Consider the following 56,844-nt stretch of genomic DNA (forward strand, 5'->3'; position numbering starts at 1 on the left):
ATTCGAGGGCACGGCACGGGTTTTCGAGCGCGAGCGGGCGGCACTGGACGCCCTCGAAGACGGCACCATCACCCACGGCGACGTGGTCGTCATCCGCTACGAAGGCCCCAAGGGTGGGCCGGGTATGCGTGAGATGCTGGCCATCACCGGCGCGATCAAGGGTGCGGGCCTCGGCAAGGACGTCCTGTTGATGACCGACGGCCGGTTCTCCGGTGGCACCACCGGGCTGTGCGTCGGGCATATCGCACCCGAAGCCGTCGACGGCGGCCCGATCGCCTTCGTGCGCGACGGTGACCGGATCCGCCTCGATGTCGCCAACGGCACCCTCGACCTGCTGGTCGACGAGGCCGAATTGGATTCCCGCAAGGCAGGTTTCGAGCCGCTGCCGCCGCGGTACACCACCGGCGTGCTGGCCAAGTACACCAAGCTGGTGCAGTCAGCGGCCGTGGGCGCGGTCTGCAACTGACGGCTGGCCGGGATCACCCGGCCGCGGCGCCGCCGCGGCGTAGGTGGGCTTCCACGATGTCCGCGCCGAGTGGCACTCCCCCGGTATCGGCGAAACCGCGGGCGACGGCGGCCGCACCGCCGGTCATCGACATCGCGTCGAGGATGGCGGTGCGCAACCGGTCCGGGGTCAGCCGGCGGGCGGGCAACCGGGTTCCGCAGCCGGCGACCTCCACCCGGCGGGCCACCTCGAACTGATCTCGCCCGAACGGCACGACGCATACCGGTATGCCGCGGCTGAGCGCCTTCTGCGTGATGCCCATGCCGCCGTGGGTCACCACACAGACGGTGCGGGTGAGCAGCAGTGAATGCGGGACGAACCTGGCCAGCGTGACACCGGGCCGGTCCTGGGTGGTCACCGGACCGGCCGGCGACGTCGCCACCAGATGCAGGCTCAGTCCGTCGAGTGCCTCGATCGCCGCACCCACCAGCCGGGTGTCGGCCTGCGGGACCGAGGATGTGGTCACCAGGACGATGGGCCGGTCGATATCGGCGAGCCACGCGGGCTCCTGATCACCCACCGGATCGAACGCCGCGGGGCCGATCAGGTGGACTTTCGGCCCCCACTCGGTCTGCCGGTACTCGAAGGGCTTGCCGGTGGCCACCAGGACCGCCGGTGCACGACGCAGCAGCTCATCGGCGGTCTGCACGGCGGGCAGCCCGAGGTCGGCGCGGACCGGGGCGAGTCCGGTGGCGAAGGGCCGGTCGAAGACCCGGCGGGTGACCGTCGCGATGCCGTGGTCGCGGATGCGGCCCCACGGACCACGCCACGGCCGGGCGCCCGCACCGAACGGCGGCAGGCCGGGTGCCCGCAGGTAGGGAGTGAAGGGCGACAGGACGAGCCAGGGAACATCACCGGTCTCCAGATAGGAGATCGCGCCCCACGAGTTGGAATCCACGATGACCAGATCGGGGCGCACCGTCTCGACCGCGCGCCGGATATCGGCGACTTCCAGGGTGGCGCGCCGGGTGAGCACCCGCACGGTGTCGGTGGCGGCCCGCAGCACTGAGATACCGGCCTCGTCGTGGTCGTGTTCGACCGCCTCGATCACCAGATCCACGGGTTCGACGGCGAACCCGAGCCTGCGGCACAACCGGATGCCGTCGGCGAGAGTGCGCACGTGGATGCGGTGGCCCCGGCCGGCGAGTTCGGTGAGCAGCGCGCAGAACGGATACAGGTGCCCCAGCGCCGGCGCGGTGTACGCCAGGATCACCGCCATGCCAGGACTCCCTCCACTGTGTCGGCCACGTCAATTGTCATTCGCGGCACCACCCACGGCGGATCGGGTCAGGTCGTGAACGGCTTCCTGGCGGCCATGGTCTCGATGCGGCGTACCGCCACCTCCAGCACCGGCAGGTAGGCCGGTGCCCACCACGGCGCCGTCATCCACACCGTGCAGCCGCCGGGTCGCGGTTCCACACCGTGCTGGGTGGCCGGTACGCCGGCGACATCCCACCCCCAGCTGTGGCCGGGATCGAATTCGCTGATCACGAACGGCAGCGGAACCCCGACCGGTGTCCAGACCCGTCCCGTCGCGCCCAACAGGAAGGCAGTGCCGTCGAGTTCGGCGCGCACGACCGTGGGACCCCACTGCGGCCACGCGTCCAGATCGGTGAGCAGCTCCCACACCGCGTCGGCGGGGGCATCGACCGTTCGTTTCGCCGTCCACACGGCTCTGCTGGTACCCGCCGGCGCCGTGTCCGAATCGCGCACCCTTCGGCCGGGCGGGACTCAGGTGACCAGCGCGACGGCGAATCCGTCCCAGCCCTTGGCCCCGACGGTCTGGATGGCGGCGGCGTCCAAACGGGGATGGCTGCCCATCAGCGCGATGGTCTCGCGCACCGCGATCGCCTGCCGATCCTGCGGGGCGGGATCCAGTACCCGGCCGCCGCGGGCGATGTTGTCGCAGATGATCAGCGCACCAGGTTCGGATAGGGCGATCGCCGCCTCGAGATAGGCCGCATTGTTCTCCTTGTCGGCATCGATGAAGAACAGGTCGAACGGCCCCGTCAGCGTGGGCAGGGTGTCCAGCGCGGCGCCGACGATCACCTCGACGCGGTCGGCCACGCCGGCGCGCTCCAGGTTCTGCCTGGCGATCTCGGCGTGCCGGGGCTCGTATTCGAGGGTGACCACGCTGCCCTGCGGGCCGACCCCGCGCGCCAGCCAGATGGTGGAGTACCCGGCCAGGGTGCCGATCTCCAGGGCGCGGCGGGCTCCGGTGAGCCGGGCGTACAGCGACAGCAGCTTGCCGTGCTGCGCGGAGACCTCGATGGCGGGCATCCTGGCCGGGCCCGTCGAGAGCCGCGCGGCGCGCAACGCATCGTCCTCGGTGTTCAGCAACTCGTCGTACAGCGCGTCCACCGCGGCGTAATCGCTCATCCGGACACCCCTTCCTTTGCGTAGATCACCCGCAGCACGTGCTGGGCTTCCGGTCCCATCACGCACCCTGCCAATTCGGTCATCGTGCCGACGAACCCGGGACCGTGCGGCTCGCCGTCGTCGGTCAGATGGCCGGCCAGATGGTGTGCCAGCTCGTGCAGGACGACCAGCTCGCGCAGCGCCCATCGGCTCTGGCCGTCCGGCACGGCGATCACGCCGGGTTCGTAATGTGCCGCGGTGACCCCGCGCCGCGACCGCACCGCACACGTCCCCGCCGCGGGCCACCGCTGCCGCACCGCGGGCAGCGCCAGGACATCCTCGACATAGCGCCGCACCGCGTCCACCGAGCCGAACCGCGCCTCCGGCGGCAGGGTCAGCGCGGTGCCGAAGAAGTCCAGCGATCCGCGGCCGTCGGCACGGTCGAACAGTGTGCGCACGAATTCCTCTGCGGCGTAGACCTTTGCCCGTTGCGCATCGCGCATCAGCGCTCCAGACGGGCCCGCGCCCCGGACAACTCCTGCGGCGGACCGAGCCGCGCCCTTCGCCCGGCCCGGTCCCCGGCCCGGCGGGCCTCCGACGAGTACCCGGCCGTGGCACTGCTGGCCCGCCATGTCCCACGCGCCGCCGAGGCCTTCCGATAGAACGAGGTCAGCTCCAGGTCCTTGTTGCGCAACGCCACCGCGGTGCCCGGCGCATCATCGGCGCCCTCGGTCGCCGACCGCCGCGCGTCCTCGCGGGCCTCGGACAGCCGCTGGCCCACCCGCGCGCCGAAGGCCAACTGGAAGTTGATCCGGGCGGTGATCGTCGGCGTCGGCCGGTGCGCGCCGGTGGCCAGGTACTCCTTGGACGCCCGCACCATCTGCATGACCAGGCTCGAATACAGCGCATGGCTGGCATCGATGTCCTCGGCGAAACCGTATGCGTAGACGAACGTCGAGTTCGATGCCACATCGCATTTCACATCATTGGCCAGCGCGATCACGACGAACAGCTGGACGTAGGTGCGCAGTCCGCGGGTGCCCGGATCACCGATGGTGATGGTGCGTTGCACCGGGGCTTGCGCGGCGGTACGGGTCGCCGAGTGCGCGCGGGCCACCGCAAGGTCGATCGAGGTGGCGGTGGCCAGCCGCTGCGCGGCAGCCAGGAACGCGTCCGCCTCGTGCTGGTTGTCGGTGCCCTCGGCCTGCCGCAGCAGGGCCGCGATGCGGGCGAGCATCTTGTCGCTACTCATGTGGCCAGGCTAGGTAGTCGCGCCGACAACGCGGCCCCCTCGACCGTAGTTATCCACAGGCCGCCGGTCATGGCTCGACGAAGGTGTCCAATGCCGTGACCAGCTGCGGTGACAGCGGATCCGCCTTGGCGTAGTTGGCGACATTGTCGGTCGGGTCATCGCGCAGGACGTGGTTGACGCCCTTGAGCTCGATCACCGTCAGGACGGTCCGCCGGAGCGCGTCGACCAACGGACGAACTCCTGTGCACGGGGCCTGCCCGTCGGTGTCCGAACACGTCAGCAGGACCCGCGTCGCGGTCGGCACCTTTGCTGCCAGCGCAAGCGGGTCGATCGAGTCCGCCTCCACCACGGCCTTGACGTTGCCCGCGTTGAGGATCGCGCCGAGCCCGTCGGGCAGCTGCGCGGGTGCGGTACCGCGGGTGCGGGCCTGCTCGACGGCCGCGGCCCAGGCATCGAGCACCTGCTGCGCCTGTTCGGGTGTCTTGGCGCCCGAGCTGCGGGCGGCCTCGACATCGGCGCGCACCCGGTCGCTGACGATGTCGAGATAGCGTCCCGGCAGCGGCTGGAGCAGCCCGAGTGCATGGATCTTCGGGGAGTCCGGGTCGATATCGTCGGCCAGCGTCATGGCGTGGATGGTGCCCTCACCGAGGGCGTACACCGAGATCTGGTCGGCATCGGTACCGGGCCGGCCCGCCAGATAGCGCACCGCGGCCCGAGCTCCCGCCGTGTAGGCCGCACTGCCGACGTCCGCGGGATTGGTGGCGTACGGACCGAGCCCGGTCTTACCGGTGCCGACCTTGTCATAGCGCAGCGTGGCGATGCCCTTGCCGGAGAGGTATTCGGCCAGCTGGCGCATGTTGCCCACGGGACCGGCCACGGCATTGTCCCCGTTGCGGTCGGTGGCACCGCTCTCCGAGATCAGCAGTGCCGCAGGCCCGGTGTCGTCACCGTGGTGGCGGTAGGTTCCGTGGATGGTCAGACCGGCGGCATCGGTGAAGGACACCTCATCCTCCACCCAGCCCTGCTGGGTGTCGCCGTCCCCGGATTCTCCCGACGAGCAGCCGACCACCAAAAGCAGCGCGGCGAGCAGCGAGAAGATAAGGCGGACAGTGCTTTTCACAGTCTCGTCGCAATCCACGAAGTGACGTCGTCGAGGACCACGGCGCGTTCGGGTTCGTTGAACACCTCGTGGTAGAGCTCGGGGTAGACCTTGAGGTTCACATCCGCCGAACCCACCCGGTCGACCAAAAGCTCGGAGCCGGCGACCGGGATCAGCGAGTCCTGACCGCCGTGCACCACCAGCAGCGGCGCGGTCAGTACCGCGGCGCGGCGCGGCATCGTCTCGCCGACTCCGATGAGCGCCTTGGCGATACCGGCGGGCAGCTTGCCGTGGTGCACCATCGGATCGGCCTCGTAGGCCGCCACCACCTCGGGATCGCGCGACACCGCGTCGGCGGGCAGGTTCTCCACCGGCAGGCCGGGCAGCAGGCTGCCGAGCACCTTGGCCACACCGATCATCAGCGGGGACACGCCATCCTGGGCGTACACCGCCGGCCCGGACAGCACCATGGCGGCGTAATCGTCGGGATGCTCCACCCCGTAGGTGAAGACGACGCCGCCACCCATGCTGTGACCGAGCACCACCCTTTTCAATTCGGGGTGCGCGGCGGTCGCCAGCCCCACCAGATGGTGGAAATCATCGGTGTACTCGGAGATGTTCTTCAGGTAGACGCGCTTGCCGCCCGAGCGTCCGTGCCCGCGGAGGTCCAGGGCATAGGTGATCAGCCCGGCCTCGCCGAAGCGCTGGGCGACATGGTCATAGCGGCGGGCGTGTTCGGCGTATCCGTGACAGATCACGACCACGCCGGTCGGGTCGGTTCCCGGCGTCCACACGTCGTAGACGATGGGCACTCCGGAAACACCGTCGAAGGTGCGTTCACTGCGCGTGGTGGCCACGCGGTGAGCCTATCGGCACACCGCCGCAGGCCCCGCCTGTCGGTCCCGGTCGGTAAGCTCTCGTGGGTGACCGTCCTCACAGCGGTAGGCGACAGATTCGATTCCAAGGACGCGTTCCTCGCCGACGCGCAGCGGTATCGACGGGAACTGTTGGCGCATTGCTACCGGATGACGGGTTCGGTGCACGATGCCGAGGATCTGGTCCAGGAGACCTACTTGCGGGCCTGGAAGTCCTACGACCGGTTCGAGGGCAAGTCCTCGGTGCGCACCTGGCTGTACAAGATCGCCACCAACACCTGCCTGACGGCGCTGGAGGGCAAGCAGCGCCGGCCGTTGCCCTCGGGGCTGGGCACCCAGAGCGCCGATCCGCACGCCGATATCCACGAGCGGCACGAGGTGCCCTGGCTGGAGCCGCTGCCCGATGCCGAGGATCCGGCGGATCCGCAGACGGTGGTCGGCACCCGTGAATCGGTGCGGCTGGCCTTCGTGGCGGCGCTGCAGCACCTGTCGGCCAGGCAGCGGGCGGTCTTGGTGCTCCGCGATGTGCTGCAGTGGCGGGCCGCCGAGGTGGCCGACGCCGTGGGCGCGACGACCGCCGCCGTCAACAGCCTGCTGCAGCGCGCCCGCGCTCAGCTCGAGGCCGTCGGTCCGAGCGCAGACGAGGTGCTGCGGGCGCCGGAGTCCCCGGAAGCCCGGGAGCTGCTGGCCCGCTACATCGCCGCGTTCGAGGACTATGACATCGATTCGCTGGAGAAGCTGTTCACCGACGACGCGATCTGGGAGATGCCGCCGTTCGACAGTTGGTACGTCGGCCCGGCGGCCATCGGCGCGCTGTCCCGCGACAAGTGCCCGGCCGAGCGCGCCGGCGATATGCGCTTCGTGGCCACCACCGCCAACGGCCAGACCGCCGCGGGGATGTATCTGCGCAACCCGGAAACCGATGTCCACGAGCCGTTTCAGCTGCACGTCATCGATATGACCGCGGCCGGTATCACCCACGTGGTGGCCTTCCTGGACACCACGCTCTTCCCGACGTTCGGCCTACCCGCCCGTCTCTGATCGGTAGGCCCGGGTGAGGGTCGCGATATCGAACTTGCCGAAGGTCGCCAGCACCGCGGCATCGAGTCGCCGATTGGCCTCGACATCGCCGCGGCCGAGCATGTCGAAGTACTCGTTGGGGGTGACCTGCCAGGACAGTCCGTACTTGTCCTTGAGCCAGCCGCACGGCTGCTCCTGACCACCGGCGACCAGTGCGGCCCACACGCTGTCCAGCTCCTGCTGGCCGGTGACCCGCACCTCCAGCGACACCGCCTCGGTGAACGTGAAATGGGGTCCGCCGTTGATGCCGACGAAAAGCTGACCACCGAGTTCGAACTCGACGAGCACGGGCACGTCCTGCGGTGACGGCGCGTCGGGATGCGGCGCGTGGGTGGCGACGATCCGCCCGTTGCCGCCGAAGGCCGCGATGTAGTGCGCGGCCGCCTCTTCGGCTTCGCGGTCGAACCAGAGATTGGGGACGATGCGTGCGGTGATCTCAGTCATGCCGATATCGACTGGTATGCGCAGCCGAATTCATCGCAGCGCCCCCATGACGACATGTCAAAGCAATCGAATTAGCAGTTCAGAGCCATGCAAGACATCAATTTGGAACGTGTTCTACTATTGCTGACCATGAAGACCAAAGGTGCCCTGCTCTGGGAGCTCAATTCGCCGTTCACGGTCGACGAGATCGATCTCGGAGATCCGGTCGCCGACGAGGTTCAGATCCGTATGCACGCGGCGGGTATGTGCCACTCCGACTACCACATCACCACCGGGGCGACCCCGATCGGACTGCCGGCGCTCGGCGGGCACGAGGGCGCGGGCGTCGTCACCAAGGTCGGCAAGAATGTCACCGGTATCGCCGAGGGCGACCATGTCATCCTGGCGTTCATCCCGGCCTGCGGTCAGTGTCCGCCGTGCCTGAAGGGTTTCCGCTCACTGTGTGACCGCGGGGCAGTGCTGCTGGGCGGCAAGGCTATCGCCGACGGCACCAGCCGCATCCACGCCGGCGGCCGCGAGGTCTCGCCGATGAACCTGCTGGGCACCTTCGCTCCCTATATGACCGTGCACAAGGACTCGGTCGTCAAGATCGACGACGACATCCCGTTCGAGACGGCGGCCATCATGGGCTGCGCGGTGCCGACCGGCTTCGGATCGGCCACCAATGTCGCCGAGGTGAAGCCCGGCGAGACCGTCATCATCGTCGGCGTCGGCGGCATCGGCATGAGCGCGCTGCAGGGCGCGGTGATCTCCGGCGCCAAGCAGGTCATCGCGATCGATCCCAACGAGTGGAAACGCGACCAGGCGATCAAATTCGGTGCCACCCACGTCTATCCGTCGATGGCCGAGGCCATCGGACCGGTGATCGACGCGACCTACGGTCTGATGGCCGACAAGGTGATCATCGCCGTCGGCGAGATGAAGGGCGAGTACATCGAAGAGGCGATGATCCTCACCGCGAAGACCGGCACCTGTGTGGTGACCGGGATGGGTTCGATGATGGACGCCGACGTCAAGCTCAACCTGTTCCTGTTCACCATGTTGCAGAAGACGTTGAAGGGCAACATCTTCGGCGGCGGAAGCTCACATGTGGAGACCCCGCGCCTGGCCGCACTGTACAAGTCGGGCCTGCTCAACATCGACGATATGATCACCCGCACCTACAAGCTGGAAGATATCAACACCGGCTATCAGGACATGTTGGACGGCAACAACATTCGCGGCGTCATCCGCTTCGACGAGTCCGACTGGTAAACACAACACACACAAGCCGCCCACTCCCGGTTCGGGAGTGGGCGGTTCTCGTCGTGTCACTCAGGCCGCGTTCTGTCCGCCGCCACCGGAATCGTCGGCCGATCCGCCGGTTGCCGAATCGTCATCGCCCGTAGCGCCGTCATTGTCCTTCGGACGCACGCTCAGCTCGTCCCTGGCCTGCGCCGCGGACTCCGCTTCGGCCTCTGCCTTGGCCTCCTTGGCAGCCTCGCGCTCCGCGGCACGCCGCTGCGCCGTGGTCAACGGGATGATGACATCGTCATCGACGGTCTCCGCGATCTGCTCCGCGGGCTGCTCGGGCGCCGGCGCGGCCGGCTGCTCCTCGACAACCTGCGCTTCGGCGCCGCGACTGCGCTGGAGTGCGGCACCCTGCTGCTCGCCTTCCGCCCCGACGACGGTGTCATTGGCGGACTCATCGCCGGTGGACTCGTCACCGGCGAGGCTGCTGCCGGCGTCGGATCCCGGCATATCGAGCAGCCCGCCGAGCACCTTGTCGACGTTGCCGCTGAGCAGATCGCCGATGCCCGACAGCGCATTGGGCGCGGTGTTGTTATCGGTCGTCACCGCGGTCTGGAAGCCGCCGGCGAACTGGCGCAGCACATTGGGCAACACCTGGTTCCAGTCGACGTTGGGCATGGTGCCGAACCGCACCGGGGTGGCCGCGGCATCCAACGTGCGCTCGTAGGCACCGGTCTCCTCGTTGAAGAACGCATCGGAATAGCCGAGATTGACCAGACTCGTCAATGCCGGGGACAGTGCGTTCGCCAGCCCGTTGACGATGTTGGCCACCGGCGCCAGCCCGACCAGCCGCAGCACATCGCCGACCAGATACAGCGGCTCCAGCATCGGCAACGTGTTGGACCGCACCGTCAGATAGATATTGGTGTTCGGGGATTTCTGATCCGCCAGATCGCCGACCAGCGCCTCCAGCGCATCGGTCAACTGCCCGACGGCCGCACCCGCGTCGATCCCCCGCAGCATGTACGTCGGCAACGCACCCGCTGCCAGATTGTTCAGCAATGTCAGCGGATTCGCCCATGCCGCGAAGTCGGACATCAGCTGGTACTGCACGGTGGCATCGACCTTGACCGGCACCAGGTTCGCGCCGCCAAGGGACAGACCGGTGTCACCGATCGGCGTACCGCCACTGCTGCCGATCGCGACATCCGGGGTGATCCCGTCGATTCCGAGCAGCTGGAACAGGTCGGCGAATCGGGCCATGATGCCGCCGTTGGCGCGGCCGGCATTGTTGAGCAGGATCGCCGGCAGGATGGTGAGGCTACCGAGCAACGGATTGGTGCCGACGTAATCGATCCCACCGGGCTGGGCCGACAGCTGCGCCAGCACGTCTCGGTAGGCTGCGCCCGCGGAGAAGGCGCCCATGCCGGTGCCGATGATGATCGGGATGCGGACCGACGCGATGTCCTGATCCGGAATGGCGCCGATGGCACCGTCGACGGCCTGGTTGAGGGCGTCGCCGATGCTGCCCGTGCCGCTTTCGACCAGACCGCCCACCAGATCGGACACGTTGCCCTGCAATTGGCCGCTCAGGTTGTCGGCGAGATTGCCGATCAACGGCTGCAACGCGCCGAAGAGCAGATTGCCGACCGGGACATTGACCCCCGACACCCGGAAGTTCAGGCCGCTCAGCGCGCTCCGGATGCTGTCGGTCAGGTCGGCTTCCACCGTCTCGGTCGCATTGCTGACGATCTGCGCGACGATACCGTTGAGGGCCGGCGTCAGGACGGTCCCCAGGTCGGCGGCCAGCGACCCGTCGGCCAATGCATCGGCCAGCGCCGCAGCGAGATTGGTCTTCAGCGTCGAGGTGCCCAGATCGAGATAGCCCGTGCTGTTGACCGAATCGACGATCGCGGACTGGGTGCCGGGAACCCAGCCCAGGTCGACGCCGGCGAGCAGTCGCGCCATGGTGAACAGCGGACCGGCGGTGGTCATGGTCAACGCGCCGCTGTCGGCGAGGCTGCTCAGGTTCAGGCCCACCAGGTCCAGCAGATTGCCGAGCTGGAAGTTGCCCTGGGCATCGGCCAGGTCGGCGGCGTTGAACAACGTGGTCAAGAGGTCCGGCAGCAGCGGGGTCAGCTCGGCGGTCAGTTCGTCGGCCGTCGGCAGGATGGTGGTCAGGTTGTTCATGATGCTGCCGGCGACGGATCCCGCCACACCGTTGGCGATGTTGGTGACCCCGTCCGAGCCCACGACGTCGACCAGACGGATGGTGACGGCGGGCAACCAGCTCACCGGCCGCACCGACACACTGACCGCGCGCAGCTGGGCGTCGACCGCCGCGGCGATCGCAGTCCTCAGTTGGGCCTGCAAGGCCGCGGCATTCTCGCCGGTGGTCGCCGAGCTGAGGAAGTCGGTCAACGCCGAGCTGATGGCCGCGGTGACGGCGGCGTTCAGACCCGAACCGGGATCGTTGAGCCCGAGGGTTGTCAGCAGGGTGTTCACGTTGACGGTGCCACCGTTGGCGTTGATCAGATCGGTGAGCAGGCTGTCGGGCACCTGCGCCAGCAGCGTGTCGAGCGTGACGCGGGGTTGCGCGCCGAAGGTGTTCACCAGCGCCGGGAGCAGGGTGTTCACCACGTGCTGCAGTTGCTCGTACGGCGAGCTTGCCGCAGCGAGACCGACATTGCGCTGCTCGACCAGCTGTTGTTCCTGCGCCGGCAGCGCGGGCGGTGTCGGTACCACCGCCGCGGTCGCCGTCGCAGTCGCAACCGTCGCCGTCGTGACCAGCACGGTCGTCGCCGTGGCCATACCCAGCAACGATTTCCTCACTTTGTGGCTACCTTTTGACCGCCGTGACGTCTTCACTGACAGCACCCCCGATTGTTTGATGAATTGGTCGTTCCGGGGTGACTGTACACATGAGTGCCGGCGCCTTTCTGCCTATTGATCTGCCCTGTTAGGAATTTTTCGACGTTCACTTGTTCGCGTATCGCTAGGTCCGAAAGTTTGCTGATAGATCTCTCAAGTTACTGATTAAGCAAATTTAACTGTTACTGCCAATTAGGCCATCTATCGTCTGCGCCCTTCGCATCCGCAGAGAGGCCCGATGACAATGGCCGTCGGCGCGAAGGCGCGCGATGCCATCCGCCCCGGGGAAGCCGACTGGCGGTAAGCCGGGCGATCAAAGGTCGAGGCGGTCGATCGTCCAGTCGATATGGTCGAAATGCGGCATCTCGCGACCGTCGTCGACGCCGATCTCCTGTTTGATCAGCGCCTCGAGTTTGGCGCTCGACGCCATCACCACCTCGGCGTTCTCGCCCTTGGTGGCCGCCAGGTTCGTCATCTCACGAGGATCCTCCTGAAGATCGAACAGTTCGACGTCGTTGAACTTGTACAACTCGTCGAGGTTCTGCGGCCGGTTGCGCTGGGTGGGCGCGAAGTAGCGGGTGAACTTGTACCGCCCGTCGAACATTGTCCGTAGGCTGCCCCGCTTGCTCAGGTCCGGCCGGTAGCCCGCCGCGGCCATCGCCTGCTTGGGATTCTTTCCGACAGCCTTGGCGTCGGCGACGATCCGGATGGCCTCGCTGTCGTTGGTGGCCAGCCCGCTATAGGTGAACAGCACAGCCTCGCGCACCGTGTGTTCGTCGGCGGCCTGCGGATTGCCCAGTGCCGCACTGAAATCCCGGCCAGGCAGGTCCCGGCCCGCCACCTCACCGAGGTTACCCGCCGCAACCCCGGCGAAGGAAAGCAGACTCGGCGCCAGGTCGATATGACCGGTCAGCGATGAAACATCTTGCCCCCCAGCTACATCCGGGTGCACGATATGCAAAGGCAGGTGGATGGCCTCCTGGTAGGCGAACGGCCCTTTGCCGCGCAGGCCGTGGGCACCGCCCATCTCACCGTGGTCACTGGTGAACACGACGATGGTGTTGTCGGTCAGCTTCAGGTTGTCCAACTCACCGAGCAGCATCTGCAGCTGCTGATCCACACTCCGGATGCTGTTGAGGTAGAAGTCGGAGAACCGGCGCCAGCGCTCCTCCTCTGGCGGGATGGTGCCCAGTGCGTAGCCCCACGCCTTGAGATACTCACCATGTGCAGCGGGCCGCCCCGGCTCATTCATCGGTTGGGTCAGGCTGGTGGGCAGCGCGGTATACCAGCCCTTGGCATAGAGCTCGTTCTCCGGCGCCCGGGCGGCCTCCATCAACAACCGGCCGTTGTCCTGGACGTTCTGCCCAGGAGCATCGGTGTTGAAGTACATGATGTCGTGCGGGTTGACCAGGCTGACGAACAACGCCCACGGCGTGTTCTCGTCGGCAAGCGTGCGGCCCTGATCGCGCAGCCACGACACCGCGCTACCGCCGATCATGTTGTCGTAGTGGTACCCGCCCAGGGTGTGGGTCAGCACGTCGCCCGGCCAGACGTAGTCGGAGAACCCATAGGCCTCCATCTCCTCGGTGAACAGACGGTCGGGCTGCTCGGTCTCGAAGGCACTGTTGAGATGCCACTTGCCCTTGTAGGCGGTGTAGTAACCGGCCTTGCGCAGCATGTCGCCCATGGTCGGGATGTCGGTGCTCATCGAGTCGACGTAGGGCATGTCGACGTTTTCGAACATCCTGTTGTCCGGTGTCTGCAGCCCGGTCAGGATGACCGCACGGGAGCTCGTGCACATGACGGCCGGGCAATAGTGCTGCGTGAACGTGACACCGTCCGCGCGCAGGCGTTCCCGGCCCGGAAGTGACATCCCGGACGGCCACTCGTCGAAGTAGCGCTCCTGATCGGTGAACACGAAGACGATGTTGTGTCTGGCCGCGGACGGCAGACCGGTCTTCGGGGTCGCCGGCGTGACAGCCGGTTTCGCGGCACACCCGGCGGCGGCCGCGGCGACGGACACACCCGCCATGGCGAGAAATGTCCTGCGATTGGGCCCCTGATATGCAGTGGTCACGGCTGCCCGCCCTTCATTTAATGTAGTGATATATACATTAACGGCGGCAGGAGGATTTGCCTACGTGAGATCGTTGATCACGTGACCGACCACGAGGCGACCGACCGCGAGCAGGCACCGGCATCCCGGCAGCGGGCGCGTCGCACCCGCGCGAACGGCGACCGTTCCCGGGAGCGCATCCTGGGCGCCGCCACCGCGGTCGCCACCGAACGCGGTTATGACGGGACCACGATCTCGGCGGTCAGCAAGGCCAGCGGACTACCGCCGACATCGATCTATTGGCATTTCACCGACAAGGACGATCTGATCGCCGCGGTGATCGACCGCAGCTACCAGCGGTGGGCCGGTGCGCTGCGCCTGCCCACCGGTGGCGATGCCGACAGTTGGGCCGGCCACATCGGGCTCCAGGTCGCCAAGGCGCTCCAAGAGGAGCCGGACTTCCTGCGCCTCGGACTCAAGCTCGCTCTCGACCGCCGTCCGGCCGAGCGGCACGCCAAGACGAAGTTCCTGCAGAGTCGCGCCGACGCATTCGACCAGTTCGCCAACATCATCCGCGCGGTCGCACCGGGGCTCGCCGACGACAAGGTCGAGGCACTGACCACCTATCTGATCGCCGGCGCCGACGGCCTGTTCATCGCCAACGAGATCGACGGAAACGCTCAGCGCTTCGTCGAGTTGTTCGAACTGCATGCGCGGCTGGTGTTCCAGCACGCGATCGGCTTGCTCGACTGAGCGACGCCACACCGCCCCGTCTCGGAATACAAGAAGCCCCCGCACCGTATGGTGCGAGGGCTTCCGTTCGGTACCGGGACTACTACCGGGACTACTTCGGTGGCATCCGGATGCCGCCGTCGACGCGGACGACCTCGGCGTTCATGTAGGAGTTGGTGATCAACTCGATGACCATGGAGGCCAGTTCCTCGGGCTTGCCGAGACGATGCGGGAAGAGCACCGACTGCCCCAGCTTGGCCTTGAACGCCTCCGACGCCTCGCCCTCACCGTAGATCGGCGTGTCGATCAGGCCAGGTGCGACCGTGTTGACGCGGATGCCCGCGGCGGACAGATCCCGGGCGACCGGCAGGGTCAGGCCGACAACGCCGCCCTTGGACGACGAGTAGGCCGCCTGGCCGATCTGGCCGTCGAAGGCCGCCACGCTGGTCAGGTTCACGATGGCGCCGCGCTCACCGGTCTCGGTGAACTCGTTGCGGCTCATCGCGGTCGCGGCCAACCGGATGCAGTCGAAGGTGCCGACCAGGTTGATCTCCAGCACCTTCTTGTAGGCGTCCAGGTTGTGCGCCGAGTCGAACTCGCCGTCCTTGCCGATGGTCCGCTGCGCCCAGCCGATACCGGCCGAGTTGACCAGGGCACGCAGCGGGCCCAGGTCGATGGCGGTGTTGACCGCGTCCAGGATCTGGTCGGTCTTGGTCACGTCGACGGTGACGAACACACCGCCGATCTCCTTGGCGAGGGCCTCACCGCGTTCGGCGTTGAGATCCGCGACGACGACCCGGGCACCCCGGTCCGCCAGCTGACGTGCGGAGGCGGCGCCGATACCCGACGCGCCACCGGTGACGATTGCGCTAGCTCCATTGATATCCACGTCGACAGACTAAGGCCTCCCGACCGGTGGGTTGAGGCCGACCGAGAATCTCCAACCTCAGAAGGTCCGCACCACCCGGATCATGGCCCAGATGAACAACGCGACGAAGGCGAGCATCGCCACACAGGCCATCTCGTAGAACGGGCTGTGCAATTCGCCGAGGAGGTAGACGAAGAAGGGTAGGCACAGCCACCCGAGCAGGAAGATCGCCACCGGTCCGCGCTTGCTCGGGCGCGGCGGGATCTCCTCGACATCGTCGAAGATGTCGTCGAAGTCCGGCGCGCCGGGGTAGTCCTCGTCGGCCGGGCTCATGGACCGATGGTAGCCAGGACCACCGCCGGATCGCCCGCTGTCGTTCAGCGCAGCCGCCTCAGGACCGTGGACAGCCACTGTTGCACCGCGCGGGCCTGCGACTCGGTCATCCCGTCGAACACCACCGCACGCACCAGGGTGGCATGCGCCGGTGCGGCGGCCTGCAGCGCCGCCCTACCGTCGGCTGTCAGATCGACCACGGCGGCGCGTCGGTCATCGTCGGCGCCGCGCCGCTCGACCAGTCCGCGAGCCCGCATCCTGGCGAGTTGATGGGACACCCGACTCTGCTCCCAGCCCAGCCGGGCGCCCAGATCGGCGATCCGGCAGCCCGGCGCCTCGTCGAGGGCCACCAGCACGTCGTAGTCGGCCAACGACAGGCCGCAGTCCCGCTGCAGTTGCCGGTTCATCGCGGTCTGCAGCAGGCCGGTCATCTCCAGGTAGCTGCGCCACATCGTCTGCTCCCGCGCGTTCAACCACATGGAATACATGACACATCATCTAAGTTGTGCTGTCCATAGCCGCCACCTAGGCTGGCATGTGAAATCGAGGAGCATCGATGACCCGCACCGCATCCGTGGAGATCCGGCCCGCCGCCGACCGCGCCGCGACGAAGATCTCGTGGCTGGACTCCAAACACTCGTTCTCGTTCGGTGACCATTACGACCCGGCCAACACCCATTTCGGATTGCTGTTGGTGAACAACGACGACCGTGTCGCCCCCGCGCAGGGATTCGACACCCACCCGCACCGGGACATGGAGATCGTCACCTGGGTCATGCAGGGTTCGTTGGTCCACCAGGACTCGACCGGTAACTCCGGTGTCATCTATCCAGGCCTGGCACAACGCATGTCGGCCGGACGCGGCATCCTGCACTCGGAGAAGAACGACTCGTGGCGGCTGACCGGTAGCGAAACCCACAGCGAGCCGGTGCACTTCGTGCAGATGTGGGTGATTCCCGACGAGTCCGGCCGTGATCCGGGTTACCAACAGCTGGAGATCGACGACGAACTCCTGCGCGGTGGGCTGGTCACCATCGCCTCCGGGATGCCCGAGCACCGCGACCGGTCCGCCATCACGATCGGCAACAAGTACGCCGCACTACACGGCGCCCGACTGCAGGCCGGTGAAACGGTGCAGCTGCCGCAGGCGCCCTACCTGCATCTGTTCGTGCCGCGCGGTGCCGTCACCCTCGAGGGCGCCGGCGAACTGGGCCACGGCGATGCCGCCCGGCTCACCGCGACCGGTGGCCAGCGGGTCACCGCCTCCGAACCGTCGGAGATACTGCTCTGGGAGATGCATGCCGGTCTGGCAGGTTAGCCATCGGATCACCTGCGCCCTGATGGGGGTCGCGCTGGTCGCCGGGTGCTCGACCGATAACGGACCCACCACCGCGCAGTCGGGCACCGCCGCTGCGACCGCCTCGGGCGCACCGCCGTCGGCACCGCGCTCCGCGGAACTGGCCGAGGTGGCGGTCGGGGTGCCCGACGGGATGCGTGCCGCACCGTTCGACGAGCCCCGCCGGGCGATGGTCCCGGCGGGGTGGACACTGTCGGTCTGGGCACGCACGGACAAGCCCCGATTGATGACCTGGGCACCCGATGACGCACTGCTTGTCTCCATTCCCAGTACCGGACAGGTGCTTTCGATGAGGGACGGCAAGTCGACCGTGTTGCTCGACGGGCTCACCCAACCGCACGGGATCACCTTCGCCGCGGACCGGTTGTACATCGCGGAGAGCAACCGGGTCAGCTCATACGCCTACCGCGAGGGCGCAGCCGCCGAGCCGCGCGGCGAGGGCGCAGCCGCCGAGCCGCGCGCGGTCGTCGAGGACCTGCCTGATGCGCGCAGCCCGGACCTGCGGGGTGCCTACTCCCATGCCCTCAAGAGCGTCGCGGTGGGACCGGACGGTGCGGTGTACTTCTCGATCGGGTCCACCGGCAACATCTCCGAGCAGGACCGCACCGCGACACCCCCGCGAGCGACGATCATGCGCGTTGGATCCGAGGGCGGTGTGGCCCAGCCCTTTTCGACGGGTGTCCGCAATGGGACCGGGCTGGCCATCGCACCCGACGGCGCCGTGTGGACCGCGGTGAACAATCGCGACAACATCGCCGATCCATCGACCGGGCAGGTCGATCCCGCCTACGTCGATGACAACCCGCCGGAGTCCGTCGCGAAGCTGACCCCCGGGCGCGAACTGGGTTGGCCCTACTGCAATCCCGATGGTGGTCCGGCGAACCTGCCGCTGATCCGCGATGTGCAGACCAACCCCGACGGCGCCCGGCTGGATTGCGCCGTGCTGCCGCCCATCGAGCAGAGCCTCGCGGCGCACTCGGCGCCGCTGGGGCTGAGCTTCACCACCGGCCAACTGCCCCGACCCTATGACAGTGGCGCACTGATCGGTGTGCACGGTTCGTGGAACCGGCAGAATCCGCAGCCCCCCGAGGTGTCCTACTTCGCCTGGCGTGACGGGGAACTCGGCGATCAGCAGACCTTGGTCGGCGGGTTCCAGGAACCCGACGGGTCGCGGTGGGGCAGACCGGTCGCCGCAGTTACCGGCCCCGATGGCTCGGTGTATATCACCGATGACTACGCCGACGCGATCTACCGCCTGACCCCGCCTACCTGACGGTCGTGCCGCGCCGCCCGGTGGCGCCGACGTAGATGGCGACCAACACGATCGCCACCGCGATGCCGACCAGGAACGGGATGATGGCAAAGCCGCCATTGGAGTTGGCGTAGCCGATTTGGTAGGTCGCCCAGCTGCCGATGAGCGAACCTGCGGCGCCGAGCAGGATGGTCATCAGGATTCCGATGTTCTGCTTTCCCGGCATGATCAGGCGCGCCAACGCTCCGACGATCAGTCCGACGATGAGGGCGCCGAGGATTGTTCCGATCATTGCTGCTCCTAGCTCGCGTGGCACAGCCTGTTGACTGATGCGCCCAGGAGTACCCAAAGCCACTGACACTCAAGCGGATAACCCGATGCGCAACCGTGATGCGGTTGTGACGAAAGTTGACAGCGTTGCTGCTGTGATTGAAAGTGATCGTCTGCGTCCCGCTTCAGAAGGAATGACCGTGCCCACCGTTGCCGCCCGCCTCCGGCGTTTCCTCGCTGGTACCGCCGCACTCGCGGTCGGTGCGGCGGTGGCAACGTGCACCGGGGCGCCGACCGCGTCGGCGGCCGATGGCCGCAGTTTGCTGGCCGCCGCAATCGCCAACACCAAGGGCTCCTATCTGGTGTACAACTTCGGCGGCGGGTATCCCGCACCGATGCTCGACGCCGGCGGTCGTTGGTATGAAGCGGGCAATGGCGGGCGCGTGATGGTCATCAAGGGCGCCTCGCAGCGGTTGGCGCCTCGGCTCCTGGTGGACACCCACAACGGCTATCAGGCGCGCTGCGAACGCACTCCGGGCGCCCGTACCGGTGAGGGCCTGGTCCAGGCCTCCGAGATCTATACCCCGATTGCCGCGTGGCAGGCGCTCGGCCAGCCCACGATCGCGGTGAACGCCAACTTCTTCGATATCCGCGGGCAGCAAGGCGGGTCATGGAAGACGACCGGATGCAGTTCGCCGCTGGGCGCCTATGTCGACAACACCCGCGGACTCGGCAAGCTCAACGTACCGCTGACCGGCACCCTGGCCTACGCAGGCAAACAGGGCCTGTCCGGGGGTAACGAGATCTGGACGCCCCTTGCCACCATGATCCTGCCGACCTCGGGCACCCCGTTCATGGTGATGCCTCGTTCGGCCGACGATTTCGATGCGGCCACCCCGGTCATCACCGATCTGATCAGCAAGGGCACCCGCTTCGTCGCCGTCGCGGGCCTCGGGCTGCTGGCACCCGGCGACACCGGTCAGATGAACGATCCCGGGCCGTCGGCAGCCCGCACCGCGTTGGGCTACGTCCGCGACCGCGACGAGTTCTACGTTTTCCAGGGCGGGAGCTACACCCCCGATCAGATCCAGGATCTGTTCCGCGGCCTGGGATCTGATACCGCCATTCTGCTGGACGGCGGCGGCTCGTCGGCGATCGTGCTGCGCCGCGACACCGGTGGCATGTGGGCCGGCGCCGGTGTGCCCAAGGGATCGTGTGACACCCAACAGGTGCTCTGCGACTCCAAGGAGCGCGCCCTGCCGAGCTGGTTGGCCTTCAACTGAGGGCGCATCCGCGCGGCCGAGCGATCCCGGGCCAGGTGTACTGACAGCTAGGCCGCCGCGGCGCTGTCCGACGAACCCGTACCCGCGCGGTCGGAATCACGGTCGGCGTTGCCGCCCTTCGCATCCGCATCGGGCGCAGTGGCCGTGCCATCGGTGGCCGTGCGATCGGTGGTCACGCCGGACGAGGCGCTCCGGCGGCCACCGAACGGGCTGACCGATCCCTCGTCGGAATCCGCCTCGACGGCCGACTTCCGCTCGTCCTGCGCACCGATCTCCCGATCGTCGGTATCGTCTTCGGTGTCTTGGGTGGCCTCGTCGTCGGTCACCTCGTCCTCGGTCACCTCCTCGTCGGTGACGTCCTCGATCACCTCGTCTTCGGCGACTTCCTCTTCACTCACCTCTTCGGTCACCTCATCGGTGCCATCGGTGACCTCGTCATCAGTCAACACCTCGGTGTCGACCGATTCGCCCTCTGTTGCAGCATGTTTGGGCTCGGTACCCGAATCCTCGGGAATCGGCGCGCCGGGATCGGCGGCATGCTTGCCGGCGGACTCCGCCGCGCCGGTATCCACCGACAACGTCACCAACGACGGATCGGTGTCGGGAAGGGCGCCAGGCCCGGCGTCCGTCTCACGCTGCGCATCGGCCGACTGGCCGGCCGGTTGCGCGGAGGCGAGCAGGGCGTCGATGCCGGCCTGCAGTCCGCCGAGATTGAGCCCGCCGGTGAGGGTTTGGATCAGCTTGCCCAGGTTCTCCAGGACGTTGGGCGGTGCTGCGGTGGGGTTGGCGCTGAAGAACTCCTTCTGGAAACCGTTGACCAACGACGTGAACACGTCGTTCATGGCTTGGCCCCAGTCCACCGTCGGGAAGGACATGAACGGTGTCGCACTGCCCGCTTCGTCCAGGGTCCTGGTCCAGGTGCCGTCGGCATTGCGTACGACATCGGTGTATCCCAGGTTGACCAGACTGGTCAACGCCGGTGACAGCGCATTGGCCAGGCGGTAGGCGACCGTGCCAAGGGTGCCGAAACTGACGGTGTTGAGCACATCGCCGATCAGATACAGCGGCTCCAGCAGCGGCAACGTCCTGGTCGCCAGGGTCAGATAGATGTTGATGTCCAGCGGGCTGCCCAGATCGAGCGCGCCGGCGACGGTATCGCCGACCTCACCGAGGATCTGGTCCAGCGCGCTGTCGAGATCGACCCCGCGCAGGATGTAGGACGCACCGATGGTGCCGGCCAGCAGATTGTTGAACAGCGACACCGGATTCGGCCAGGCCGCGAAGTCGGAGAAGGGCTGGTACTGCACGGTGGCATCGATCTTGATCGGCACCAGGTTGGCCGCACCGAGCTCGATCCCGGTTCCCAGGACCGGAATTCCTACGCCCTCGTTGGTCGCGGCCACATCGGGTGTGCGGACGTCGATGCCCAGCAGATCGAACAACGGGTAGAACCTGGCGAGCATGCCGCCGTTTGCGCGACCGACATTGTTGGCCAGGATCATCGGCAACAGCGTGAGGCTGCCCAGCGGCCCGCCACCGCCACCCACCCGGGGTTGGTTGGCCAGGTCGGCCAGCACCTGCTGGTAGGCCGAACCCGCGGCCATCGCCCCGAAGCCGTAGCCGATGACGATCGGGATCCGCACGTCCATCAGACTCAGGTCCGGCAGGTCGATGCCGATGAGGATGCCCGTCACTCCCTCTAGCAACGGTCCCAGCAGCGGTATCTGCCCGACGGCGGCACCGGCAAGGCCCAGGACGGAGTCCAGCAGGGTCTCCACCCCGACCTGCAGGTAGGAGGTCGAATTGATGGCATCGGCAACGGCATTCGCCGTTCCGGGGGTCCACCCGAGATCGAGCCCGGCCAACGCCTTGAGCAGGGTGAACGGCTCACCCGGGGTGATGATGTTGACCCCGGGGATGTTCAGAGCGGCCAGGTTCAACGGCGCCGACAGGTCCAGTCCGACCAGCCCCAGTAGCGCGGAGAGCGTGATGTTGCCCTGCGCATCGGTGATGTTCAGCAGGTCCAGGATGCCGATCAACAGCGGGGTGGCCGCACCGAGGATCGGTGCCAGCACCGGTTCGAGCCCGATCGGCACCGCACCGAGGATGTCGTCGAGGAACGCGAGCGGGATCTTGCTCAGTAGATCCTCGATGTTCAGCCCGAACCCGCCGCCGATGTTGATACCGGCGATGGCCCGTTCGTAGGCCTCGATGAACGCCTGCAGCGAGTCATAGCCGGCCCGGCCCGCGCCGCCGGTGACATCCGGCAGGCTGCCCGGCGGGCCGAACGGACTCACTCCGGCGGTCAGATCGACCGGTTGCTCCACCACCCGCAGGTAGTGCTCCTCGGGGCGGGGCAGCGGGGCCGGCGCGGCCGCCCCCACCGTCATCGCCGTTGCCGTCGCCGTTGCCGCCGTGACCATTGCCACCCGCTTGGCGCGCTGTGCGGTCCTGCGGTGCTTGCCAGCCATCTATCCCATGCCTCCCCGACGAGTTCTGGGCAGGAACTTAGCATCGCCTCACGTGCGGTCTGAAGCTTTTGCTCAGGAAACCATCAGGGTTGGCGCATCACGCTGCGCAGCAGGCGGTCTCGGACGGTTGCCGGCAGCCGTGTCAGCAAAGCCAGTTGCAACTTCGGGCCGGCCCCTACGGCATAGCGTGCGCGAGGCCGCTTTTCGGTGAGCGCCTTGATCACGACGCCGGCCACGCGCTTCGGATTCACCGCCATCCGCTGGGACACCGGTATCGACTTACGCATACCGGAGATGTGCCGGGCATAGAGCGCCCGGTGCTCCGGCGACAGCGCCGCTTCCGCATCGTCGACCATTACCGGCGCACGGCGCCACATGTCGGTGTCGGTCTGGGCCGGTTCGATCAGTACGACCGGGATACTCCACGGCCGCAACTCCATTCGCAGCGCATCGGCGGCCGCCTCGAGCGCGAACTTGGAGGCGGCGTAGGCGCCGACCATCGGTGTGGACAGCCGGCCGTTCACGCTGGAGATGAACAGCACCCTGCCCTGACTGCCGCGCAGCCTCGGCAGCACGGCCTGCGTCACCGCTAGCTGCCCGATGACGTTGACCTCCAGCTGTTTACGCCACTGGTCGGCGGTCACGGTCTCCACCGGTCCGGCGACGACGATGCCGGCATTGTTGACGACCGCGTCCAGCCGGGCGGGCAGGGCGGCGTCCAGGGCGGCGATGTGCTCGGCGTCGGTGATATCGAGGATCACCGATGAGATGCGCTGCGGATGGGTGGCCGTCAGCATCGCGCCGTCGACGGTATTGCGCACGCCGGCGATGACGTCCCATCCCGCGACGGCCAACTGCTCGGCAATCACGCGGCCGATTCCTCGGCCGGCTCCGGTGACCAGAACTGTGGGCATGGGCTCAGACTAGCCGGGCTGCCGCACATCCGGCCCGAGCGCGAAGACCAGACCGGCCGTCGCGACCATGACCGCCGCCAGACCGATGACAGGTGCGACGACGTAGAGCGTCAAGGTGGCGCCCAGGGCCGCGCCGGCACACATCGTCAGGACCACCGTGTAGCGCAGTTTCTCGCGTTGGCCGGTGCCGCCCGCGAGCCTGCTGTCGAAGCCGATGCCCACGATCGTCTGAGTGAGCACCGTGGTGGACAGTTCGGCGATGCCGAACTGCCGGGCCGCGGCGTTCTGGATCCCGAAGGTGACGGCCAGCCCGGCAATGAGGATCAACTTCGTGTCGTCGTGGTAGCGCAGCACACCGGTCCCGGCCAGGGCGGCGAGCGTCGTCAACGCCAGCACCTCGACGGTCAACGCCGCCGACATCCATCTGCGCACCGTGCCGAGGTGGCGGACCATCCGACCGCCCACCATCGTGCCCACGACGAAGCTCAGGAAGGCGACCAATGCCGCTGCCACGTCGACACCGGAATGCGGGACGAACCAGAATCCCAGGAAGATGACGTTGCCGGTCATGTTGGCGACGAACACATGTCCCAGGACCAACACACTGACCGCATCGACCAGCCCGGTCGAGAACGTCAGCAACAACAGCACGATGACCGTGCGGCGCTGCGATACCGGTGATTCCATGTGCGGACGTTACTGCCCGGAAGTCACAGCCGGGGGGTGAGGTCCAGCGAGGTGATGGCGTCCATCTGCGTGATGAGCCAGCGGGTGCCGTGCTTCTCCATGATCAGTCGGTAGGACAGGTAGCGCAGGGACGGGATGTTCTTGGTCACCGGGCTGGTGGCCACCGAATTGGTGTAGACGATCGCCGAGGCGTTGTTCGCGTCCATCGATTCGACCGCGGCACCGAGCACCTGCGTGTTGTTCGACACCTGTGCCTGCTTGTTCGGCGCGGCGATCGCGTCGATGTACTTGCGGTATTCGACCTGGAAATCCCCGCCCAGATACTTCGCGGCGCGGTCCGGTAACGCCTCCATATCGTCGGGGGTATAGGTCCACAGGGTGCTGATGGCATCGGCGGCGGTGCCCGCGATATCCAGTTTGACCTGCACCTGCGCCCGGTCGACCAGATAGGGCGCGGCGGTGGCTCCGGCGAATGCGGCGGCCGCGACGACGGCGATGGCCCCGACGGCCGCCAGGATCTTGACGCGTCGACCCGGCGGACGGTGCGCCACCTTCACCGGTTCGGCCTGCGCGTCGGTCTCGGTGTCGGTCTCGGTGTCGGTCTCGGTGCCTGAGTCGGTTTCGGTGTCGGACGCCTCATCGGCCGCCTCGGTATGCGCCTCGATTTCCGACGTGGTGTCCTGCCCGGGCTTCGGCTTGCGCTCCGACTTGGTCTTCGGCCGCGGGTCCGGTTCGGTCCCGCTCTCGGACCCGGTGGTCAGATCACCTGAATCAGTCGGCTGATCTTCCACTGCTGTCCTTCCTTGATCGCCGTTGCCAACCAACGACTTCCGGTCTCGATGGTCTGTTTGCCGTCGGGGGTGGTGCTGGTCATCTTGGTGGCCACCAGAACATCGGCGCTTCCGTCATCGTTCCACCGTTGGACGCCCGCCTCCAACACCGTGCCGGTGGTCGGCTCCAGGCGGGCCACCTGCAGCACGATCTCGTTCTGTTTTTCGGTGAAGGTGGTCTCGAACTCACCGGTGCCTTCGGCCTTGATCCGGTCGGCATAGTCGTTGGCGTTGAACGGATCGAGCGTCGTGTACGAGGTCATGAACGCGCGGACGTAGCCGAGGGCGTCGGCATCGCGGATGGCGGTCTGGCGGTCCGACTCGTGACCGACCACCAGGTAGGAGGCGAAGCCCAGTGCGGCGGCCATCAGCACCGAGACAAGCCCGCTGACCAACGGCAGACCCCAGCGCAGCGGCCTGCGCTCCGGCGCCACGAAATACTCGGTCCGGTCCGGATCGACCTTGCGGCGCGGGCTCATCCGCCGCTCGCCTGCATCTGGGGCCGGGTCAGCACCGACAGGTTCTGCACCTGCCACTGCTCACCGGACTTGACGAAATCGACCCGCACGGTCGCGGTGATGAATCGCATTGCACCGGGATTGCTGCCGCGCTGGCCCTGCATGGCCAGCAACATCGATGCGGTGGTCGTCGTCGGCGGAGGCGACTCCAGGACCGCGCTGTTGACCGACCAGTACTCGTTGGACACCAGCGGGGCCTTGCGCAATGCGTCCTGCTGTGCGATCAACTGTGGGCGGTAGCTGTCGGCGGCCAACGCGCGGGCGCGCTCGAAATCCTGATCCACGGTATCGGGGTTGTAGCTCAGCATCTTCTCCACGATGCCTGCGCCCTGAGCGGCGATCTGACCGCGGGCATCCTCCAGCGCCCGGTCACCGCGGTACACCACGAGGTAGCCCGCGGTCGCCGCGCCGACGCAGACCAGCGCCACGCCGATCAGGCCGAGCGCCACCGGTCTGCGCACATCGCGCTCCGGCTCGCCCACGCGGCGGACCTCGGTGCGCAGCAGCAGGTCGGCGAAGGTGCGGCGGCGACGGTCGAGTAACGGCCACAACCACCCCGCCAACAGCGGAACGGTGTCGAGCAGATGGGCGACATCGCGGACCATCAGCCTGCCGGTGTCGGGCGGGTTCTGGTCGCCGGACGTACGGAACACCCGGATCCCGGTCACGGCGCGGCCCGCGGTCCAGCCGGTGCGCACCGGCAGCACCCATCGGTTGCCCATCAGGATCAACCCGGTCAGCACCGCCAGCGCCGTGTAAACCCACCACAGCGCGCCGAGGAACGGTGCGGTCCAGGCCAGCATCGCCAGGATCACGATCAGCACCACACCGAACAGGACGTCGATGCCGAACGCGGCCGCCCGGGCCCCCCATGATGCCGCGGGCTCCTGCGGTGCCGGGTCCAGCTCGACCGCGTCGTCGAGGACTGCCGTCACGTGGTGACCTGCACGAGGTTGGCGATCTTGTACGTGCCGTCGGCGCGCTGCATGGTGACCCGTAGCCGATACCCCTGCTCCTGGCCGGCGGTTTCGCTGTTGGTGACCTTGGTCCGCACGGCGACCAGGACGTCGACCGACCCGTCATCGTGGTGGCGTTCCACCGCCGCCCGCAGATCTGCGACCTCGACCTGCACATTGGCGGCCTGATAGGCCTCCATCATCATCGAGCTGTAGAAGACGGCCTGCGCGCCGAAGTCGCCGGTCGAGCAGTCGACGATCCGGCCCTGCGCCGCGCCCATCGATGCCAGATCCGGCGCCTGGGTGGCGATGACGCAATCCTTGGCCGCCTGCAGGGCGACCGCGTCGTCGCGCGCGATCTGGTCGCTGCGCGCATTCCACTGGAGCAACAGATAACCGACCCCGGTCAGGGCGGCGGCGACGACGATCAGGACCACCGCGATGGCGCCAACCCAGCCGTTGCCGAGCCGTCCGGCAACGGAGGCCGAACCGGCATCAGCACCGGTGCCGGCGACCGTGTCGATATCGCTGTCGGTGTCCGTATCGGTGACCGTGTCCTTGACGGTAACCGTGTCCTCATCGGTGTCGGCCGCGGACTCGGCGGCCTTGGTTTCTTCGTCGGTGGGGTTCAGCCGGCTGGTGCCAGCATCTCCTTCCATCCGTTATCTCCTGGATTGCTCGAGTTGTTGACGGAGTACTTGACGCCGTCGGGTCCGACCACTTCACCGCTGGACGGGTTGTACACCGCGGCAGGACCTGCTGCCGGAGTGTAGATGCACGGATTGGGTTGCTGTCCACTGCAGGTGACGGTGCCCTGGCCAGGCGGGGTGAGCGGGTCACTGGTCGGCAGCGTGGTCTGCGGCGGAGGCAACTGGCTCGCCGGTAGCGGGTTCATACCGTTGTTGATCGACGGCGCCGGGATGACCTGACCGGGATTCACCGGACGGGTGCAGCGTGCGCCGGCAGCGGGGCAGTCCACGATCTGGTTCGGATCGCCGTACCAGGGGTTGGTGCCCAGCGGCACATAGGGCTCCTCGCCACGGCACTCCCGCGGGGTCGCCGCACGCTTGCCGGGGACGTCGACACACGGGTAGTTACGCGCGCCGCGCACCGCATTGGGTGCGTCCTTCGGGATCTTGCAGTACAACCCCGACGGCAGCGGCTCGGTCTTGGTGTCCGCCGGTGACCGCCACTGCGATGCGGGCAGGAAGCCGGTCAGGCACGGCGGCGGCGAGTTGATCCCCAGACCGAAGTGCAGCAGACCTTCCGGAGCGAAGATCGTCGCCGTCTGGGCGATCGCGGCACCCTGCGGGAGCACCACCAGCACCTGCTCGACGTTCTTGTTGTACCGCTTGAGCATGTCGAGGACGATCTCGAGATTGGCCAACGTCTGCGGTAGCGACTCGCGCACGTCACCGAAGACCGCGTTGAGCTGATCGGCCGTCGGTGCCGCCTGCTGCAGCCCGCTGCGCAGCGCGGCATCCTTCTCCGCAGTCTGCGCGCTGATGGTGTTCAGGTTGGCCGCCCACCGCGAGATGGCGTCACCCGAATTCACCTGGGACTCGATGATCGGTGCCGAGTTGTCGACGACATCGGTCAGCGCGGGCAGGTTCTCCCGGAAATCACCGGCGAGGTTCTGCGTCGCGTCGACGAGGCGCTGCAGGGACGGGCCGAGCCCGCCGACGGCCTTGGCGGTCTCGTCGAGCAGGACACCGATCTTCTCCTCCGGCAGAGCGGCCAGGCCGCGCTGCGCGGAATCCAGAGCGGGTCCCACCTCGGCGGGCACGGTGCCCTTGGTGATCGTGTCCCCGTCCTTGAAGTGCTGCGGCACATTATCGGGGGAGACCAGATCGAGAAACTGCTCACCGACAGCGGATACCGAGTGCACATCGGCGCTGGCGTCGATGGGCACCTGGGTGTCGTTGTTGATGTCCATCGTGACCCTGGCACCGGTCTCGGTCGGCTCGACCTCGATCACCTTGCCTACCGTGGTGCCGCGGAAGGTGACGTTGGCGGTCTTGTAGAGGCCGGCCGAGTTCGGCAGGTCCGCGTAGAGCCGGTACATGCCGATGCCGGCATAGGTCGGCAGCCGGAGATAGCCCAGCGACAGCACCACCAGCGCCACCAACGTCAGCACGACGAAGATGAGCAACTGCGTCTTGATCATTCGGGTCAGCAGCATGGCTCACTCCGACCTTTCGATCAGCGGACCGTTGGGCGCACTGTTCGGGTTGGGGGTGAACCGCACATCCGGCATCATCGTCGCCGGATCGCGGCCCCAGGCCTGTTCCAGTGCCCGCAGCATGCCCGAGATACCGGTACCCGACAGGAAGCCGTTGTCGATGGCACTGAGCGTCAGGTCGATGGTCAGCGAGACGTTGATGTAGTCACCGCGGATCGCCTTCGGAATGTTCTCGATGTTGAACGGCACCGTGAGCAGCAGCTTGAGCGCACCGACCAGATACGGCGAGGCCTTGGCCAGCTCGCGCAGCGGGCGCTGCAGATTCTTCAGGTTGGTGTTCAGGTTCGCGTTGGTGTTGCTCAGCGTCTCGTCGGCCGTCGCACTGAGCCGGCCGAGCGAGGTCACCGCATCGGCGAACAGATCCCGGGTATCGGCGAAATGCTTGATCAGCGGCGGGAATTCGGTGAGCACCCGGTCCAGGGTCTCGGTCCGCTTGCTGACGATACCCAGCAGTCGGTTGGTCGAGTCGATGGCGCGGGTCAGGTCCTCACGCTGCTGGTTCATCTCGTAGGTGAAGGTGTCCAGCCGGTTCAACAGCTCCCGGATCTCGCCGGAACGCCCGGTCAGGATGGCGTTCACCTCGTTCTGGATCACCTCGATGTTCGGGATACCGCCGCCGGTCAGGATGCCCGAGATGCTGGCGAGCGTCCGCTCGATGGTGGGAAACGCCGAGGACCGCTCCAGCGGAATGGTGTCCCCGTTGCGCAGCTTCTCCGGCGACGGGTCGTCGGGCTCGTCGAGTTCGACGTGCTGGGAACCCAGCAGCGACGTCTGCCCGATGCGCGCGAGCGCATTCTTGGGCAGCTCGACACCGGGCTCCAGGTCCACCGTCAGCAGCGGCGTCCAGTTCTTCAGCTCGATCTTGCGCACCCGGCCGACGAACACATCGGCCACCCGGACCCGGCTGTTGGCGTTGAGCGCCAACGTCTCCGGCATCTGGATGTAGATCGTCGTGCTGCCGTTCTGGGTGCCTGGGCCGCCGGGCAGCGGGACGTTGGCGATACCCCGCCACTGCCCACACCCGGTCAGCATCAACCCGGCAACGGCCAGCGCCACCGTCCGGGTGGCGATCTTCTTCAGCTTCATCGTGCACCTGCCTCTGCCGGCAGCGCCGGTCCCGCCGGGGCCGCTGGGGCCCCCACGGGCACGGCCGGCGGCGGATTACCCGGGATGACACCCGGCGCCGGTACCGGCGGCGGTCCGGGCTGCGGATACCACGGCGGGGGTAGCGGATTGTTCTGGTCGTAGGCATTCGGGGGGCCGGGCAGGTTGCCGCCCGGGGGCACCCCGAAGGCGGGCGGTGCCGGCGGCGGCACGATATCGGGGCCACCGAGCAACGCGGCCAACGAGTCCGGGGTCAGCATGTTCGCCGTGAACGGCTGCACCTCGACGCCCTGCATACCCGGTGCCACGATCCAGCCGGGCTCGTGGTTACCGTGCGAGAACAGGGTGTCGCGGGAGAAGATGCCCGGCACCGTGGTGTCCTTGTACCCCGGGGGCGGACGCAGCCGCGGCTCGGAGTAGGCGATCTGCTTGGGCAGCGTCATCGCACCGGCCGCCAGGTTCGTACCGAACGGCAGGTAGTTGAACTTGATCGCGTCCATGATCGGCGCCAGGTACTGCGCGCAGAGCTCCGCGGAATCCTGGTAACCCATCCGGCTACCGGCCTGGATGGAACTGCAGATGAAGTTCAGCGGATTGGAGAAGTTGGTGACGCCGGGCAGCACCGGAAGACCGACGATGCCACCCTGGTTGGGCGCCACCACGTTGACGACGTTGGCCACCAGGTTCGGGTAGGCGTGCAGGCCGGTCTCCAGACCGTCACGGGGCTCGGGCTGCAGGATCGCGGTGGTGACATCCGACAGGTTGTTGATGTCGTTGGTCAGCGGGGTCGCGTTCTCGTCGAGGAACGTCCTCGTCGTGGACAGCAATGTGTTCAGATCGTCCAGCGCGTTGGCGACCTCACGGTCGGTGTTGGTGAACGAGTTGGTGAACTGCGCCAGGTCGTTGTTCAGCGCCACGAACTGTTGATCGCTCTTGTGCAGCGCGTTGACGAACACCGCGAGGCTCTTGACGATGCCGACGAAATCACCGCGGCCCTCGTTCAGCGCGGTCAGGGCGTCCGAGAGGCCGGTGAGCGTCTTGTTGAACTGCTCGCCCTTGCCCTCGAAACCGTCGGCGAACGATTCGACGATATCGCCGAACGGGCCCTTGGGCTGCTCGGGTGTGGGGCCCAGATCGGCCAGCAACCGGGTGATCTGGTCGCGCAGCTGGTCGTACTCGACCGGGACCTGCGTGCGGTCCTCGTCGATGACCGCGCCGTCCTGCATCGCCTCACCGCCGGTGTAGGGCGGGGAGAGCTGGATGACGCGGGAGGCCACCAGCGACGGGTTCAGGATGGAGGCACTGGCGTCCGCGGGCACCTTGTACTTGCTGTCCCAGTGCAGCACGACCTTCATCCGGTCGCCCTGGGGTTCGATGGAATCGATGGCCCCGACCTTGACGCCCATGATGAGCACCTTGTCGCCGGGGTAGAGCGCCAGCGTCTGCGGGAAGTAGGCGGTGACCGTGGTGGTGGTCAGCTTCTTGTACACATTCCACCCGACGGCGGCGGCACCGACGGCCACCACGAGCACGATCACGCCGAGGATGACGCTCGCCTTGGAAAGCTGCGGCAGCTTGACGTTGCGGATGTTGAAGATCGTCGACATGCGGCGCCCTACCCTTCCTGCGAATTGGGCGGGAGGAACGGCGGATTGCCGGGCAGCGGCGCGGTGCCCGCCGGCGAGAGCTGCTCACCGGGTCCCGGTGGCGGCGGCGGTCCGGGCAGCGGCGGCGGCAGCGGCGCGCGGCTCGGGATCGGTCCTGGCGGGGCCGGAGCCCCCGGCGGACCGACCGGCACGGTGCGCGCTCCGGGCGGGCCCGGCACCAACGGCACCGGTGTGCCCGGCACGTTCGGCGGCAACTGGCCGGGGATGCCGGCACTCGGGACACCCGGTGTCGGTCCGAGTCCGTGCACGTTCGGATCCGAGGTCTGCACGCCCACCGGCGGGGCGAACCCGCCGGGCACCGGACCGTAGGGTCCCTGGCTGAGCTGTGCGCACGGCAGCGGATTGCCCGGGCGGGGCAGGCCGTCGGCGGGCGGGGTGTATGAGCACGGCGATCCGGGCGGGACGGCGGGGCCCGGGAACTCCGGGGTGCCCTCGGTCACCTGCGGTGCGGGCGGCGGGGCGCCGTTCTCGAACCGCTGCCCGTTGGGATCGGGGAACTGGAAGGCCGGCAATCCCGCATTGCGCCAGAACTCTTCCGGGTTGATGCCGCGCTTCTTGAAGGCGGCGTCGACGAAGGGCTGCAACAGGGTCGGCGGCAGCAGGTTGGCCAGCATCACCTTGAAGTACGGGCCCGACGCCAATGCCTCGGCAAGGGAGGTGATGAACTTGCCCGCGATGGACAGCGTGTCGGCGAGGTCCTGCTTACGCTCGTTGAGCGTGTCGCTGATGGTGTTGAGCTGGGTCAGCACCTTGTTCAGATTCGGGTTGTCCTGGATCAATCCGGAAACCTGTTGGGACACACCCGAAATCCGCTCAAGGAGCATGTTCACCGCATAGCTGCGCTCGTTGACCGCGGCCAACAGGGTCTGCGCGTTGACCAGCAGGGCGTTGACCTGGCCGCTGCGGTCACCGAGCACGGTGGCGATCTTGTTGGCGTTGGCGAGCAGCTGCTTGAGCTGCTCGTCGCGCTGACCGAGGGTGTCGGAGAACCGCTGCACCCCTTCCAGAGCCGCACTCAGGTGCGGGTAGGTCTGGTCGACCGTCTCGGACAGCACATTCAGGGACTGCTTGACCGCCTGGGTATCCCAGCCCGCCGTTCCCTGGGTGACGTCGAGGAATGCGTCGTAGATCTGATACGGCGTCTGGGTCTGTTCGACGGGCAGGAAACCACGCGGTTCGAGGATATCGTCGCCGCGGGGCTCAATCTCGATGTTCTTGCGGCCCAACACCGTATCGGTACGGATCGCGGCCCGGCTCTCGGTGCCGATCTGCATCCCGCCGAGGGTGTAGCCGATCTCGACGCGGTCGCCCTCGATCTCCATGCTCTGCACTGTCCCGACGTCGACGCCGGCGATGCGCACCTTGTCACCGACGTTGAGACCGCCGGTGTCGTTGAACTGGGCGTAGTACTCCGGGACCGCGAACAACATCGGCACGGTGGTGATGGAGGAGCCGACGCCGATGACCAGTGCCACGGTCACCACGCCCATCAGACCCTTGCGGATCCGGTCGTTGCCCTGGATGGTCCTCATTGCGGGGTGCACCTTCCCGTCGGCTGGGTGGTGACCCGCACCGTGCGGACCGGTCCACCCGGCTGAAGACCGTTGAGCCGCAGGGAGAGATCGCAGGCGTAGAAGTTGAAGAAGTCACCGTAGATGCCACCGGCGCGGCCGATGATCTTCAGCGAGGCCGGGATCTTCTGCACGATGTCGTCGACCTGGTCCAGCTGGTCGACCAGCGGCTGCTGGATGGTCTCCAGGTAGCCGAACGAATCACGCAGCAACGGTCGGTTGTCGGCCAGCAGATCCGACAACGACCCTGCCGCATCGCTGATATCGGCCACCGACGCTCCGATCGGATCGGCCCGGTTCTTCAGTCCGGTGATCAGCGCCTCGAAGTTCACCAGGGTTTCGTCGAGCTGCTTCTGGTGTTTGACGGTGGTGTCCAGCACGGTGTTGAGGTTGGTGATCACCTCGCCGATCGCCTGGTCACGGTCGGCCAGTGCCGAGGTCAACTCGGCCGTCTGGTCCAGGATGTTGTTGATGGTGCCGCCCTGACCCTGGAAGATCGTGATGATCGAGTTCGCGATGTTGTTGACCTTGTTGGAGTCAAGGGATTTGAACAACGGACGGAAGCCACCGACGAGCGCGTCGAGGTCCAGCGCCGGCTCGGTGCGCTCCAGCGGGATGGTGCTGCCGGCGGGTAGCACGGTATTGCTGTCGCCGCGCCGCAGTTCCACGTAACGGTTGCCGATCAGGTCCAGATACCGGATGGCAGCGGTGGTTTCGGAGAACAGTTGCAGGTTGCGCTCGACCTCGAAGTCGACCCGTACCCGCTGCCCACCGTCGATGAGGGTGACGCCCTCGACCTTGCCGACCTCGACGCCGTAGGCGCGCACGAACTGGCCGGTGCGCAGGCCGCTGGCGTTCTCGAAGATCGCCGAATATCCCGTCGTGCGGTCGAACCGCAGTTGGGCGAACACCACGAAGATGACCGCGGTGAAGGTCAGCAGCACCGCGGAGATGGCGCCCAGCTTGAAGAGGGTTCCCTTGATGCTCATGGGATACGCACCTGTCGAATAATCGCGTCGCTCATGGGTTGATCGTGTTCTCCCCCACTTGGCGTCCCCAGACGTATTCCTGCATGATCGGCTGTCCGAGTTCGAAATGGTTGTACGGCGCGAGGCTGGCACCGGTGTCCATCACCAGGTACGGCATCGGCCACAGGTCACGGGTGATCGGCTGCCAACAACCCGGGCGTCCGCCGGGTCCGCCGGTGGCATTGACGCGAGGAAGGTTGTCGGGGAACACATACGGGTTGCCCACACCCACCACCGACGACTTGGTACGCAACGAGTAGCCGTTACCGCCGAGGGCATCGGCCAGCTTCGGGGCGCTGTCATGGTAGTTGCGGATGGTGCAGAACAGCGCCGGGCTGTGGTAGTCCAGCAGTTTGGAGGTCGGCAGCAGGTCCTCGGCGCCGCGGACCAGGTACGGCCCGCCGCGCTCGAAGATGTCGGCGCCGGTGTTGCCGAATCCGACCGCGGCCATCAGCGCCTGGTCGATATTGCCCTGCTCGGCGTTGAGTGTCTGCGCGGTGGTCACCGCGTTGGTCAGACCGTCGAACAGGTCCGGCGCGGCATCGGAGTACACATCGGCCAGATTGGCCAGACCCGTCACGTCCCGACGGATCTGCGGCATCCGCGCATTCAGCTCGCCCAGGATGTCATTGCCGTCGACCAGCGACTGTCCGAACTTGTCGCCGAGCCCGTCGAGCGCCTGGGCAGCCGCGGTCAACGTCTGGTTCAGCTTCACCGGGTCGATCTGTTGGGCGATCTTCATGATCGTCTCGAACAGCGTGTTGAACTCGGTGGTGGTACCGGTGGCCTGCACGGTGTCCCCACCGGACAATCGCTGCGCCGACGGATCGGGCGGCGAGAGGAAGGAGATGTACTTGTTGCCGAAGACCGTGGTGGCGCGCAGCTCTGCCTGCACGTTGGCCGGGATCAGCGACAGGTACTTCGGGTCGACATCGAGGGTCAGCTTGGCCTGCGGGACGTCGCCGACGGTGACGACACCGGACTCGGCCAGCCGCCCGATCGGCACACCGTTGAAGGTGACCTTCGATCCCGGGTCCATCGCCAGGCCCGCCCGCTCGGCCATGACGGTCAGCTGCACGCGCTTCTCGAAGTAGCCGCGGAACTGCAACCAGGTCAGCGTCAGGACGAGTGCGCAGACGAGAAGCAGGACGACACCGGCGACCTTGTAGGGCGGCGTCTTCGGCTTGACCAGAGGTGCGGAGGGCTGGGTCATGGCTACACCGTCAGGTTGAAGTTCGGGTCGGTGCCGTAGAGCGCCAACGAGGCGAGCAGGACGACCAGCACGATCGCGATCAGTGAGGTGCGCATCGAGCGACCGACCGCCTCGCCGACACCCACCGCGCCGCCACTGGCGAAGAACCCGAAGTAGCAGTGGTTCAACATGATGATGATCGACATGATGATCACCTCGAGGAACGACCACATGACGTCATCCACCCGCAGGAACGTGTGGAAGTAGTGCTCGTAGGTGCCGACCGACTGCGAGTAGAACACCGTGGTGACCAACTGGGCGGACAGGAACGACAGCAGGATGGCCATCGCGTAGAGCGGGACGATGACGATGGCCCCGGCCATCAGCCGGGTGGACACCAGATACGAGATGGACTTGATGCCCATCACCTCCAGCGCGTCGATCTCCTCGCTGATGCGCATGGCGCCGAGCTCGGCGGTGGCTCCCGCGCCGACGGTGGCGGCCATCGCCTGGCCGGTGACCACCGGGGCGACGACGCGGATGTTGGCCAGCGCGGCGAAGAAGCCGGTGAAGGCCTCGACGCCGATATTTCCCAGTGACGCGAAACCCTGGATGGCGATCAGCGAGCCTGCCGAGAGGGTGACGAATCCGATGATCGCGACGGTGCCGCCGATGACGGCCATGGCACCGGTGCCCATGCCGATCTCGGCGACCAGCCGCAGCGACTCGCGGCGGTAGTGCTTGAACGCATGCGGCAGATGCCCGACCGCCTGCACCACGAACCAGGCGACGTGGCCGATGCTGTCCAGGAATCGGCCGGGCGCTCCGGCGTATCCGCGGGTGCGGTCGAACGCCCGGGGGAACCGGGACCGTAGAACTGCGGCTGTACTCATGCGCGGCCTAGCCTCCCGTCCCGAACCGGACACCGATGGTCGTCAGCACGACGTTCACCGCGAACAACGCGACGACGCACAGCACCAGCGTCTCGTTGACCGCGGTGCCCACGCCCTTGGAACCGCCCGCCACGGTGAGCCCGCGGTAGCAACCCACCAGCCCGGCGATCAGACCGAACAGGGTGGCCTTGATGACCGAGATCATGACCTCGGGGAAGCCGGTGAGCAGCGTCAGCGTCGCGACATAGGCGCCGGCGTTGACGTTCTGGATGTAGACACCGAAGAAGTACCCACCGACCAGGCCGATGGTGATCACCGCGCCGTTGAGCAGGAAGGCCACGAACGTGGCGGCAACCACGCGGGGGGCCACCAGTCGCTCGATGGGGTCGATCCCCAGCACCTCCATGGCGTCGATCTCTTCGCGGACGGTGCGCGCTCCCAGGTCGGCGCAGATGGCGGTGGACCCGGCGCCGGCGACCACGAGCACCGTCACCAGCGGACCCAGCTGGGTGACGGCGCCGAGGGCGGCGCCGGCACCGGAGACGTCGGCCGCGCCGAACTCGGCGAGCAGGATGTTCAACGTGAAGATGATGAGCACGGTGAGCGGGATGGAGACCGCCAGCGTGGGCAGGAAGGCGACCCGGATCAGAAACCAGCTCTGAAGGATGAATTCCTTCCACTGGAAGGGCCTCGTGAGGAGCGCTTTGCCGGTCAGGACGCACAACTTGAAGAAGCCGCCGACCATGGTCAGCGGTTTGTCCAACTGGTCCTTGACGTAGTCGACCAAGCCGTTGCCCGCCATCACAGCGCGACCACCGAGGCGAGTTCCAAGTGCGGCGGAACTAGCTGCACGCCCCCTCCTCTACTCTCGCGGAGCCCCGTCTCCATGACCTGTGACATCGCCCTACCTACCGGTCGGTAGTAACTCGGACCACAGGACTGTACCCGATCGGTGACCAGGCAGGTGACGCATCGGCTCTATTCATATCGCAACTGTTAGCAAATTCGATCTCGGCGGCGAGACACCGGGTTCTGTGGTAAACCCGTTGCCTCGGCACGCCTTTCGCCCGCGTCAATCTTCGCTCAGCTGCCGAACATGGTTCGTAGTTCGGTCTTGAGCACTTTGCCCGACGGATTGCGGGGCAACGCCTCGACGATCTCCAGAGCCTTGGGGTGCTTGTATCGAGCCAACCTCTCCGTGAGGAAATCGTCGAGTTCGGCAAGCGTCAGCGCGCTCGGAGTCGGCTCGCCGGACAGCGCCGCGAGAGCGATGACGGCGACCGGAACCTCGCCCCACTTCTCGTGTGGCCTGCCGATCACCGCGACCTCGGCAATGGCGGGGTGAGCAGCCAAGACATTCTCGACCTCGGCGCAGTAGATGTTCTCCCCGCCGGAGATGATCATGTCCTTCTTACGGTCGACCACCCAGATGTAACCCTCGTCGTCCTGGCGCACAAGGTCCCCCGAGTGGAACCAGCCCCCGGCAAACGCTTCGGCGGTGGCCTTCGGGTTGTTCCAGTAACCGGCCATCAGGGTGGGCGCCCGGTAGACGATCTCGCCGACCTCGCCGATCGGCACGTCGTTCATATCCTCGTCGACGATGCGCGCCGACACGGTCGGGATGACCTTGCCCACCGAGCCGAGCTTGCGAATTGCGTCCTCGCCCAACAACATACACGTCACCGGCGACATCTCTGTCTGGCCGAAGGCGGCCAGGATGTTGGCCCCGGGGAAGGTCTGCGCCATATCCTTCAGCAACGTATCGGAGGCCGGCGCCGCGCCCCACGACAACACCCGCAGCTTGAGGCTTCTCGGCTGCGCGCGTTGGGCGGCGCAGACCGCCTGCCACTGCGCGGGGACCAGGAAGATACCGGTGACCTCTTCGGCCTCCAGCACATCGAGGAGCGCACCCGGATCGAACGCGCCGAGCGGATAGACCACCGTCGGCCTACCCAGCAGCAGGCCCGGGATCATGTTCCCGATACCGGCGATGTGGAACAGCGGCACACCGATGAAGCCGACATCGTGGTTGAGGTCGGCACCGTTGGTGAACAGGTGGGTCAGTGACTGCCCGCTGATGTTGGTGTGGGTCAGCACCGCACCCTTGGGTCGTCCGGTGGTGCCGGAGGTGTACATGATCAGCGCGGGCGAATCGTTCGGGACATCCACCGGCTCGGGCGGCGGGTTCTGCTCGGCGAGCAGATCGTCGTATCCGAGGACACCGTCCTCGGTGCCCGCCCCGGCGACGATCACCGTGCTCAGGGTCGAGTCGAGGTCCCGCACCGCGGTGGCCACCGGCGCGAGCACCGATTCGGTGACCACCACCCGCGCTGCGCAATCGCTGACCAGAAAGGCGATCTCGGGTGGGGTCATCCGGAAGTTCACCGGCACCGCGATCGCTCCGAGCCGGTTGGCCGCGAGGAAGGACTCGATGAACTCGGGTCGGTTGAGCATCAGGATGAGCACGCGGTCGCCGGCGGTGATACCGCGCTCGTGCAATGCGGCGGCCAGCGCATCGACCCGCCGGTCCAGGTCGGCCCAGGTGGTGGTCTGACCGAGGAAACGCAGCGCCGTCTTGTCCGGCTGCATCAGCGCATGCCGGGAGAGCTGATTGGACCAGTTCTGCTGCCTGGCCAGGTAGGGCTGTTCGGTACTGGACATCACGGACTGAGTTGCGGGCTGAGTTGCGGACTGGACTGTTACTGCAGAGGCTCTTTCGGTCGGCGGCCGCGCAACACGCTTGCGCAATGTTGATATTTGATCAAACATTATGTCGTCGAGGTCACACTATGACGCCGACCCGCTTCTGGACAAGCTTTTCACCACCACGATGAACCGGCGCCCGAAACGGTCGGAAAGGACCCAGCGCACCCGCATGAACGCACCCGCCAAACTGGGTCCCGCCCGCCGCCGCGAACAGCTCTCCGACGAGGTGGCCGGTTATCTGCGGGTCGCGATCATGTCGGGAACGCTGCGGCCCGGCACCTTCGTGCGGCTCGACGAGACCGCCGCCCAGCTCGGTGTCAGCATCACCCCGGTGCGCGAGGCACTACGGACCCTGCGCGGCGAGGGCATGGTCCAGCTGGAACCGCACCGGGGGCACATGGTGTCACCGTTCACCCGCGATGACATCGCCGACATCTTCTGGCTGCAGGGCGCCATCGCCGCGGAGTTGGCCGCGACGGCGGCCCGGCGGGCCACCGATGCCGATATCGACGAGCTGGAGCGGCTCACCGAGGACTTGGACGCGGCCGTCCGCGGCGGAGAGGTGGAACCGATCGCCCGCGCGGAGTTCCACTTCCATCGCGCGTTCAACCGGACGACCAATCGGATGAAGCTGGCCTGGTTCCTGCTGCACGCCGCGCGCTACCTGCCACCGCACATCTACGCCTCCGACCCGACGTGGGGGCAGGACGCGGTGGTCAACCACCGACAATTGACCGCGGCCATGCGTCGCCGCGAGGTCGACGAGGTGGTGCGGCTGACCCGCAGCCAATTCGACGACGGGGCGCGGCGGCTGACCAGCCTGCTCGACAGCCTCGGGCTGTGGACCTGACCCGTGTCTTTCGGGGCCGGAATGAGCGTCAGGCCAGCTGCTCTGCGCGCTTCTTCAGGTTGTTCGCCAGGTGCTCCAGCGCATCGTTGACGACCTTCTTGATCATCATCGCCGGCACGCCGGGCATATCGACCTCGACGTCCATATCGACGGTCAACAGGCTGGTCGGGCCCATGTCGACGACGGCGAAGAGCTGCTCCTGCTTGGAGAACAGATTGCCCTGCTGCATCACGGTCTGGATCTGTCCGTCGGCGGGGTAGTAGACAGCCTGGATGTAGCTGCCCTCCATGCCCTGGATCTTGGTGTCCAGCCGCAGCTGGCTCGGCCGGCCATCGTCATAGCGGGCCAGGATCCACGCGCCGGTGACCTCTTCGTTCCACTGCGGGTAGGCCTCGAAGTCGGCCACGATCGCCATGATGGTGGCGGCGGGTGCGGCGACCTCGACGGTCTTGCTGACGATCGGCATCGGGCGAGCATAGCGAGTCGGCCAATGGCTCAGCCGTATCAGCCGGCGTATCGGCCGCCCTGTCAGTCGGGCGTCGCGTCATGAACAGCCGACTGCAGCAGGGCGCGTACGGCTTCCGGGATGGGTACCGGACGGCGGGTCTGACGGTCGACGTAGACGTGCACCCAGGAGCCGACCGCGGCGGGCCGCGTATTCAGCCCGGCGGCGGGCCGCGTATTCAGCCCGGCGGCAGGCCGCGCATTCAGCCCGGCGGCGGGCCGCGCATCCCCTGCTGCCCACAGTCCGGTGCGATAGGTGACGCTGCTGGTGCCCAACCGGGTCACCGCCAGACCGACCACCAGGTCGGCGGGGAACTGCAGTTCGGCGTAGTAGCGACAACTTGATTCGGCGACCACCGCCAGCCACGGGGCGGCCATCGCATCGACACCCGCGCGGCGTCCGATCCAGGCGTTGATGGCGGTGTCGAAGAGTTGGTAATAGACGGCGTTGTTGAGGTGTCCGAACATGTCGTTGTCGGTCCACCTGGTCTGCACCGGCCAGTGAACTCCGAAGTCCGCGCTCGTGTACTCCATGCGGCAAGCATGTCAGGCTGGCACCATGCACATTCGCGGCGCAGTCCTGGAGTCCATCGGCGCGGCCCGACCGTATTCCGCATCCCGCCCGATCGCCGTGACCGAGCTCGAACTCGCCGATCCTGGCGACGGCGAGCTGCTTGTGCGCATCGAGGCCGCGGGCCTGTGCCACTCCGACCTGTCGGTGGTCGACGGCAACCGAGTCCGTCCGATCCCCATGCTGCTCGGCCACGAGGCCGCCGGCATCGTCGAAAAGGTCTGCGGTACATCGGATCTGGCGCCGGGTCAACGTGTGGTGATGACCTTTCTTCCGCGCTGTGGGCAGTGCCGGGCATGCGCGACCGACGGTCTGGCCCCGTGTATCCCCGGTAGCGCGGCCAACGGCGCGGGCACACTGCTCAGCGGCGCGGTCCGGCTGGCCCGCCCGAATACCGAGCAGGTGCTGCACCATCTCGGTGTATCCGGATTCGCCACCCACGCGGTGGTGGACCGGCGGTCGGTGGTCCCGGTGGACGATGATGTGCCCGCCGTGGTCGCATCATTGCTGGGCTGCGCGGTGCTCACCGGCGGCGGGGCGGTCCTCAACGCCGGGGAGCCCAAGCCGGGCCAGACCGTCGCGATCGTCGGCATGGGTGGGGTCGGGATGGCGGCCATGCTGACCGCGCTGGCCCATGATGATGTGCGGGTCGTCGCGGTGGACCGGCTGGCGGACAAGCTGGCGCTGGCCCGCGAGCTGGGCGCCCATGCGGTGTCCACACCCGAGGAAGCCGATTTCACCGCCGAGGTCGTCATCGAGGCCGTCGGCCATGCGGCCGCGCTGGAGACCGCCATCGGGCTGACCGCCCCCGGCGGGCGGACCATCACCGTCGGGCTGCCCGCGCCGGACGCCCGAATTTCGTTGTCGCCGTTGAGCTTGGTGGCCCAGGGGCGGACGTTGATCGGCAGCTATCTGGGTTCGGCGGTGCCGGCCCGCGATATCCCGCGCTTTGTCGAATTGTGGCGGGCCGGACGGCTTCCGGTGGAGAAGCTGGTGTCGGCGACGCTGTCCCTCGACGAGATCAACACCGGCATGGACGCCCTCGCCGACGGCCTTGCGGTGCGTCAGATCATCGAGTTCTAGCCTCAGATCGGCAGGCCTACCCGCTTGCCGACAGAGCGCACCACCGACCACGCTCCCGGGGCGCCCTTGACCAACGGCCAGGTGACAAAGGCGATGGCCACCGAGGCGACGCTGACGGCCAACGAGGTGGGCACCCGGACGGGATCCATCAGGTCGTTCTCGGCGAACGGGCCGGCATCGGCGGACACCATGTGCGGGGTGAACTTGCGCAGCGAGCGTCCGCGCAGGGTGTCGACGGCCTTCAGGATCGACCCCCTGGCGCGGATCTCGGCGCGGACGCTGTCGAGCGGCAGCCGCAGATGCTCGGCGAGCAGGCCGTCGCGCATATCGGCGATATGCGCGCGGATGTCCGCACGGTCCGGCGAATCCTCCAGCGCCAGATCGCATTCGCTGTCGAAGCCCAGCGATCTGTTATTCAGGTTGGACGATCCGATGCGCAGGAACCGATCATCGATGACCACGACCTTGGAGTGCACATAGAGCGACTGCCCGCCGGGCACGGCAGGCCAGTAGACCCCGAGCCGGTCGTGTTCGTCGGCCTCCCACAACAATCGGAGCATCCGTTCACGCGCGCTGTCCATCGATTCGCGTTCCAGCGGGCTCTCCGAGGTGCGCGGCAGCACGACTATCACCTCGGGGCCGTTGCGCTCACGCAGGCGGTCGGCGAGGGCCTCGCAGATGCCGCGGGAGGCCAGGTACTGGTTCTCCAGGTAGATGACGTCGCGCGCCGCCGCGACGGCCGCCAGATTGAGCGCCTCCACCTCGCGGACCTCCTCGCGCTCGGGCAACGAGGGCAACGTGCGGGCGATACCCACCTCGACGTTTCGTAACGCCGGTTCGCAGTGCTTGGGCCAGACACTCGCGCCGGGCCCCAGCGGCGGCAATTCCTCCCCGGTGGCCTGTCGCCAGCGGTCGCGGGCCAATTCGCCGAGCGCCTGGGCCGCGGGTCCGTCGACGACGGCGGCGACCTCGTGCCGCGGACCGTACGATTCACCGCCGCCGCGGCGCCCAGGGTTGTCCGCGTCGTGGTCGCGGGTGTCCCACCGGCCCAGCGTCAGATCGATACCCCCGCAGAAGGCCACCGCATCGTCGATCACCACGACCTTCTGATGATGCACCGCTCCGGTGGGGTGCGCGCCGTCCACGGCCAGGTGCATTCGTTCGGAGGTGATCCGGTTGAGCCACTCGACCGGGACGATGCTGTACCAGTAGCGCTCGAATACCGACAGCAGCCTCAGGTTGGTCTTGAGCACGTACACCTTGAGGTGCGGGCGGCGCCACAGCAGCCAGAACAGGAACGGTCCGAGCTGGTTGGGGCCCGGTAGCGTGCCACGCCCCGGTTCGAACGTCGTCCGGGCATCGAAGTCCCAGCCCACCAGCAGGATCCGGTTCTCCGCACCCAGCATCGCCGATTTCACGTGGGCCAGATAGTCCGCGCCGTCGATGATCGGCGCGAAGCGCTCCGCCTCGACCGTGCGCCAGCACGTATCCCCTTCGACGAGCAGTCGCTGCTCGGCCATAGTCATCTCCTCCGCCTGCACTCACATACTGAGTCGGCTTACGGGCGGCCCTAGGCACGCGAAAGAGATGCGAAACACATCAGGGGTTTACCCAATATCGCGCAGATCGATACCGCCCGTGACCACCATCTCTGCGTAGCGGCGGGCATCGTCGGTCAGTCGGGCGAGGACCTGGTCGCCGGGTATCTCCATCGGCGTCAGGCTGTTCTGCTCGTTGAAGCGCTGATAGGCCGCACTGGCGAAGGTGGCCTTGAGACCGGCGACCAGCGGGCCGGTCACCTCGGCGGGGGTGCCCTTGGGCACGGTCATGAAGCGATACTGCGAGACGACCACGTCATAGCCCAGTTCACGGGCGGTCGGGACGTCGGGCAGGAAATCGATCCGCTCGGGGCTGAAGACGTTGAGCGCGACCAGCTTGCCCGAATCGATGTTCTCGATCGCCTCCCCCACGTGGATGACGGCGATATCGACGTCGTTGGCCAGCACGGCCGCCAGGTTCGGGGCCCCGCTGTCGAACGGCACCGCCTGGGAGAGCACCCCAGCACCCTTCATCAGCAGTGCCCCGGACAGTTGTGCTCCGGTCCCCACCCCGGTGGTGCCGTATCGCAGCGGCCGCTGGGCCGTCTGCAGATCGGTGAAGGTGCGCAGGCCCGTCTGCGGGGTGGTCACCAGCACATAGTTCTCGCTGGAAATGCCGTGCACCACGTCGACGTCGTCGATATGGCGGACCTTGTCCGGAGCCACCGCCAGCGGTGTGATGGTGTACAGCGACGCATTCTGGATGGACAGCATCGTGCCGTCGGCGGGCGCACCGGCGAGATCGGCCGCCGCGGCGGCACCGTTATCGCCCTGGCGATTGATGACGCGGAACGGCTGGTCCAGATCGGCGGCGAGTCCCTTGGCGACGGCGCGGCTGACCAGATCGCTGGACCCGCCTGCGGCATAGCCGACCAGCATGTCCACCGCACCGGTGGGCCAGATGCCCTCGGCCGCGCTCGAGGCATCGGCGGGCGCACCGTCACATGCGGTGACCACCAACGCGGCGGCCGCCGCCAGCGCGGCCAGTGAACGAGTGGCAGACATCCCCATGAGGGCCCTTCCGGAGCTTCGTCGATCGCGCGTTTTGACGGTTACGTCAGGAAGGGTACGCGCCAAGTAGCTACCGTCCGACCATTCCGGGTCGAATCAGAACCAACTGCTCTGCATATCCAGCGTCGTACGGTCCAGGCTGGCCAGCAAATCCAGTTGCGGATACACCTTGGGCAACTCGTAGCGGTAGAAGAACCGCGCGGCCTGCCGCTTGCCTTCGTAGAAATCACCATCTTTGGCAAACGCGGCCAGGTGTTGCTCCAGCCATACCCACGCGATCACGATATGGCCGAAGGCCTCCAGATAGACCGCGCTGTTTGCCATCGTCACCACGGGGTCGTCGCCGGCGAACATCGTGGCGGTCACCTCGACCAGACGCTGCCACGCCGCGGCCAGCTGCGCGGCCATCGGGTCATCACCGGCCCGGGCCACCGTGTCGGCGATGCGGTTCGCCAGCGCCGTCATGGCCGCCCCGCCGTTCTGGGCGACCTTGCGACCCAACAGGTCCAGGCTCTGGATTCCGTGGGTGCCCTCGTGGATCGGGTTGAGCCGGTTGTCCCGATAGTGCTGCTCGACGTCGTACTCGCGGGTGTAGCCGTAGCCGCCCAGCACCTGAATGGCCAGGCTGTTGGCCTCCAGGCACCACTGCGAGGGCCAGCTCTTGGCGATCGGGGTCAGGATGTCGAGCAGCTCGCGCTCACCGAGGTCGGTGAGCTTCGCGCAGTACAGGGCCAGCCCCAAGGCACCCTCGACGTAGGACTTCTGCGCGAGCAGCATCCGTTTGACATCGGCATGGGCGATGATCGGGACCTGCGGGGTGGCCGGGTCCTTCACCAAGCGTCCCTGGGGGCGTTCGCGGGCGTAGTCCAGCGACTTGAGATAGCCGGTGTAACCCAGTGCCACCGCGCCCATCCCGACCCCGAGCCGCGCCTCGTTCATCATGTGGAACATGTAGGCCAGCCCACGATGCGGTTCACCGACCAGATACCCGACCGCGCCGTCGAAGTTCAGCACGGTGTTGGTGATGCCACGTTGTCCCATCTTGTGGTTGAGCCCGGAGATCGCCACCGCATTGCGCGCACCCACCGTGCCGTCGGCGTCGACGATGTACTTGGGCACGATGAACAGCGAGATGCCCTTGGTCCCCGCGGGGCCGCCGGGGATCTTCGCCAGCACCAGGTTGACGATGTTCTCGCTCATCTCGTGTTCGGCGCCCGAGATCCACATCTTGGTGCCGTACACCCGGTAGGTGCCGTCGTCCTGCGGCTCGGCGCGCGTGGTGATATCGGCCAGCGAGGAACCTGCCTGGGTTTCCGAGAGCGCCATGGTGCCGGTGAACCGGCCCGCCAGCATCGGTTTGACGAACCTGTCGACCTGCTCGGGGGTGCCGAACTCCGCGAGCAGATTGGCGTTGGCGATGGTCAGCATCAGGTAACCAGAGGTGCTGATGTTGGCCGCCGAGATCCAGGCGAACCCGGCCTGGGCGACGGCGGTCGGCAGCTGCGCGCCACCGAGTTCGGCGTCGAAGGACATCCCGATCAGATCGGCCTTGGCGAACGCCTCCAGCGCCACCTTCACCTCCGGGATGACGGTGACGGTGGTGCCGTCGAACGTGGGCTCGTTGGCGTCGCTGAGCTTGTTGTGCGGCGCGAAGTACCGTTCGGCCAGCTGCTCACAGAGTTCCAGCACACCGTCGAACGTCTCCCGGGAGTGCTCGGCGAAACGCGGCAGTGCGGTCAACTCCTCGACCCGCAGCCATTCGTAGAGCAGAAAATCCAGGTCGCGCCGCGACAGGATGGTCGACTTCATATCGCCAGGCTAACCCCCGCTCAGGCGGCCGCGATCTCCCCCGACCTGAGTTCGCGCAATGCGGTGCGCAGCCCACGCCGCCGGCCGGTGGCCGGATCGATCCCGAAAGATTCCCGGACGCCGTCGCGGATCCGGAATTTCAGCTCGGAGTTGGTCTCCGGCGCGTCATCCGGGGTGGCCTTGAGGAATCTGTTCGGCAGTGCCAGTTTGGCGATCGTCCACCACGACTGGCTGTACTGACGCGCCAGCGAGCCCGTCGTGTAGGGCAGGTCGTACTTGTCGCACAGCGCCTGCACCTTCACCGCGATCTCGGAGTACCGGTTGCTCGGCAGATCCGGGAAGAGGTGGTGCTCGATCTGGTAGCAGAGGTTGCCACTCATGAAGGCCATCACCGGCCCGGCATGGAAGTTCGCGGATCCCAGCATCTGGCGCAGATACCACTCACCGCGTGATTCTCGCTCGAACTCCTCGCGGGTGAATTTCTCTGCGCCGTCCGGGAAATGACCGCAAAAGATCACCACGTACGCCCAGTAGTTGCGGATCAGGTTGGCGACCGCGTTCGCCCCCAGGGTGTATTTCCAGTTGGGTCCCGACAGCGCCGGGAAGATCACGTAGTCCTTGCCGACCTGCTTGGCGACCTTCTTGCCGATGATGCGCAGATCCTTGCGGATCTCCGCCATGGTCTTCTCGCCCTTGCGCCACTTCGTGGTTTCCACGCCGTGCAATGCGACGCCCCATTCGAACAACGTGCCGAGCAGGAAGTTGTAGAGCGAGTTGCCGATCATCCAGCGCTCCCACGGCTCGTCGCGAGTGAGCCGCATGATGCCGTAGCCGATATCGTCGTCGAGGCCGATGACATTGGTGTACTTGTGGTGGATGTAGTTGTGCGACTTCTTCCAGTGCACGGCCGGCGAGGTGGTGTCCCACTCCCATTCGGTCGAGTGGATCTCCGGGTCGTTCATCCAATCCCACTGGCCGTGGATGATGTTGTGCCCGAGTTCCATGTTCTCGATGATCTTGGCCGCGCCCAGCATCGCGGTGCCCGCCGCCCAGCAGATCTTGTTGCGACTGTTGAACAATGCGATGCGTCCGCCGACGGCAAGCGCGCGTTGCAGCTGAATGGACCGGCGGATGTAGCGGGCGTCGCGCTCGCCGCGGGATTCCTCCACCTCGGCTCGGATCGCGTCGAGCTCACGTTCGAGTTGGTCGACATCGTCGGATGTGAGGTGGGCGTATGCCTTGATATCGGTGATGGCCATGCGATTCCTCCTAGACGTTGATGGTGCAGTCGCCGGACGCGGCCGAGACGCAGGTCTGGATCCGGTCACCCTCGCCGTGCTCGACGCCTGACCGGAAGTCGCGCACATGCCCGGATTCCAGTGGCAGCACGCAGGTTTGGCAGATTCCCATCCGGCATCCGAAGGGCATCTGAATGCCGAGGCGCTCGCCGGCCTCCAGCAGGGATGTGGCTCCGTCGACCTCGATCGTCTTGTCCGAGATGGCGAAGGTCACCGTGCCGCCCTCACCGCCCTTGTCGGTCCGGTCGATGACGAATCGCTCCATGTGCAACTGGTTTTCGGGCAGCCCGGCCGCCGTCCAGACGCGCTCGATATCGTCCAGCATGGCCGGTGGCCCGCATGCCCAGGTGGGCCGCTCGGTCCAGTCGGGGACGATATCGGCCAGCCGGTCCAGGTCGAGGTGCCCCATCCGGTCGGTCATCTGCAGGTGCAGCCGGTAGTCGGGCCTGCCGTCCTGCATCTCGATCAGCTCGTCGTGAAAGATGACATCCTGCGGCGACGGCGCCGAGTGGATGTGCACGATATTGCTGGTCTGACCGCGCTGCGCGATGGACCTCAGCATGGCGATCACCGGGGTTATCCCGCTGCCCGCGGTGACGAGGAGCATCTTCACCGGCGGCGGATCGGGCAGGGCGAACTGCCCCTTGGGGGCCGCCAAGCGAACAATTGTTCCGGGTTTCACACCGTTGACGAGGTGGGTGGACAGGAAGCCTTCCGGGGTGGCCTTGACGGTGATCGAGATCAGCTTGCCGTCGCGTTCGGGCACCGAGGTCAGGGAGTAGGACCGCCAGTGCCACCGGCCGTCGACCCGCAGGCCGATTCCGACGTACTGACCGGGCTGATAGTCGGCGGCGAAACCCCACCCCGGTTTGATGACGACCGTGGCCGAATCCTCGGTCTCCCTGCGGACATCGACGATCGCACCGCGTAGTTCGCGGGCGGTCCACAGGGGGTTGAGCATCTTCAGGTAGTCGTCGGGTAGGAGCGGAGTGGTGGCCCTGGCCGCCAGCCCGCGGATCATGTTGATCGTGGAGCCGCCCTCCGGCGACGCCGTCGCGATATCACGCGCGGGCTTCTGGCTCCATTTCGTCAGCCCGCGAAGATCAAGTGAACACATGTACACCCAGTTACCCAGGTGCGACGCAGTTCACACATCGACTTTTCGCGCCATCAGCGGATGGTGCTGACCCCGCCGTCGACCGGGATCACCGTGCCGGTGACATAGCTGCTGGCACGGCTCGCCAGGAAGACCGCGATACCGGCCATATCGTCGGGCTGCCCGACGCGTCCCAGCGGCAGGGCCGCACCGACGGCCTCCTCACCCGCCGACAACAGCACCTTGGTCATCCGCGACGGGAAGAGCCCCGGCGCGATGGCGTTCACCAGGATCTTGGGCGCCAGTTCGCCGGCCAGGTGCTGGGTCAGCGTGTGGACCGCGGCCTTGCTGGCGGCGTACGAGAAGTTGTTGCGACCGCGTTCGGGCACGTGGAAACCGTCGACGCTGCCGGTGTTGATCACCCGGGCCGGATCGTCGTCGGTGGCGGCGGCGGTCAGCAGCGGCACCAGCGCGCGGGTCAGCAGGAAGACACCCTTGACGTTGACGTCGAAGACCCGGTCGAACCCCGACTCGGGGAATGTCTCGAAGGGCTCGCCCCAGTTGGCGCCCGCGTTGTTGAACAGCGCGTGGACCGCGTCCTCCTTCGCCGCGACGGCATCGGCGAGGGCCTGGATGCCCGCCGCCGTACCGAGGTCGGCGGAGATGCCCTCGACCTCGCCGAGGGCGGACAGTTCAGCCACCGACGCGTCGAGTTCGGCCTGTTTGCGCGCGGCCAGGTACACCTTGGCCGCACCGGCCTGCAACAGACCGCGGGCCATCATCACGCCGATACCGCGGCCACCGCCGGTGACCACGGCGACCTTGCCGTCCAGGCGGAACAGATCGGTCATTCCTGGTCCCCCCACTACTGGGCCCCGCCGAGCGGCTCGGCCGTGCGGACGGCCTCGTCCCGGATCAGTCCCCGCAACAGTGCGGTGCTGAACTCCACGGCGATCTCCTGGGCCGTCCGGCGGCCGTGCGGGCGTAGCCACCGGTAGGCGCCCAGGGTCATCCCGATATAGCCCAGTGCCAAGACGTGGGAATCGCAGTCGAAGAACTCGCCGCTGGCGATTCCGCGATCGATGACATCGCGTACGTGCTCGTACACCGTGGCCTCGGCGGTCCGGATGTAGGCGACCTGCTCCTCGGTGAACCACTCCGAGATGTACGGGCCCTCCTGGAAATAGACCGCGGCCGCCTCCAGGTCGTTGGCGATGCCGGTGAGCAACCGCCGGGTGAAGTGGTAGATGGTCTCGCGTGCGGTGGCCGTCGGGTCGTCGTGCAGGGCACCGACGGTGAAGTCGGCGGTCCGCTTGTAGATATCCCAGAGGATCAGCGATTTGCTTGCGTAGTAGTGGTACACGGTGGCCTTGTTGAGCCCGACCGCGTCGGCGACATCGTCCATCCGGGTGCCGTGGTAGCCACGGGCGGCGAAGAGCTTGGCGGCGACCGCCAGCAGTTCGTCGCGCCGTGACGAACCGTTGGATGCGGCTTCGGTGGACATGGCAACTCGCTATCTGCAGACCCGGACGACCCGGGGTTGACCAATCAACTGGTTGGCCAGTGTAGGCAATGGGGCGGTTTGACTGTCCTGGGATCGCCCAGTGGGTCTAGACTTCTGCCAAACAGGGCTTGCTGCGGCGGAGGCGACTATGGATCCTAATCCCGATTACGACATCAGTGACGAGGGCGAGTTCTTCTTCAGCTGGCTGGCCTGGGGCCTGCGCGGCGTGTACCCGCCGCCGGCGTATCCCCCGGTCTAACGAGACGTAAAAAGCACCCGCACGCTTATGGCGTGCGGGTGCTTTTTTGGCTCGACACTCAGGCCGCAGCCGCCTTCACTGCCTCGCCGACCGCATTCCTGAGCTCGAGGAACTCCGGTGACCGCCGCAGCTCGTCGGCGTCGACACCGGTGCGCGGCAGCTCCGAGGGCAGGTCCAGGGCGATCTTGCCCGGCCGGCGGGTCAGCACCACGATGCGTGAACCGAGGAACGCCGCCTCCTCGGCACTGTGCGTGACGAACACCGTGGTGCGCCCCGATTCGGCACTGACCTGACGCACATCGTCCTGCAGCCGCTCGCGGGTCAGCGCATCGAGCGCGGCGAACGGCTCGTCGAGCAGGAACAGCGGCGTCTCGGCGGCCAACGCGCGGGCGATCGCGACGCGCTGCTGTTGCCCGCCGCTGATCTCCCAGATCTTGCGGTCGGCGGTACCGTCCAGCCCCACGCGCTCGAGCAGCTGCTCGCGGCGTTCGGCGCGCCGATCGCGCGGCACCTTCGCGTACTTGAGCGCGAGGTCGACGTTTCCACCCACCGTGCGCCACGGGAACAACCGCGGCTGCTGGAATACCACCCCGGAGGTGACCCCGGGTGTCGGCGCCGTCCCGCCGACCTGCACCTCGCCCTCGCTGGGCGATTCGAACCCGGCGATGAGCCTTAGCAGAGTGCTCTTCCCACATCCGGAGGCACCGACCAGCACCAGGAAGGCCCCCGGTTCCACCTCCAGGTCCACCGGCCCCAGCGCGGTCACCTGATCGGAGCCGCGGCCGTAGCGGTGGGCCACATTGGCGATGCGTAACCCACCCGCCGGCTCAGCCGCCCGTGATGACACCGGGAAGCCCCTTCACGTAGATGGCGTCCTGGAAGGTCTTCAGGTCCGCGGCCGCCGGAATCTGCTTCTGGTCGGCCAGGAACTGCGATGCGCTCTGCAGGTTCGTGGCGATATTGCCCGGCGCCCCCTCCGAACCCAGCCACTCGGGCGAGGCGACGGCGGCGGGGGTCAGGTACACACCCTGCTTGAGCTGACCGGCCACCTCGGTGTCGGGCAGACCGATCTCGGCGGCGATCGCCTTGGCCGCCGCGGCCGGATCGTCGGAAATGGTGTCCAGCGCACGGGCCTGCTGCTTACGCCAGGTGTCGACCACTTCGGGGTGTTCTTGGGCGAACGCGTCGGCGACCACACCGAGATCGAGGGTCGGCTTACCGTCGGCGGCCAGCCTGCGGCTGGTGATCAGGTCCTTGCCGGTCTTGCGCAGCTGGTCCAGCGTCGGCAACCAGGTGTATGCGGCGTCGATGTCGCCGCGCTCCCAAGCCGCCAGGATGGCCTGTGGTTGCAGGTCGATGAGCTGAACATCGTTGGGCGACAGGCCGTTCTGCGCCAGCGCTGCCAACAGACTGTAATGCGCGGTCGAGGCGAACGGGGTGGCGATCCGCTTCCCGCGCAGATCGGGGATGCTGTTGACCCCCGCGTCGTTACGCGCGATCAGCGCCTCGTTGTCACCGGCGACATCCAACACGAAGGCCACCTTGTAGGGGATGTTCAGCGGTGCCGACAGTCCCCGTGCCACCGGGCTGGAGCCCAGCGCCCCGAAATCGAGTTCCTTGGCGATGAACGCAGTGTTGACATCGGCACCCGAATCGAACTTGATCCACTTGATGTTGAAGTCGGGCAGCGCCTCTTCCAACCATCTGTTGTTCTTGACGATCAGGTCGCCGCTGGGGAAGGTCTGGTAGCCGATGCGCAGCGTGGGCTTGGCCGGGTCGCTTCCGCCGCCGCCGGATCCGGAGTTGTCCACCGCGCAACCGGCCAGCGCGATAGCGCTGACAGCCACTGCCAGTAGGGATTTGAACTTCATCTAGATTTTTCCTCTCCAGGGGACGGCACGCCGTTCCAGCGACCGCAGCAATCCGTCGATGACCAGCCCTGAGAACCCGATGGCGAAGATTCCGACCAGCACGACTGGGGTGTTGTTGTAATTACTTGCGTCCCTGACCAATCCGCCGATACCGGGGATTCCGTTGAACAGTTCCGCGGCGACCACCGACGAATAGGCCATGCCGACCGCCAGCCGGATCCCGGTGAAGGTCTCCGGTAGCGCCGCGGGTACCACGACATCGCGGATCACCTGGGCCCGGGTCGCCCCCAGCGCACGGGCCGCCTCCTGTAACCCGACCGGCGCGGCGACGACGGCGGCGGTGGTGGCCACCGCGGCGGGCGGCAAGGCTGCCAGGGCGAGCAGGGTGATCTTGGGGGCTTCGTCGATACCCAGCCAGATGACGAGCAGGAAGAAGTAGGCCAGCGGCGGTAGCGCCCGCAGGAACGTCAGCCACGGCTCGAGCACACTGCGCAGCCAGCCCACCGATCCCATCAACAGACCGAGCAGCACGCCGATCACCACACCGATGACCACGCCGGCCAGCACCCGGCGCAGCGTCATGTAGAGGTGTTCGTACAGCAGGTAACCGGCGTAGCCGCGCACGCCGTCATGTGTGGTGGAGACGTCGACGAACGCGCGCCAGACCGTGCTCGGATAGGGCACGAACGTCTGGTTCCAGATGCCGGAACTCGCGACCACCTGCCAGACAGCGAAGAACACCAGCACCGACAGCAGTGGCAGCCCGGCCTTGGTGAGGACGGCGCGCAGTCGGTGACGGGGCGCCGCGGGACGTGGCGAGTCGACGGCCGACGGGTCGGGCACGATATCGACGAAAACGGACACTGGCGGCCCACTTTCTGTTGCTGGAAACGGACTGAACGGACGAGTTCAGCAGCAACAGCAGGGGTCGGCGGACCGCGTCGTGTTCACCCGCGTATTGCTACCCGGGTGGGGACGGTGGCAGAAGGTCTGGAATCGAGGTGAGTTTTATCCGCGCTGGGCACGCGCCAGCGCGCCGGCCAGCCACGGCGGTACATCTCGGCGTTTCCAGGCCGCAGCGGTGGAGGCCGCCACCGCCGCGGACACCGCCGCCGAGCGTTCCCGGGCACCCGCTGCGACAGCCCGCAGCCGCTCGCTCAACGGCACCGCCGGCAGCTGCGCGGGTTCGGGCAGCCACGGTTGCGTGGCCGGGGCGGTCGACACGGCGGCCAGGCCCAGCTTCTCCCGATAGCGCTCACCGCAGGACTGGCAGTGCACCTCGTAGCGCACCAGGCTGCGGTCGTTCTCGATGAATCGGTAATCGGCCACGGATACACAGAAGGGACACCGGGCCTGCCCGCGTTCGATCACCATTTCCATGCCCAACATGGTGGGACGCGCGCCGGGCCAGCCGACATGGTTCGCCCCATGTCGATACGCGTTCGCCGCCCATCCGAGACCGAAACCGCTCAGCGCAGATTGTCGACCCGCCGCGGGGTGTCACCGGTGCTCGCGTTGCCGACCTCGGCACCCTCGTCCCGCTTGCCGGTCTTGACGTCCGGATCCAGCTTGTCGATACGCTTGCTGCGCTCCTCGAGCTCCTCCTGCTGCTCGGCCACCGTCTGCTGATGCGACGACGCCCGGTCGGCCAGCCTGCGCGCCTCGGCTGCCTTGGCCTCCGCCTCGGCCGCGGCCGCCCGCGCCCGCGCGTCGGTCTCGTCGGCCAGGGCCTGCCTCTTGGCCACCTGCTCGCGCTCGGCCTCGAGTTCGGTGCGCATCTTCTCGGCAGCGACCCGACGTCGCTTCTGCCGGGCGGCCAGGGCCAACCCCACCACGATCGCGATGACCACCACCGCGGCAATGACGATCCACAACGTGTTCGTGTCAGACATCTTCGCTCCTTGCTGGGCTACGGACGCCGCGCTAATCGACGCGTGCGCTAATTCCGGGTGCCCAGCCGACTGCGCGGTGAAACTCCGCGCGTCGAGCTAGCGACGGCCGTTGCGGCCCCTGGACGTGCTGACGAGCAGCGTCACGACCACCGTCACGGCGACCAGCGCGGCGATGATGACGATCACTGTTTCGATATCGGACATATGAGTTCCTTCGTCAGGTGGTGCCCCGGATTATCTTCCGAAAGCCTGTCCATTACCTGGATGCCCAGGAATCCGGTGAATGATGGCCGAGTGACGACAGTGACCGGTCGGTTGTGGCGGGGCGGGCAGGCCCACGACGAGGAATTCACCTTCGAGTCGATCTCGGACTGCCTGGCATCCGAGGACCACCTGGTCTGGGCCGATATCTACAACCCCGACCACGATGCGCTCGCGGCGCTGGCCGCCGAACTGCACCTGGACATGTGGGCCGTCGAGGACGCCGTGGCGCCCAAGGAGCGGACCAAGGCCAGCGTGTATCGCACCCACACGTTCTTCACCGTCTACGCCGTGGACATCCTCGGCACCGGTGAAGACGAATCCATCACCTCCACGCTCGTCAAACACCGCATCTCGGCGTTCGTGCTGCCCCGCGGGCTGATCACGGTGCGCCTGCCCTCGGTCAATCACCCCGAGGTGCACTTCGACATCCGCGAAGTCTCCGAACGCTTCGACGAACTCGGTGGCCAGCAGTACGGGGTGGGCGCCCTGGTGCACGCGCTGCTCGATGTCGTCGTCGACGGGCACTTCGACGCGGTGCAATCCCTCGATGACGCCATCGAGGGATTGGAGGACGAGCTTTTCGACGAGAGCGGGCCGCGGCGCGGCTTGCAGCGCCGGACCTTCCGGCTGCGCAAGGAACTCGTCGAGCTGCGTCGCGCGGTGTTGCCGATGCGCGAAGTGGTCGGTGCGATCCAGCACCGGCGCCTCGACGGGGAATCGCCGGCGAGCGCACCGTCGCTGGACTCGCTCTACGCCGACCTGTACGACCACGTGCTGCGTGCATCGGAATGGACCGAGTCGCTGCGCGACATGGTGACCACCGTGTTCGAGACCAACCTCTCCCTGCAGGACGCCCGGCTCAACACGGTGATGAAGAAGCTGACCAGCTGGGCCGCGATCATCGCGGTACCGACTGCCATCACCGGCTTCTACGGACAGAACGTGCTCTACCCGGGCATCGAGACGGCGGCCGGGTTCATCACCAGCTCGGCGCTGATCGTGGTGCTCGTCGCCATTCTGTATGTGATGTTCCGCCGACGGGACTGGTTGTAAGCCGGCCGCTGTGAGCTGGCGCACGTCAGCGCGCCGCGTTTCGCGTGTTTGCCCACGCTGGGCGACGCCAGCCGACCGCTCACCGCATGAGGGGCATACGCGCAATTCGCGGGCAAATGCGAGACTCTTCCGATGATCATCGGCATTCCGCGCGAAACTCACGCGGGCGAGACACGGGTCGCGGCGACGCCTGCGACCGTTGGGCAAATCATCAAACTGGGTTATGACGTCGTCGTAGAGTCCGGCGCGGGCGCGGCCTCGAGCTTCTCCGACGCCGCCTATGTGGAGGCGGGCGCCGGCATCGGCACCACCCAGGAAGTGCTGTCGGCCGACGTCGTACTGAAGGTCAACGCCCCCGACGACACCGAGATCGCGACACTGAAGGACGGCGCGACGCTGGTCAGTCTGATCTCGCCGGCACTGAAGCCCGAACTCGTCGAGAAGTTGTCGGCGCGCCCCATCACGGTGCTGGCGATGGACGCGGTGCCCCGCATCTCCCGCGCGCAATCGCTGGACGTGCTGTCCTCGATGGCCAATATCGCCGGCTACCGGGCCGTCGTCGAGGCCGCGCATAGCTTCGGACGATTCTTCACCGGCCAGGTCACCGCTGCGGGCAAGGTGCCGCCTGCCAAGGTCCTGGTTGTCGGCGCCGGGGTGGCCGGTCTGGCCGCCATCGGCGCCGCGGGCAGCCTCGGCGCCATCGTGAAGGCCACCGACCCGCGGCCCGAGGTCGCCGACCAGGTGAAGTCCCTCGGCGGCGAGTACGTCTCCGTCGACCCGGCGGCCGCCGAGGTCTCGGCCACCGGTTATGCCAAGGAAATGGACGAGGATTACAAGGCCCGCGAGGCGCAGCTGTATGCCGAGCTGGCCAGCGAGGTCGACATCATCATCACCACCGCCCTGATCCCGGGTCGGCCTGCGCCGCGGATCATCACCGCCGAGATGGTCGCCTCCATGCGCCCGGGCAGCGTGATCGTGGACATGGCCGCATCCAACGGCGGCAACGTCGAGGGCACCGTGAAGGATCAGGCGATCGTCACCGACAACGGCGTGACGATCATCGGCTACACCGACCTGGCCGGCCGCCTGCCCGCCACCGCGTCGCAGCTCTACGGCACCAACCTGGTGAACCTGCTCAAGCTGGTGACGCCCGAGAAGGACGGCCGGCTCACCCTCGACTTCGAGGACGTCGTCCAGCGCTCGGTCACCGTGGTGCGTGACGGCGAGGTCACCTGGCCGCCCCCGCCGGTGCAGGTGTCCGCGGCACCGGCCGCCGCGGCTGCCGCCGCCCCGGTCGAGAAGCCCGCGCCCAAGCCACCGATGTCGGCCCAGCGCAGGCTCGGACTGACGTTCGCCGGAGCGGCGGCGTTGTTCGCGTTGATCGCCATCTCGCCGGCCGCACTGCAGGTGCACCTGGTGGTGTTCGCGCTGGCGATCGTCATCGGCTATTACGTGATCAGCGGTGTGCACCACGCGCTGCACACCCCGCTGATGTCGGTGACCAATGCGATCTCGGGAATCATCGTCGTCGGAGCGC

Annotated in this window: 56 protein-coding genes (2 of these 56 only partly in view); 12 read left to right on the forward strand and 44 right to left on the reverse strand. The window is 67.0% G+C overall.

What is annotated here, in order from left to right:
* Positions 1-466 carry the 3' end of a dihydroxy-acid dehydratase gene (ilvD, locus tag G154_RS21530; protein WP_019514220.1) on the forward strand. The gene continues 1,250 nt to the left of window position 1, outside the view, so the window shows 466 of its 1,716 coding nt (coding positions 1,251-1,716); the start codon falls outside the window, past its left edge; the stop codon is at positions 464-466.
* 13 nt (positions 467-479) lie between these two features.
* Here ilvD and G154_RS21535 read toward each other — a convergent pair whose 3' ends face one another.
* The 7 genes from G154_RS21535 to G154_RS21565 all read right to left on the reverse strand — a co-directional run bounded on the left by G154_RS21535 (position 480) and on the right by G154_RS21565 (position 6,071).
* Positions 480-1,724: a glycosyltransferase gene (locus G154_RS21535; protein WP_019514219.1), complete on the reverse strand. Its 1,245-nt coding sequence runs from the start codon at positions 1,722-1,724 to the stop codon at positions 480-482.
* Positions 1,725-1,792: 68 nt separating this feature from the next.
* Positions 1,793-2,176 carry an SRPBCC family protein gene (locus G154_RS21540; RefSeq protein WP_023985062.1) on the reverse strand — a complete coding sequence of 128 codons (384 nt, stop codon included), beginning with the start codon at positions 2,174-2,176 and terminating at the stop codon, positions 1,793-1,795.
* Between the two features lie 60 nt (positions 2,177-2,236).
* Complete coding sequence (locus G154_RS21545) at positions 2,237-2,884, reverse strand: O-methyltransferase (protein ID WP_019514217.1); 648 nt, start codon at positions 2,882-2,884, stop codon at positions 2,237-2,239.
* The gene (locus G154_RS21550; RefSeq protein ID WP_019514216.1) at positions 2,881-3,366 is read right to left on the reverse strand and encodes a TIGR04338 family metallohydrolase; all 486 of its coding nucleotides are present in this window, start codon (positions 3,364-3,366) and stop codon (positions 2,881-2,883) included. The genes G154_RS21545 and G154_RS21550 overlap by 4 nt, the downstream gene beginning before the upstream one ends.
* Positions 3,366-4,115 carry a DUF2786 domain-containing protein gene (locus tag G154_RS21555; RefSeq protein ID WP_019514215.1) on the reverse strand — a complete coding sequence of 250 codons (750 nt, stop codon included), beginning with the start codon at positions 4,113-4,115 and terminating at the stop codon, positions 3,366-3,368. Before G154_RS21555 ends, G154_RS21550 begins: the two co-directional genes overlap by 1 nt.
* A 67-nt stretch (positions 4,116-4,182) precedes the next feature.
* Positions 4,183-5,235, reverse strand: coding sequence for a hypothetical protein (locus tag G154_RS21560; protein ID WP_019514214.1), 1,053 nt, complete (start codon positions 5,233-5,235; stop codon positions 4,183-4,185).
* Positions 5,232-6,071, reverse strand: a complete 840-nt coding sequence (locus G154_RS21565; protein WP_019514213.1) for an alpha/beta hydrolase — start codon at positions 6,069-6,071, stop codon at positions 5,232-5,234. Before G154_RS21565 ends, G154_RS21560 begins: the two co-directional genes overlap by 4 nt.
* Positions 6,072-6,107: 36 nt before the next feature.
* On the opposite strand from G154_RS21565, the gene G154_RS21570 reads away from it, so the two are divergent.
* Positions 6,108-7,130 carry a sigma-70 family RNA polymerase sigma factor gene (locus G154_RS21570; RefSeq protein ID WP_023985064.1) on the forward strand — a complete coding sequence of 341 codons (1,023 nt, stop codon included), beginning with the start codon at positions 6,108-6,110 and terminating at the stop codon, positions 7,128-7,130.
* On the opposite strand, the gene G154_RS21575 is transcribed toward G154_RS21570, so the two are convergent.
* Positions 7,113-7,613 (reverse strand): VOC family protein, encoded by a 501-nt coding sequence (locus G154_RS21575; RefSeq protein ID WP_019514211.1) that lies wholly within the window; start codon positions 7,611-7,613, stop codon positions 7,113-7,115. The genes G154_RS21570 and G154_RS21575 overlap by 18 nt on opposite strands.
* A 129-nt stretch (positions 7,614-7,742) precedes the next feature.
* Between G154_RS21575 and G154_RS21580 the strand changes: the two genes are divergently transcribed.
* The gene (locus G154_RS21580; RefSeq protein WP_023985065.1) at positions 7,743-8,867 is read left to right on the forward strand and encodes an NDMA-dependent alcohol dehydrogenase; all 1,125 of its coding nucleotides are present in this window, start codon (positions 7,743-7,745) and stop codon (positions 8,865-8,867) included.
* Positions 8,868-8,927: 60 nt separating this feature from the next.
* On the opposite strand, the gene G154_RS21585 is transcribed toward G154_RS21580, so the two are convergent.
* Together G154_RS21585 and G154_RS21590 are read right to left on the reverse strand one after the other, a co-directional pair.
* Complete coding sequence (locus tag G154_RS21585; RefSeq protein ID WP_131701326.1) at positions 8,928-11,675, reverse strand: hypothetical protein; 2,748 nt, start codon at positions 11,673-11,675, stop codon at positions 8,928-8,930.
* Positions 11,676-12,027: 352 nt separating this feature from the next.
* Positions 12,028-13,791 carry a sulfatase-like hydrolase/transferase gene (locus tag G154_RS21590; RefSeq protein WP_031601242.1) on the reverse strand — a complete coding sequence of 588 codons (1,764 nt, stop codon included), beginning with the start codon at positions 13,789-13,791 and terminating at the stop codon, positions 12,028-12,030.
* An 81-nt stretch (positions 13,792-13,872) separates the two neighbouring features.
* On the opposite strand from G154_RS21590, the gene G154_RS21595 reads away from it, so the two are divergent.
* Positions 13,873-14,523, forward strand: a complete 651-nt coding sequence (locus tag G154_RS21595; RefSeq protein WP_019514207.1) for a TetR/AcrR family transcriptional regulator — start codon at positions 13,873-13,875, stop codon at positions 14,521-14,523.
* Between the two features lie 91 nt (positions 14,524-14,614).
* On the opposite strand, the gene G154_RS21600 is transcribed toward G154_RS21595, so the two are convergent.
* Genes G154_RS21600 through G154_RS21610 form a run of 3 tightly spaced genes read right to left on the reverse strand, consistent with a single transcriptional unit; the run spans position 14,615 to position 16,191 of the window.
* The gene (locus G154_RS21600) at positions 14,615-15,391 is read right to left on the reverse strand and encodes an SDR family NAD(P)-dependent oxidoreductase (RefSeq protein ID WP_019514206.1); all 777 of its coding nucleotides are present in this window, start codon (positions 15,389-15,391) and stop codon (positions 14,615-14,617) included.
* A gap of 57 nt (positions 15,392-15,448) precedes the next feature.
* On the reverse strand, positions 15,449-15,703 hold the full coding sequence (locus G154_RS21605; RefSeq protein WP_019514205.1) for a hypothetical protein: 255 nt from the start codon (positions 15,701-15,703) through the stop codon (positions 15,449-15,451).
* A 44-nt stretch (positions 15,704-15,747) separates the two neighbouring features.
* Positions 15,748-16,191 (reverse strand): MarR family winged helix-turn-helix transcriptional regulator, encoded by a 444-nt coding sequence (locus G154_RS21610; RefSeq protein WP_019514204.1) that lies wholly within the window; start codon positions 16,189-16,191, stop codon positions 15,748-15,750.
* A gap of 68 nt (positions 16,192-16,259) precedes the next feature.
* Here G154_RS21610 and G154_RS21615 point away from each other — a divergent pair, with 68 nt between their 5' ends.
* Positions 16,260-17,021, forward strand: coding sequence for a pirin-like bicupin family protein (locus G154_RS21615; RefSeq protein WP_019514203.1), 762 nt, complete (start codon positions 16,260-16,262; stop codon positions 17,019-17,021).
* Positions 17,002-18,333 carry a sorbosone dehydrogenase family protein gene (locus G154_RS21620; protein WP_019514202.1) on the forward strand — a complete coding sequence of 444 codons (1,332 nt, stop codon included), beginning with the start codon at positions 17,002-17,004 and terminating at the stop codon, positions 18,331-18,333. Before G154_RS21615 ends, G154_RS21620 begins: the two co-directional genes overlap by 20 nt.
* Here the strand turns inward: G154_RS21620 and G154_RS21625 are convergent.
* Positions 18,326-18,604, reverse strand: a complete 279-nt coding sequence (locus G154_RS21625; protein WP_019514201.1) for a GlsB/YeaQ/YmgE family stress response membrane protein — start codon at positions 18,602-18,604, stop codon at positions 18,326-18,328. The two genes, G154_RS21620 and G154_RS21625, sit on opposite strands and share 8 nt — an antisense overlap.
* A 178-nt stretch (positions 18,605-18,782) precedes the next feature.
* Between G154_RS21625 and G154_RS21630 the strand changes: the two genes are divergently transcribed.
* Positions 18,783-19,865, forward strand: coding sequence for a phosphodiester glycosidase family protein (locus G154_RS21630; protein WP_023985066.1), 1,083 nt, complete (start codon positions 18,783-18,785; stop codon positions 19,863-19,865).
* A 47-nt stretch (positions 19,866-19,912) separates the two neighbouring features.
* Here G154_RS21630 and G154_RS27325 read toward each other — a convergent pair whose 3' ends face one another.
* The 16 genes from G154_RS27325 to fadD5 form a co-directional block, all read right to left on the reverse strand.
* A complete protein-coding gene (locus tag G154_RS27325) occupies positions 19,913-22,336 on the reverse strand; it encodes a PE-PPE domain-containing protein (protein WP_110807231.1) in 2,424 nt (807 codons plus the stop codon).
* A gap of 83 nt (positions 22,337-22,419) precedes the next feature.
* Entirely contained in the window at positions 22,420-23,250 is an 831-nt protein-coding gene (locus G154_RS21640) for an SDR family NAD(P)-dependent oxidoreductase (RefSeq protein ID WP_019514198.1), read from the reverse strand.
* 9 nt (positions 23,251-23,259) lie between these two features.
* A complete protein-coding gene (locus G154_RS21645; RefSeq protein WP_019514197.1) occupies positions 23,260-23,937 on the reverse strand; it encodes a YoaK family protein in 678 nt (225 codons plus the stop codon).
* A 23-nt stretch (positions 23,938-23,960) separates the two neighbouring features.
* Positions 23,961-24,728, reverse strand: coding sequence for a hypothetical protein (locus G154_RS21650; protein ID WP_019514196.1), 768 nt, complete (start codon positions 24,726-24,728; stop codon positions 23,961-23,963).
* The gene (locus G154_RS21655) at positions 24,695-25,246 is read right to left on the reverse strand and encodes a hypothetical protein (protein ID WP_019514195.1); all 552 of its coding nucleotides are present in this window, start codon (positions 25,244-25,246) and stop codon (positions 24,695-24,697) included. Before G154_RS21655 ends, G154_RS21650 begins: the two co-directional genes overlap by 34 nt.
* A complete protein-coding gene (locus tag G154_RS21660; RefSeq protein ID WP_019514194.1) occupies positions 25,243-26,220 on the reverse strand; it encodes an RDD family protein in 978 nt (325 codons plus the stop codon). Before G154_RS21660 ends, G154_RS21655 begins: the two co-directional genes overlap by 4 nt.
* Positions 26,217-26,900 (reverse strand): hypothetical protein, encoded by a 684-nt coding sequence (locus tag G154_RS21665; protein ID WP_019514193.1) that lies wholly within the window; start codon positions 26,898-26,900, stop codon positions 26,217-26,219. The genes G154_RS21660 and G154_RS21665 overlap by 4 nt, the downstream gene beginning before the upstream one ends.
* Positions 26,870-28,420 carry an MCE family protein gene (locus G154_RS21670; protein ID WP_023985067.1) on the reverse strand — a complete coding sequence of 517 codons (1,551 nt, stop codon included), beginning with the start codon at positions 28,418-28,420 and terminating at the stop codon, positions 26,870-26,872. Before G154_RS21670 ends, G154_RS21665 begins: the two co-directional genes overlap by 31 nt.
* A gap of 6 nt (positions 28,421-28,426) precedes the next feature.
* Positions 28,427-29,569: a virulence factor Mce family protein gene (locus tag G154_RS21675; RefSeq protein ID WP_019514191.1), complete on the reverse strand. Its 1,143-nt coding sequence runs from the start codon at positions 29,567-29,569 to the stop codon at positions 28,427-28,429.
* Complete coding sequence (locus G154_RS21680) at positions 29,566-31,194, reverse strand: virulence factor Mce family protein (protein WP_019514190.1); 1,629 nt, start codon at positions 31,192-31,194, stop codon at positions 29,566-29,568. Before G154_RS21680 ends, G154_RS21675 begins: the two co-directional genes overlap by 4 nt.
* An 8-nt stretch (positions 31,195-31,202) precedes the next feature.
* On the reverse strand, positions 31,203-32,786 hold the full coding sequence (locus G154_RS21685) for a virulence factor Mce family protein (protein WP_019514189.1): 1,584 nt from the start codon (positions 32,784-32,786) through the stop codon (positions 31,203-31,205).
* On the reverse strand, positions 32,783-33,814 hold the full coding sequence (locus tag G154_RS21690) for an MCE family protein (protein ID WP_019514188.1): 1,032 nt from the start codon (positions 33,812-33,814) through the stop codon (positions 32,783-32,785). Before G154_RS21690 ends, G154_RS21685 begins: the two co-directional genes overlap by 4 nt.
* 31 nt (positions 33,815-33,845) lie before the next feature.
* Entirely contained in the window at positions 33,846-35,066 is a 1,221-nt protein-coding gene (locus G154_RS21695; RefSeq protein WP_019514187.1) for an MCE family protein, read from the reverse strand.
* A 2-nt stretch (positions 35,067-35,068) separates the two neighbouring features.
* Positions 35,069-35,938, reverse strand: coding sequence for an ABC transporter permease (locus G154_RS21700; RefSeq protein WP_019514186.1), 870 nt, complete (start codon positions 35,936-35,938; stop codon positions 35,069-35,071).
* Positions 35,939-35,945: 7 nt separating this feature from the next.
* A complete protein-coding gene (locus tag G154_RS21705; protein WP_019514185.1) occupies positions 35,946-36,740 on the reverse strand; it encodes an ABC transporter permease in 795 nt (264 codons plus the stop codon).
* Positions 36,741-37,021: 281 nt separating this feature from the next.
* Positions 37,022-38,599, reverse strand: a complete 1,578-nt coding sequence (fadD5, locus tag G154_RS21710) for a fatty-acid--CoA ligase FadD5 (RefSeq protein ID WP_019514183.1) — start codon at positions 38,597-38,599, stop codon at positions 37,022-37,024.
* A gap of 214 nt (positions 38,600-38,813) precedes the next feature.
* Here fadD5 and G154_RS21715 point away from each other — a divergent pair, with 214 nt between their 5' ends.
* On the forward strand, positions 38,814-39,494 hold the full coding sequence (locus G154_RS21715; RefSeq protein WP_023985069.1) for a GntR family transcriptional regulator: 681 nt from the start codon (positions 38,814-38,816) through the stop codon (positions 39,492-39,494).
* Positions 39,495-39,522: 28 nt separating this feature from the next.
* Here G154_RS21715 and G154_RS21720 read toward each other — a convergent pair whose 3' ends face one another.
* The gene (locus G154_RS21720) at positions 39,523-39,960 is read right to left on the reverse strand and encodes an SRPBCC family protein (protein ID WP_019514181.1); all 438 of its coding nucleotides are present in this window, start codon (positions 39,958-39,960) and stop codon (positions 39,523-39,525) included.
* A gap of 62 nt (positions 39,961-40,022) precedes the next feature.
* Positions 40,023-40,532 (reverse strand): thioesterase family protein, encoded by a 510-nt coding sequence (locus G154_RS21725; RefSeq protein WP_019514180.1) that lies wholly within the window; start codon positions 40,530-40,532, stop codon positions 40,023-40,025.
* Positions 40,533-40,557: 25 nt separating this feature from the next.
* Here G154_RS21725 and G154_RS21730 point away from each other — a divergent pair, with 25 nt between their 5' ends.
* Entirely contained in the window at positions 40,558-41,652 is a 1,095-nt protein-coding gene (locus G154_RS21730) for an alcohol dehydrogenase catalytic domain-containing protein (protein WP_019514179.1), read from the forward strand.
* Between the two features lie 2 nt (positions 41,653-41,654).
* On the opposite strand, the gene G154_RS21735 is transcribed toward G154_RS21730, so the two are convergent.
* From G154_RS21735 to G154_RS21765, 7 genes are all read right to left on the reverse strand, one after another.
* Entirely contained in the window at positions 41,655-43,172 is a 1,518-nt protein-coding gene (locus G154_RS21735) for a phospholipase D-like domain-containing protein (protein WP_019514178.1), read from the reverse strand.
* A gap of 87 nt (positions 43,173-43,259) precedes the next feature.
* On the reverse strand, positions 43,260-44,255 hold the full coding sequence (locus tag G154_RS21740) for a tripartite tricarboxylate transporter substrate binding protein (RefSeq protein ID WP_019514177.1): 996 nt from the start codon (positions 44,253-44,255) through the stop codon (positions 43,260-43,262).
* Positions 44,256-44,357: 102 nt separating this feature from the next.
* On the reverse strand, positions 44,358-46,070 hold the full coding sequence (locus G154_RS21745) for an acyl-CoA dehydrogenase (protein ID WP_019514176.1): 1,713 nt from the start codon (positions 46,068-46,070) through the stop codon (positions 44,358-44,360).
* Positions 46,071-46,090: 20 nt separating this feature from the next.
* The gene (locus G154_RS21750; protein WP_019514175.1) at positions 46,091-47,329 is read right to left on the reverse strand and encodes a fatty acid desaturase; all 1,239 of its coding nucleotides are present in this window, start codon (positions 47,327-47,329) and stop codon (positions 46,091-46,093) included.
* Between the two features lie 10 nt (positions 47,330-47,339).
* Positions 47,340-48,485, reverse strand: a complete 1,146-nt coding sequence (locus G154_RS21755) for a ferredoxin reductase (protein ID WP_023985071.1) — start codon at positions 48,483-48,485, stop codon at positions 47,340-47,342.
* A gap of 53 nt (positions 48,486-48,538) precedes the next feature.
* The gene (locus tag G154_RS21760) at positions 48,539-49,315 is read right to left on the reverse strand and encodes an SDR family oxidoreductase (protein WP_019514173.1); all 777 of its coding nucleotides are present in this window, start codon (positions 49,313-49,315) and stop codon (positions 48,539-48,541) included.
* Between the two features lie 14 nt (positions 49,316-49,329).
* Positions 49,330-49,968 (reverse strand): TetR/AcrR family transcriptional regulator, encoded by a 639-nt coding sequence (locus G154_RS21765; RefSeq protein ID WP_019514172.1) that lies wholly within the window; start codon positions 49,966-49,968, stop codon positions 49,330-49,332.
* Positions 49,969-50,116: 148 nt separating this feature from the next.
* Here G154_RS21765 and G154_RS26575 point away from each other — a divergent pair, with 148 nt between their 5' ends.
* Positions 50,117-50,227: a hypothetical protein gene (locus G154_RS26575; RefSeq protein ID WP_019514171.1), complete on the forward strand. Its 111-nt coding sequence runs from the start codon at positions 50,117-50,119 to the stop codon at positions 50,225-50,227.
* Between the two features lie 58 nt (positions 50,228-50,285).
* Here the strand turns inward: G154_RS26575 and G154_RS21770 are convergent, their stop codons facing one another.
* The 5 genes from G154_RS21770 to G154_RS21790 all read right to left on the reverse strand — a co-directional run bounded on the left by G154_RS21770 (position 50,286) and on the right by G154_RS21790 (position 53,990).
* On the reverse strand, positions 50,286-51,074 hold the full coding sequence (locus G154_RS21770; RefSeq protein ID WP_023985072.1) for an ABC transporter ATP-binding protein: 789 nt from the start codon (positions 51,072-51,074) through the stop codon (positions 50,286-50,288).
* The gene (locus G154_RS21775; protein WP_019514169.1) at positions 51,055-52,098 is read right to left on the reverse strand and encodes an ABC transporter substrate-binding protein; all 1,044 of its coding nucleotides are present in this window, start codon (positions 52,096-52,098) and stop codon (positions 51,055-51,057) included. The genes G154_RS21770 and G154_RS21775 overlap by 20 nt, the downstream gene beginning before the upstream one ends.
* Positions 52,099-52,962 (reverse strand): ABC transporter permease, encoded by an 864-nt coding sequence (locus tag G154_RS21780; RefSeq protein WP_019514168.1) that lies wholly within the window; start codon positions 52,960-52,962, stop codon positions 52,099-52,101.
* Between the two features lie 144 nt (positions 52,963-53,106).
* Entirely contained in the window at positions 53,107-53,478 is a 372-nt protein-coding gene (locus tag G154_RS21785) for a hypothetical protein (RefSeq protein ID WP_019514167.1), read from the reverse strand.
* 89 nt (positions 53,479-53,567) lie between these two features.
* Complete coding sequence (locus tag G154_RS21790) at positions 53,568-53,990, reverse strand: hypothetical protein (RefSeq protein ID WP_019514166.1); 423 nt, start codon at positions 53,988-53,990, stop codon at positions 53,568-53,570.
* 294 nt (positions 53,991-54,284) lie between these two features.
* Between G154_RS21790 and G154_RS21795 the strand changes: the two genes are divergently transcribed.
* Complete coding sequence (locus tag G154_RS21795; protein ID WP_023985073.1) at positions 54,285-55,307, forward strand: magnesium transporter CorA family protein; 1,023 nt, start codon at positions 54,285-54,287, stop codon at positions 55,305-55,307.
* 132 nt (positions 55,308-55,439) lie between these two features.
* On the forward strand, positions 55,440-56,844 hold the 5' portion of the coding sequence (locus G154_RS21800) for a Re/Si-specific NAD(P)(+) transhydrogenase subunit alpha (protein ID WP_019514163.1). It continues 131 nt past the right edge of the window; the window shows 1,405 of its 1,536 coding nt (coding positions 1-1,405); the start codon lies at positions 55,440-55,442; its stop codon lies beyond the right edge, outside the window.

Origin of the sequence: Mycobacterium sp. VKM Ac-1816D (assembly GCF_000416385.1) — a bacterium.
Classification (GTDB): Bacteria; Actinomycetota; Actinomycetes; order Mycobacteriales; family Mycobacteriaceae; genus Mycobacterium; species Mycobacterium neoaurum_A.

Excerpts from the sequence above, each read along its gene's own strand:
- G154_RS21535 (WP_019514219.1), bottom strand. The coding sequence starts at position 1,724 with ATGGCGGTGATCCTGGCGTACACCGCGCCGGCGCTGGGGCACCTGTAT.
- G154_RS21545 (WP_019514217.1), bottom strand. The coding sequence starts at position 2,884 with ATGAGCGATTACGCCGCGGTGGACGCGCTGTACGACGAGTTGCTGAAC.
- G154_RS21550 (WP_019514216.1), bottom strand. The coding sequence starts at position 3,366 with ATGCGCGATGCGCAACGGGCAAAGGTCTACGCCGCAGAGGAATTCGTG.
- G154_RS21555 (WP_019514215.1), bottom strand. The coding sequence starts at position 4,115 with ATGAGTAGCGACAAGATGCTCGCCCGCATCGCGGCCCTGCTGCGGCAG.
- G154_RS21575 (WP_019514211.1), bottom strand. The coding sequence starts at position 7,613 with ATGACTGAGATCACCGCACGCATCGTCCCCAATCTCTGGTTCGACCGC.
- G154_RS21580 (WP_023985065.1), top strand. The coding sequence starts at position 7,743 with ATGAAGACCAAAGGTGCCCTGCTCTGGGAGCTCAATTCGCCGTTCACG.
- G154_RS21605 (WP_019514205.1), bottom strand. The coding sequence starts at position 15,703 with ATGAGCCCGGCCGACGAGGACTACCCCGGCGCGCCGGACTTCGACGAC.
- G154_RS21610 (WP_019514204.1), bottom strand. The coding sequence starts at position 16,191 with ATGTATTCCATGTGGTTGAACGCGCGGGAGCAGACGATGTGGCGCAGC.
- G154_RS21615 (WP_019514203.1), top strand. The coding sequence starts at position 16,260 with ATGACCCGCACCGCATCCGTGGAGATCCGGCCCGCCGCCGACCGCGCC.
- G154_RS21620 (WP_019514202.1), top strand. The coding sequence starts at position 17,002 with ATGCCGGTCTGGCAGGTTAGCCATCGGATCACCTGCGCCCTGATGGGG.
- G154_RS21625 (WP_019514201.1), bottom strand. The coding sequence starts at position 18,604 with ATGATCGGAACAATCCTCGGCGCCCTCATCGTCGGACTGATCGTCGGA.
- G154_RS27325 (WP_110807231.1), bottom strand. The coding sequence starts at position 22,336 with ATGGCTGGCAAGCACCGCAGGACCGCACAGCGCGCCAAGCGGGTGGCA.
- G154_RS21640 (WP_019514198.1), bottom strand. The coding sequence starts at position 23,250 with ATGCCCACAGTTCTGGTCACCGGAGCCGGCCGAGGAATCGGCCGCGTG.
- G154_RS21645 (WP_019514197.1), bottom strand. The coding sequence starts at position 23,937 with ATGGAATCACCGGTATCGCAGCGCCGCACGGTCATCGTGCTGTTGTTG.
- G154_RS21655 (WP_019514195.1), bottom strand. The coding sequence starts at position 25,246 with ATGAGCCCGCGCCGCAAGGTCGATCCGGACCGGACCGAGTATTTCGTG.
- G154_RS21665 (WP_019514193.1), bottom strand. The coding sequence starts at position 26,900 with ATGGAAGGAGATGCTGGCACCAGCCGGCTGAACCCCACCGACGAAGAA.
- G154_RS21675 (WP_019514191.1), bottom strand. The coding sequence starts at position 29,569 with ATGAAGCTGAAGAAGATCGCCACCCGGACGGTGGCGCTGGCCGTTGCC.
- G154_RS21680 (WP_019514190.1), bottom strand. The coding sequence starts at position 31,194 with ATGTCGACGATCTTCAACATCCGCAACGTCAAGCTGCCGCAGCTTTCC.
- G154_RS21685 (WP_019514189.1), bottom strand. The coding sequence starts at position 32,786 with ATGAGGACCATCCAGGGCAACGACCGGATCCGCAAGGGTCTGATGGGC.
- G154_RS21690 (WP_019514188.1), bottom strand. The coding sequence starts at position 33,814 with ATGAGCATCAAGGGAACCCTCTTCAAGCTGGGCGCCATCTCCGCGGTG.
- G154_RS21695 (WP_019514187.1), bottom strand. The coding sequence starts at position 35,066 with ATGACCCAGCCCTCCGCACCTCTGGTCAAGCCGAAGACGCCGCCCTAC.
- G154_RS21700 (WP_019514186.1), bottom strand. The coding sequence starts at position 35,938 with ATGAGTACAGCCGCAGTTCTACGGTCCCGGTTCCCCCGGGCGTTCGAC.
- G154_RS21705 (WP_019514185.1), bottom strand. The coding sequence starts at position 36,740 with ATGGCGGGCAACGGCTTGGTCGACTACGTCAAGGACCAGTTGGACAAA.
- fadD5 (WP_019514183.1), bottom strand. The coding sequence starts at position 38,599 with ATGTCCAGTACCGAACAGCCCTACCTGGCCAGGCAGCAGAACTGGTCC.
- G154_RS21715 (WP_023985069.1), top strand. The coding sequence starts at position 38,814 with ATGAACGCACCCGCCAAACTGGGTCCCGCCCGCCGCCGCGAACAGCTC.
- G154_RS21720 (WP_019514181.1), bottom strand. The coding sequence starts at position 39,960 with ATGCCGATCGTCAGCAAGACCGTCGAGGTCGCCGCACCCGCCGCCACC.
- G154_RS21725 (WP_019514180.1), bottom strand. The coding sequence starts at position 40,532 with ATGGAGTACACGAGCGCGGACTTCGGAGTTCACTGGCCGGTGCAGACC.
- G154_RS21730 (WP_019514179.1), top strand. The coding sequence starts at position 40,558 with ATGCACATTCGCGGCGCAGTCCTGGAGTCCATCGGCGCGGCCCGACCG.
- G154_RS21735 (WP_019514178.1), bottom strand. The coding sequence starts at position 43,172 with ATGGCCGAGCAGCGACTGCTCGTCGAAGGGGATACGTGCTGGCGCACG.
- G154_RS21740 (WP_019514177.1), bottom strand. The coding sequence starts at position 44,255 with ATGTCTGCCACTCGTTCACTGGCCGCGCTGGCGGCGGCCGCCGCGTTG.
- G154_RS21745 (WP_019514176.1), bottom strand. The coding sequence starts at position 46,070 with ATGAAGTCGACCATCCTGTCGCGGCGCGACCTGGATTTTCTGCTCTAC.
- G154_RS21750 (WP_019514175.1), bottom strand. The coding sequence starts at position 47,329 with ATGGCCATCACCGATATCAAGGCATACGCCCACCTCACATCCGACGAT.
- G154_RS21755 (WP_023985071.1), bottom strand. The coding sequence starts at position 48,485 with ATGTGTTCACTTGATCTTCGCGGGCTGACGAAATGGAGCCAGAAGCCC.
- G154_RS21760 (WP_019514173.1), bottom strand. The coding sequence starts at position 49,315 with ATGACCGATCTGTTCCGCCTGGACGGCAAGGTCGCCGTGGTCACCGGC.
- G154_RS21765 (WP_019514172.1), bottom strand. The coding sequence starts at position 49,968 with ATGTCCACCGAAGCCGCATCCAACGGTTCGTCACGGCGCGACGAACTG.
- G154_RS26575 (WP_019514171.1), top strand. The coding sequence starts at position 50,117 with ATGGATCCTAATCCCGATTACGACATCAGTGACGAGGGCGAGTTCTTC.
- G154_RS21775 (WP_019514169.1), bottom strand. The coding sequence starts at position 52,098 with ATGAAGTTCAAATCCCTACTGGCAGTGGCTGTCAGCGCTATCGCGCTG.
- G154_RS21785 (WP_019514167.1), bottom strand. The coding sequence starts at position 53,478 with ATGGAAATGGTGATCGAACGCGGGCAGGCCCGGTGTCCCTTCTGTGTA.
- G154_RS21790 (WP_019514166.1), bottom strand. The coding sequence starts at position 53,990 with ATGTCTGACACGAACACGTTGTGGATCGTCATTGCCGCGGTGGTGGTC.